50 protein-coding genes (2 of these 50 cut by a window edge) are annotated in these 55,934 nt (G+C 73.0%); 23 read left to right on the top strand and 27 right to left on the bottom strand.

The annotated features are described in order from the left end of the window. A protein-coding gene (gene speB, locus ACIQNG_RS13465; protein ID WP_401484723.1) for an agmatinase crosses the window boundary here: on the bottom strand, positions 1-626 show its 5' portion. 367 nt of this gene lie to the left of the window's left edge; only the first 626 of its 993 coding nucleotides appear in the window; it begins with the start codon at positions 624-626; the stop codon falls past the left edge of the window. A 148-nt stretch (positions 627-774) separates the two neighbouring features. Between speB and ACIQNG_RS13470 the strand changes: the two genes are divergently transcribed. Further along, positions 775-1,359, top strand: coding sequence for a helix-turn-helix domain-containing protein (locus ACIQNG_RS13470; RefSeq protein ID WP_401439954.1), 585 nt, complete (start codon positions 775-777; stop codon positions 1,357-1,359). Positions 1,360-1,717: 358 nt separating this feature from the next. Here ACIQNG_RS13470 and ACIQNG_RS13475 read toward each other — a convergent pair whose 3' ends face one another. After that, a complete protein-coding gene (locus ACIQNG_RS13475) occupies positions 1,718-2,644 on the bottom strand; it encodes a hypothetical protein (RefSeq protein ID WP_401439956.1) in 927 nt (308 codons plus the stop codon). A gap of 268 nt (positions 2,645-2,912) precedes the next feature. Here ACIQNG_RS13475 and ACIQNG_RS13480 point away from each other — a divergent pair, with 268 nt between their 5' ends. Both ACIQNG_RS13480 and ACIQNG_RS13485 read left to right on the top strand, forming a co-directional pair. Next, positions 2,913-3,557 carry a papain-like cysteine protease family protein gene (locus ACIQNG_RS13480; protein WP_401484726.1) on the top strand — a complete coding sequence of 215 codons (645 nt, stop codon included), beginning with the start codon at positions 2,913-2,915 and terminating at the stop codon, positions 3,555-3,557. Between the two features lie 5 nt (positions 3,558-3,562). Beyond that, a complete protein-coding gene (locus ACIQNG_RS13485; protein ID WP_401485103.1) occupies positions 3,563-4,429 on the top strand; it encodes a hypothetical protein in 867 nt (288 codons plus the stop codon). 91 nt (positions 4,430-4,520) lie between these two features. Here ACIQNG_RS13485 and ACIQNG_RS13490 read toward each other — a convergent pair whose 3' ends face one another. Then, positions 4,521-5,786 carry a lanthionine synthetase LanC family protein gene (locus ACIQNG_RS13490; RefSeq protein WP_401484728.1) on the bottom strand — a complete coding sequence of 422 codons (1,266 nt, stop codon included), beginning with the start codon at positions 5,784-5,786 and terminating at the stop codon, positions 4,521-4,523. 208 nt (positions 5,787-5,994) lie between these two features. On the opposite strand from ACIQNG_RS13490, the gene ACIQNG_RS13495 reads away from it, so the two are divergent. Continuing rightward, the gene (locus ACIQNG_RS13495; protein WP_401439960.1) at positions 5,995-6,375 is read left to right on the top strand and encodes a DUF6281 family protein; all 381 of its coding nucleotides are present in this window, start codon (positions 5,995-5,997) and stop codon (positions 6,373-6,375) included. Between the two features lie 69 nt (positions 6,376-6,444). Here the strand turns inward: ACIQNG_RS13495 and ACIQNG_RS13500 are convergent, their stop codons facing one another. Continuing rightward, a complete protein-coding gene (locus ACIQNG_RS13500) occupies positions 6,445-7,170 on the bottom strand; it encodes a TetR/AcrR family transcriptional regulator (protein WP_401484731.1) in 726 nt (241 codons plus the stop codon). A gap of 134 nt (positions 7,171-7,304) precedes the next feature. Here ACIQNG_RS13500 and ACIQNG_RS13505 point away from each other — a divergent pair, with 134 nt between their 5' ends. Beyond that, positions 7,305-8,759 (top strand): serine hydrolase domain-containing protein, encoded by a 1,455-nt coding sequence (locus ACIQNG_RS13505; RefSeq protein WP_401484733.1) that lies wholly within the window; start codon positions 7,305-7,307, stop codon positions 8,757-8,759. Between the two features lie 83 nt (positions 8,760-8,842). On the opposite strand, the gene ACIQNG_RS13510 is transcribed toward ACIQNG_RS13505, so the two are convergent. Together ACIQNG_RS13510 and ACIQNG_RS13515 are read right to left on the bottom strand one after the other, a co-directional pair. Beyond that, positions 8,843-9,586 (bottom strand): S1 family peptidase, encoded by a 744-nt coding sequence (locus ACIQNG_RS13510; RefSeq protein ID WP_401484735.1) that lies wholly within the window; start codon positions 9,584-9,586, stop codon positions 8,843-8,845. 303 nt (positions 9,587-9,889) lie between these two features. After that, positions 9,890-11,287, bottom strand: a complete 1,398-nt coding sequence (locus ACIQNG_RS13515) for a hypothetical protein (RefSeq protein WP_401484737.1) — start codon at positions 11,285-11,287, stop codon at positions 9,890-9,892. A 382-nt stretch (positions 11,288-11,669) separates the two neighbouring features. Between ACIQNG_RS13515 and ACIQNG_RS13520 the strand changes: the two genes are divergently transcribed. Further along, a complete protein-coding gene (locus ACIQNG_RS13520; protein ID WP_401484739.1) occupies positions 11,670-12,386 on the top strand; it encodes a hypothetical protein in 717 nt (238 codons plus the stop codon). 219 nt (positions 12,387-12,605) lie between these two features. Here the strand turns inward: ACIQNG_RS13520 and ACIQNG_RS13525 are convergent, their stop codons facing one another. Both ACIQNG_RS13525 and lhgO read right to left on the bottom strand, forming a co-directional pair. After that, the gene (locus ACIQNG_RS13525) at positions 12,606-14,015 is read right to left on the bottom strand and encodes an MFS transporter (RefSeq protein ID WP_401484741.1); all 1,410 of its coding nucleotides are present in this window, start codon (positions 14,013-14,015) and stop codon (positions 12,606-12,608) included. A gap of 87 nt (positions 14,016-14,102) precedes the next feature. After that, on the bottom strand, positions 14,103-15,350 hold the full coding sequence (gene lhgO / locus ACIQNG_RS13530; protein WP_401484743.1) for an L-2-hydroxyglutarate oxidase: 1,248 nt from the start codon (positions 15,348-15,350) through the stop codon (positions 14,103-14,105). A 118-nt stretch (positions 15,351-15,468) separates the two neighbouring features. Here lhgO and ACIQNG_RS13535 point away from each other — a divergent pair, with 118 nt between their 5' ends. Continuing rightward, positions 15,469-16,128, top strand: a complete 660-nt coding sequence (locus ACIQNG_RS13535) for a GntR family transcriptional regulator (RefSeq protein WP_401439974.1) — start codon at positions 15,469-15,471, stop codon at positions 16,126-16,128. Between the two features lie 157 nt (positions 16,129-16,285). Here ACIQNG_RS13535 and ACIQNG_RS13540 read toward each other — a convergent pair whose 3' ends face one another. Further along, positions 16,286-16,822, bottom strand: coding sequence for a cupin domain-containing protein (locus ACIQNG_RS13540; protein WP_401484745.1), 537 nt, complete (start codon positions 16,820-16,822; stop codon positions 16,286-16,288). Between the two features lie 217 nt (positions 16,823-17,039). Then, on the bottom strand, positions 17,040-18,254 hold the full coding sequence (locus ACIQNG_RS13545) for an MFS transporter (protein ID WP_401484748.1): 1,215 nt from the start codon (positions 18,252-18,254) through the stop codon (positions 17,040-17,042). Between the two features lie 96 nt (positions 18,255-18,350). Here ACIQNG_RS13545 and ACIQNG_RS13550 point away from each other — a divergent pair, with 96 nt between their 5' ends. After that, on the top strand, positions 18,351-19,295 hold the full coding sequence (locus ACIQNG_RS13550) for a LysR family transcriptional regulator (RefSeq protein ID WP_401484750.1): 945 nt from the start codon (positions 18,351-18,353) through the stop codon (positions 19,293-19,295). 4 nt (positions 19,296-19,299) lie between these two features. On the opposite strand, the gene ACIQNG_RS13555 is transcribed toward ACIQNG_RS13550, so the two are convergent. The 3 genes from ACIQNG_RS13555 to ACIQNG_RS13565 form a co-directional block, all read right to left on the bottom strand. Next, positions 19,300-20,517: an acyl-CoA dehydrogenase family protein gene (locus ACIQNG_RS13555; RefSeq protein ID WP_401484752.1), complete on the bottom strand. Its 1,218-nt coding sequence runs from the start codon at positions 20,515-20,517 to the stop codon at positions 19,300-19,302. 48 nt (positions 20,518-20,565) lie between these two features. Then, positions 20,566-21,699 (bottom strand): dimethylsulfone monooxygenase SfnG, encoded by a 1,134-nt coding sequence (gene sfnG / locus ACIQNG_RS13560; protein WP_401484754.1) that lies wholly within the window; start codon positions 21,697-21,699, stop codon positions 20,566-20,568. Between the two features lie 236 nt (positions 21,700-21,935). Then, complete coding sequence (locus tag ACIQNG_RS13565) at positions 21,936-22,076, bottom strand: putative leader peptide (protein ID WP_401439981.1); 141 nt, start codon at positions 22,074-22,076, stop codon at positions 21,936-21,938. Positions 22,077-22,279: 203 nt separating this feature from the next. On the opposite strand from ACIQNG_RS13565, the gene ACIQNG_RS13570 reads away from it, so the two are divergent. Beyond that, positions 22,280-23,776: an MFS transporter gene (locus tag ACIQNG_RS13570; RefSeq protein WP_401484757.1), complete on the top strand. Its 1,497-nt coding sequence runs from the start codon at positions 22,280-22,282 to the stop codon at positions 23,774-23,776. Positions 23,777-23,837: 61 nt separating this feature from the next. On the opposite strand, the gene ACIQNG_RS13575 is transcribed toward ACIQNG_RS13570, so the two are convergent. The 6 genes from ACIQNG_RS13575 to ACIQNG_RS13600 all read right to left on the bottom strand — a co-directional run bounded on the left by ACIQNG_RS13575 (position 23,838) and on the right by ACIQNG_RS13600 (position 30,611). Then, positions 23,838-25,775 (bottom strand): helix-turn-helix domain-containing protein, encoded by a 1,938-nt coding sequence (locus ACIQNG_RS13575; protein ID WP_401484759.1) that lies wholly within the window; start codon positions 25,773-25,775, stop codon positions 23,838-23,840. Positions 25,776-25,841: 66 nt separating this feature from the next. Continuing rightward, entirely contained in the window at positions 25,842-26,642 is an 801-nt protein-coding gene (locus ACIQNG_RS13580) for a 3-hydroxybutyrate dehydrogenase (RefSeq protein ID WP_401484761.1), read from the bottom strand. Between the two features lie 54 nt (positions 26,643-26,696). Next, positions 26,697-27,176: an NUDIX hydrolase gene (locus ACIQNG_RS13585; protein WP_401484763.1), complete on the bottom strand. Its 480-nt coding sequence runs from the start codon at positions 27,174-27,176 to the stop codon at positions 26,697-26,699. 67 nt (positions 27,177-27,243) lie between these two features. Beyond that, positions 27,244-28,851: an apolipoprotein N-acyltransferase gene (gene lnt / locus ACIQNG_RS13590; protein ID WP_401484765.1), complete on the bottom strand. Its 1,608-nt coding sequence runs from the start codon at positions 28,849-28,851 to the stop codon at positions 27,244-27,246. Between the two features lie 346 nt (positions 28,852-29,197). Then, complete coding sequence (locus tag ACIQNG_RS13595; protein ID WP_401484767.1) at positions 29,198-29,743, bottom strand: hypothetical protein; 546 nt, start codon at positions 29,741-29,743, stop codon at positions 29,198-29,200. A 76-nt stretch (positions 29,744-29,819) separates the two neighbouring features. Then, entirely contained in the window at positions 29,820-30,611 is a 792-nt protein-coding gene (locus ACIQNG_RS13600) for a glutamate racemase (protein WP_401439994.1), read from the bottom strand. Between the two features lie 39 nt (positions 30,612-30,650). Between ACIQNG_RS13600 and ACIQNG_RS13605 the strand changes: the two genes are divergently transcribed. Beyond that, entirely contained in the window at positions 30,651-31,844 is a 1,194-nt protein-coding gene (locus ACIQNG_RS13605) for a glycosyltransferase (RefSeq protein ID WP_401484769.1), read from the top strand. Positions 31,845-31,872: 28 nt separating this feature from the next. On the opposite strand, the gene ACIQNG_RS13610 is transcribed toward ACIQNG_RS13605, so the two are convergent. Continuing rightward, complete coding sequence (locus ACIQNG_RS13610; protein ID WP_401485105.1) at positions 31,873-33,153, bottom strand: TerD family protein; 1,281 nt, start codon at positions 33,151-33,153, stop codon at positions 31,873-31,875. A 310-nt stretch (positions 33,154-33,463) separates the two neighbouring features. On the opposite strand from ACIQNG_RS13610, the gene ACIQNG_RS13615 reads away from it, so the two are divergent. The 4 genes from ACIQNG_RS13615 to ACIQNG_RS13630 all read left to right on the top strand — a co-directional run bounded on the left by ACIQNG_RS13615 (position 33,464) and on the right by ACIQNG_RS13630 (position 38,171). Next, positions 33,464-33,892: a DUF6643 family protein gene (locus ACIQNG_RS13615; protein ID WP_401484771.1), complete on the top strand. Its 429-nt coding sequence runs from the start codon at positions 33,464-33,466 to the stop codon at positions 33,890-33,892. A gap of 42 nt (positions 33,893-33,934) precedes the next feature. After that, on the top strand, positions 33,935-34,756 hold the full coding sequence (locus tag ACIQNG_RS13620) for an MOSC domain-containing protein (protein WP_401484773.1): 822 nt from the start codon (positions 33,935-33,937) through the stop codon (positions 34,754-34,756). A 258-nt stretch (positions 34,757-35,014) separates the two neighbouring features. Next, the gene (locus ACIQNG_RS13625) at positions 35,015-35,617 is read left to right on the top strand and encodes a hypothetical protein (protein WP_401484775.1); all 603 of its coding nucleotides are present in this window, start codon (positions 35,015-35,017) and stop codon (positions 35,615-35,617) included. Positions 35,618-35,726: 109 nt separating this feature from the next. Beyond that, a complete protein-coding gene (locus ACIQNG_RS13630) occupies positions 35,727-38,171 on the top strand; it encodes a right-handed parallel beta-helix repeat-containing protein (RefSeq protein WP_401484777.1) in 2,445 nt (814 codons plus the stop codon). A 42-nt stretch (positions 38,172-38,213) separates the two neighbouring features. Here the strand turns inward: ACIQNG_RS13630 and ACIQNG_RS13635 are convergent, their stop codons facing one another. Continuing rightward, on the bottom strand, positions 38,214-40,655 hold the full coding sequence (locus ACIQNG_RS13635; protein WP_401484780.1) for a hypothetical protein: 2,442 nt from the start codon (positions 40,653-40,655) through the stop codon (positions 38,214-38,216). Between the two features lie 287 nt (positions 40,656-40,942). On the opposite strand from ACIQNG_RS13635, the gene ACIQNG_RS13640 reads away from it, so the two are divergent. Next, positions 40,943-41,800, top strand: a complete 858-nt coding sequence (locus ACIQNG_RS13640; RefSeq protein WP_401440005.1) for a DeoR/GlpR family DNA-binding transcription regulator — start codon at positions 40,943-40,945, stop codon at positions 41,798-41,800. A 126-nt stretch (positions 41,801-41,926) separates the two neighbouring features. Here the strand turns inward: ACIQNG_RS13640 and ACIQNG_RS13645 are convergent, their stop codons facing one another. Further along, positions 41,927-43,051 carry a PLP-dependent cysteine synthase family protein gene (locus tag ACIQNG_RS13645; protein ID WP_401484783.1) on the bottom strand — a complete coding sequence of 375 codons (1,125 nt, stop codon included), beginning with the start codon at positions 43,049-43,051 and terminating at the stop codon, positions 41,927-41,929. A gap of 770 nt (positions 43,052-43,821) precedes the next feature. On the opposite strand from ACIQNG_RS13645, the gene ACIQNG_RS13650 reads away from it, so the two are divergent. Together ACIQNG_RS13650 and ACIQNG_RS13655 are read left to right on the top strand one after the other, a co-directional pair. Beyond that, positions 43,822-44,145: a hypothetical protein gene (locus tag ACIQNG_RS13650; RefSeq protein WP_401440007.1), complete on the top strand. Its 324-nt coding sequence runs from the start codon at positions 43,822-43,824 to the stop codon at positions 44,143-44,145. Between the two features lie 359 nt (positions 44,146-44,504). After that, the gene (locus ACIQNG_RS13655; protein WP_401484785.1) at positions 44,505-45,047 is read left to right on the top strand and encodes an ATP-binding protein; all 543 of its coding nucleotides are present in this window, start codon (positions 44,505-44,507) and stop codon (positions 45,045-45,047) included. 178 nt (positions 45,048-45,225) lie between these two features. Here the strand turns inward: ACIQNG_RS13655 and ACIQNG_RS13660 are convergent, their stop codons facing one another. Beyond that, positions 45,226-45,513 (bottom strand): SHOCT domain-containing protein, encoded by a 288-nt coding sequence (locus ACIQNG_RS13660; protein WP_401484787.1) that lies wholly within the window; start codon positions 45,511-45,513, stop codon positions 45,226-45,228. Between the two features lie 216 nt (positions 45,514-45,729). Between ACIQNG_RS13660 and ACIQNG_RS13665 the strand changes: the two genes are divergently transcribed. The 3 genes from ACIQNG_RS13665 (at position 45,730) to ACIQNG_RS13675 (ending at position 48,845) form a co-directional block, all read left to right on the top strand. Next, positions 45,730-46,314, top strand: coding sequence for a TetR/AcrR family transcriptional regulator (locus ACIQNG_RS13665; RefSeq protein WP_401484789.1), 585 nt, complete (start codon positions 45,730-45,732; stop codon positions 46,312-46,314). A gap of 202 nt (positions 46,315-46,516) precedes the next feature. Next, positions 46,517-47,899 carry an MFS transporter gene (locus ACIQNG_RS13670; RefSeq protein WP_401484791.1) on the top strand — a complete coding sequence of 461 codons (1,383 nt, stop codon included), beginning with the start codon at positions 46,517-46,519 and terminating at the stop codon, positions 47,897-47,899. A 181-nt stretch (positions 47,900-48,080) separates the two neighbouring features. Continuing rightward, positions 48,081-48,845 carry an SDR family NAD(P)-dependent oxidoreductase gene (locus ACIQNG_RS13675; RefSeq protein ID WP_401484793.1) on the top strand — a complete coding sequence of 255 codons (765 nt, stop codon included), beginning with the start codon at positions 48,081-48,083 and terminating at the stop codon, positions 48,843-48,845. Positions 48,846-48,888: 43 nt separating this feature from the next. Here the strand turns inward: ACIQNG_RS13675 and ACIQNG_RS13680 are convergent, their stop codons facing one another. Both ACIQNG_RS13680 and ACIQNG_RS13685 read right to left on the bottom strand, forming a co-directional pair. Next, positions 48,889-50,142, bottom strand: coding sequence for an ROK family protein (locus ACIQNG_RS13680; protein WP_401484795.1), 1,254 nt, complete (start codon positions 50,140-50,142; stop codon positions 48,889-48,891). A 27-nt stretch (positions 50,143-50,169) separates the two neighbouring features. Continuing rightward, positions 50,170-50,907, bottom strand: coding sequence for an alpha-ketoglutarate-dependent dioxygenase AlkB family protein (locus ACIQNG_RS13685; protein WP_401484797.1), 738 nt, complete (start codon positions 50,905-50,907; stop codon positions 50,170-50,172). Between the two features lie 84 nt (positions 50,908-50,991). On the opposite strand from ACIQNG_RS13685, the gene ACIQNG_RS13690 reads away from it, so the two are divergent. Next, positions 50,992-52,125 carry a methyltransferase gene (locus ACIQNG_RS13690; RefSeq protein ID WP_401440099.1) on the top strand — a complete coding sequence of 378 codons (1,134 nt, stop codon included), beginning with the start codon at positions 50,992-50,994 and terminating at the stop codon, positions 52,123-52,125. On the opposite strand, the gene ACIQNG_RS13695 is transcribed toward ACIQNG_RS13690, so the two are convergent. After that, positions 52,115-52,990, bottom strand: a complete 876-nt coding sequence (locus ACIQNG_RS13695; RefSeq protein ID WP_401484799.1) for a ketose-bisphosphate aldolase — start codon at positions 52,988-52,990, stop codon at positions 52,115-52,117. The two genes, ACIQNG_RS13690 and ACIQNG_RS13695, sit on opposite strands and share 11 nt — an antisense overlap. A gap of 214 nt (positions 52,991-53,204) precedes the next feature. Continuing rightward, on the bottom strand, positions 53,205-54,086 hold the full coding sequence (locus ACIQNG_RS13700; protein WP_401484801.1) for an SIS domain-containing protein: 882 nt from the start codon (positions 54,084-54,086) through the stop codon (positions 53,205-53,207). A gap of 180 nt (positions 54,087-54,266) precedes the next feature. On the opposite strand from ACIQNG_RS13700, the gene ACIQNG_RS13705 reads away from it, so the two are divergent. Beyond that, positions 54,267-55,046, top strand: a complete 780-nt coding sequence (locus tag ACIQNG_RS13705; RefSeq protein ID WP_401440021.1) for a DeoR/GlpR family DNA-binding transcription regulator — start codon at positions 54,267-54,269, stop codon at positions 55,044-55,046. 315 nt (positions 55,047-55,361) lie between these two features. Then, a protein-coding gene (locus ACIQNG_RS13710) for a glycoside hydrolase family 15 protein (RefSeq protein ID WP_401484803.1) crosses the window boundary here: on the top strand, positions 55,362-55,934 show its 5' end (the start). 1,263 nt of this gene lie beyond the right edge of the window; 573 of the gene's 1,836 nt are visible here — the first part of the coding sequence; the start codon lies at positions 55,362-55,364; its stop codon lies beyond the right edge, outside the window.

Consider the following 55,934-nt stretch of genomic DNA (forward strand, 5'->3'; position numbering starts at 1 on the left):
AGGCGTTCGTCGTCGCGCAGGTCCTGGCGAGAGTACAGCGGGCCCCGGGTGCCCACGTGGAGGCTGGCGGTGCGGTCGATGAGTCCCTCCTCGGACGCGCGGCGGAAGGGGGTGCCGTGCGTGACGGGGGCGCCGAAGTAGGTGTCCCAGGTGTCGAGGTGGGCGTCGAAGTGGAGCACGGCGAGCGGGCCGTGCCGCCGGGCGGCGGCGCGCAGCAGCGGCAGGGCGACGGTGTGGTCGCCGCCGAGGGTGAGCAGCCGGGTGCCGTCCCCGGTCAGTTCCGTGGCGGCGGCCTCGATCTGGGCGACGGCCTCGTCGAGGCTGAACGGGTTGGCGGAGATGTCGCCCGCGTCGGCGACCTGCTGGGCGGCGAAGGGCTCCACGTCCTGCGCCGGGTTGTAGGGCCTGAGCAGCCGGGACGCCTCGCGGATGTGCGCGGGCCCGAAGCGGGCGCCGGGGCGGTAGCTCACCCCGCTGTCGAAGGGCACGCCGACGACGGCGATGTCGGCGCGCGGGACGTCTTCCAGGCGGGGCAGCCGGGCGAAGGTCGCGATCCCCGCGTAGCGGGGACTGAGACTCGCGTCCGGGGGGCCGACCGGGGGCCGCGGGGGTTCGACGGAGTTCATCCGAACCTCGGATCTGTACCAGGAGGGAAGTTACCTATACACAACAAAGAATGCCTATTAGACAACTTGTATTCCGGGTAGTGTTTGCGCAGAGTGACCGCTCTGTCAAGGGTCGTCCGAAAGCCGAACGAGTGACGCGAGGATGTCGATGAAAGCGCTGCACCCGACGCCGTCCCCCGATCCGGTCCGTGTCGGGGCACGGCTGCGGGCCAGCCGCAAGGCCCAGGGCCTCACCATCGAGCAGGTCGCCGCCGCCACCGGCCTGACCAGGGGGTTCCTCAGCCGGGTCGAGCGCGACGAGACCTCACCGAGCGTCACCTCACTGGTCACCCTGTGCCAGGTGCTGTCCCTGCCGGTCGGCTCGCTCTTCGAGGGCGCCGACACCGAGGTGATCCGGCTCGCCGCGGCCCCCCGGCTGAACATGGGCGGGCACGGCGTGGAGGACCGGATGGTCACTCCCCGCGCCCAGTCGAAGATCCAGATCCTGCGCTCACGGCTGGAGCCGGGGGCCCACGGCGGTGAGGATCTCTACACGATCAACTGCGACGTCGAAGTGCTCCATGTGGTCAGCGGCGAGGTCTCCGTCCGCTTCACCGACCGCACCGAGATACTCGCGGCCGGTGACACCCTGACCTTCTCCGGCCGCGAGCCGCACACCTGGCACAACTCGGGCCCCGGCCCCGCCGAGGTCACCTGGACCTTCGTGCCGGCGCCCTGGAGCGGCTCCCACTGACCGGGCCCGGCCCGCCTGATACCGTGCCCCGCCTGTCCGGTGCTTCGAGCGCGGCTGCCTGCGCCGCCGTGACCAGGACGTCCCGCTAGCGGCGGGACGTTCGACTCACCCTCTTCCTGAACGTCCGGTCGCTTCGTGATCGTCCGGAGCGGCACCTTCGTGCTGATCAGATGCTCCAGGGCGCGGGGGAGGCCGTCGCGCGCACCTCGGATGGCGGTGGATCTTCCTGATCTCGGTCCCGTTCCTCCTGATCGTGCTGCTGGCGGCGGTCTTCCTGGTCGAGGGCGACCGGCCCAAGGGGGCCTGGTCCGAAGGCGACCGGCCCAAGGGGGCCGCCCACGGCGTGGCTGGCCCCGGTTCAGTCCCAGTCCCAGTCGATGCCGAGGATGCCCGGCCGTACGCCCTGCTCCACGAGGTGGACCGTGCGGTGCAGGCCGCTCAGGGTGAGATCGGTCCGGGCCCCCCGCGGCGCACCCGTCGTCGCCTGGGCGAACTTGCGGCACCGCACCGGCAGCGCGCCGTCGTCGAAGCGGACCTGGAGCACGTACTGGCCGCCCGCGTAGGTGAAGCCGCGTACGTACTCGCTGCTCGGGCCGCCGGTGCCGTCCTGGACGCCGTAGCCGAAGTAGTAGGTCTCCCCTGCGCGCAGCCGGGCGTCGAAGAGCAGTTCGGCGATGACGATCCCCGACTCCCGGTGCCAGCGCACCCGCCCGGTACGGCAGTTCTCCCCCGCGCTCACCCGCACCCGCGACGGGTCGCAGCCCGGGTCGCCGTGGTGGATCGCGAGATAGCGGTCGACGCCGTCGCGGTGGGCCCGCACGACATGCTGCGAGTCGCGTCCCAGCAACTCGCGCGCCGGGCCGATGCCCACCCGCTCGTGATGGCCCACCGTGTGCAGTCCGCCGTCCAGCGGGCTCTCCAGCTCCGCCAGCAGCTCTTCGACGGTGGCGGAGACCTCCAGCAGGGAGCGGTACGAACGGGCGGCGGGGCGCTCGGCGGTGGAGCGGGCGCTCTCCTCGCCGAGCAGCCTGACCAGTGAGTTCCCCGGGAGTTCGAGCACCTCCTCCAGGGCGCGTACGGCCCGCAGCGACTCGGGCCGCTGGGGACGGCGCACCCCCTGCTGCCAGTAACTGAGGCTGGTGACACCCACCTTGATGCCCCGGTGCGCCAGATGGTGCTGCACCCGCTGGAGCGGCAGTCCGCGCACCGAGAGCGCGGCCCGCAGCGCCAGATGGAACGGGCCGGTGTGCAGCATCTGCACCAGATCGGCCTCGGTGTGACCCATACGTACCTCCAGCGGCTTTCGGGCGCGTCCGTGTGTGCCCGGTAGGGCGCCCAGTGAACGTTCACGACGGCGCCGGGCCGCGCGGACAGGCGTCGACCGCCGTCCAGGTGACGCGGGAGAGATGCGTTCACATCACAGCCCCGGCGTTCACAGCGCCGTGTCCACCGCATTGAAGCGCGTTGACCTGCCCGCGACAAGGATTGATGCTCAGTCCGCAGCGTCCGGACGCGCTCCTCCACCCCCACCGATCCCCTCTGGGAGGACTGCCATGCGCACGACCAGGAGACGGCTCGGAGCCGTCGCCGCGACCCTTGCCGCACTCATCAGCGTGCCCATGTCGTCGGCCGCCGCCGCACCGGCCCACGACCCCGCCACGACCACCGCGACGACCGCGACGACCGCGACGAGTCAGGCGGACCCGATCTCCGCCCTCGCGGCGAAGCGTCTGAACATCACCATGCAGGCACAGCTCCAGACCAACTGGTGCTGGGCCGCGGGTGGCAACACCATCGCCGCCTACTTCGGCCGGAACTACAGCCAGAACCAGTTCTGCAACGCCGCGTTCAACCGCAGCCAGAACTCCCAGTGCCCCAACAACCAGGCGACGCTCGGCAATGTGCAGACCGGGCTGAGCTGGGCGGGCGTACGGCCCGGGTCGTACATCAACAACTGGCTGCGCTACCCGGCCGTGCAGACCGACATCGACCAGAACCGTCCCATCGAGACCAGGATCCAGTGGTCCAGCGGCGGTGGTCACATGCATGTGATCTACGGCTACGACACCGCCAACAGCTGGGTCTACTGGGCCGACCCCTGGCCGTCCAGCAGCCGCTACAACTGGGGCTCCCACGCCTGGTACGTGAACAACAACTCTTTCTCCTGGACCCACTCGCTGTACCGGATCGGGGCGTGAGCGCGATGAAGCGGACCTCGGGCACCAACAGAACGTCCGTCACCGCCGCGTTCGCGGCCTGCCTCGCCCTCGGCGCGCTCGGCACCCTGGCCGGGGCGTCCACGGCCGCCGCCGACAGCGGTACGTCCGCCCTTCCGGCCGGCAAGCCGTCGACCGCCGATCTGGCGGAGGCCAGGGAGGCGGCCACCGCTCCCGCCACACTGGACACCCTGTCCCGCTTCTTCGCCCGGGACGGGGCGGTCGCCAGGTCGGCGGCGGCGCCCCGCGCCGAGGGCTCCACGGTGCCCGTCCGCACCCTGTCGCCGGAGTTCGTGGCCGGGAAGGCGGGCGCGCCCGTGGCCCGAACGGAGTTCCTCGCCACCAAGGCGGTCGCGTCCGACGGGCAGAAGGCGTCCGTCTGGGCGGCCCCGATGGCCGGCGCGTGGCAGGTGGTGAACATCGCCACCGGTGACGACGAGTTCCGGTACGCGCAGCGGGGCGAGCGTCTGCTCCCCGGCGGCACGGTCTTCCGTGAGCCGCAGATCGACGCCTGGTTCGTCAGCAAGGGGGCGAAGGTGCTCCCGCTGGACAAGGACGCGATACGCGCGGTCGGCGCCGAGGGCAGCACGCTCGACGCCTACCGGGCCCGGGTCCGGGCGGCGTACGGCGACAAGCTGCCCGGCTCCGCGTACGCGAAGAAGGGCGTCGCCGGGGGCTATGACTCCTCCACCGAGCCGGGGGGCGAGGTGGAGGCCGCCGCGACCGTCGCGGCGACTCCCGGGGCGGGGGACGGCGGTGGCGTCACCGTGACCTCGGTCGCCGCCGGGGCGGGCGCGGTGCTCGCCGTCTCCCTGGGCGGGGTGGCGGCGGTCAGGCGCCGCGGCCGGGCCTGAGCCGCGCGGGGGCACCCGTCGCCGAGACCCGGCGACGGGTGTCCCCGTGTGTCCGGGCCCGTCCCCTCGCCTCGTCCTTCCCGCCCGGCCCTCACCCCCGGCGGGGCACCTGGGGCTGGTCGGGCCAGGGGAACGCGTACCGGGGATCGCCGCCGCGGCTGAGCCGTACGAAGCGCAGGAGTTCGCGGACGATGCCCGCGTTGCCCGCCGCCCAGCCGGTACCCGGTTCGAGGTCACCCGGTGTGGCGCGGTACGCGAAGTTCGACCAGCGGGCGCCGTCCCGGTCCCGGGTCGCACGGGCGGCGAGGTCGGCGACGAGGACATGGGCGAAGTCGTCCGTCTCCCCCTGCTCGGCGATCCGGTCGCAGGCCAGGGCGAGGACGCCCGCGGTGCCGCAGCAGCGGCCGTTGTTGTCCCAGAAGCCGGGGCGCAGCCGCCGCGGCACGCCGGAGTGGGTGACCGTGTGCCAGCAGCGGTCGGCGAGGGCCGGCCAGCGGGGGTCGGCGGTGACGTCCCGCAGCAGCCGGAAGACCTGGGCGTCGCCGGCCGGGCCGTGGCACCAGCCGTAGCTGAGGGGTTCGACGACATCGGGCCGGTACAGAGGGGTGGAGTGCGTCACCAGGAAGCCTTCCGGCCCCGCCTCGTCACGTGCCACCACGTCCGCGGCACCGGACAGCGCCAGTTCGACCAGGTCCGTACGCCCGGTGGCGGCGCCGATCCGGGCCAGCGCCAGGACGATGCCCAGCGTGCCGTGCGAGAGGTGGTGCAGCCGGGAGTCGATGTCGGGGCGGTGTGCCCACTGGACACCCGCCGGGGTGGGCTCCGCCGTCCGCAGGTACGGCTCGACGGCGCTGACGGCCAGTTCGGCGTCACCGACCAGCAGCGCGCCGAGGCCGATGCCCGCGTTGCCGCCCATCAGCTCGAACAGCACGCCCCAGCGCGTCCCGTCGAAACGTGACCGCACGGTCTTCAGCGCGCGGTCGGCGGCGGTGCCCGCGGCCGTGTCGCCGAGTTCGTCGTGAACGGTCCGCAGGACGACGGCCATGCCCGTGCGGCCGAAGTACAGGGAGTCGTCCTCGGCGCCGTCGACGGCGTTCACGAGGCTGCGCGCCGCGCGCAGGGCGGCGTCGGCGTAGGAGTCGTCACCGAAGTGCCGCCATGCCTCCAGGAGCACGGGGACGATCCCGGCCGTACCGCCGTAGAGCATGAGGTCGACGTCGTCGTCGGAGGGTTTGGCCGGCCAGGCGAGCCCTCCCCCGGGGGTGTCGCGCGCCGCGGCGGTCAGCCACCGCAGGCCGTCCGCAGCGAGTTCCTCGATCTCGTCGACCACCACGACCGTGGCTTCTGGTGCCGTCATGGGCCCACTCTCACACTGTTGCGGCGGCCGACCGACAGGGGGGCCACCGGCGGATCTTCGCCCACGGCTTCGCCGCCAGGTGCCGGCGCGGTGGCCGCGCGAACAGAAACGGCGCCCGCTCCGTCGTACTCATACGGCCGGTCACCAGGACCGGGCGCACGGCGCGGGGGCGGTGTTCCGCCTTCGCCGCATCCACGGAGGAGAGTCGATGAGCCCTGTCGGACGGACCGTGCCGCTGGTGGCACTGCTTGTGTCGACCGTCGCGTGCACGGCGGGCGGCGGTGGACAGGGCGCGGCGAGCTGCGCGTTCACGGTCCGGTACCAGGAACGAACCTATCTCGACGTCTCCGACGTGGAGTTCACGGTCGGAGAGCGGCTCGGTGACGCCACCCTGCCGCCCTGCGACGACACCGGCGGCTCGGACGTGACCGAGGAGACGGCGACCACCCTCAGCGCCTACGCGGTGGACGGCATCCCGCCCGAGGTGGCGCTGGCGGTCGGGGACGCGCCCGACGACACCCGGCTCGTCGCCGTCGGTTCGGGCCGTACCCTGCCGCCCCGGATCCAGGATCCGCTCGACCGCCGGTGACCAAGGGTGGGGCGCGGGCCGGCCACGGCCGGCGCGTGTCACGTCCGTGGCCGGTCGTCCGCCGGTGGTTCAGGCGCGGAGCCGGGCCGTCAGGCCGTCGAGGACCCGGTCGAGCCCGTACGAGAAGTCGTCGTCGCGGATCTGCCGCGGGGGTACGTCCTGCCGGGCGGAGTTCCCGTCCCGCAGCCCCGGGTGCTGCCGCGAGGCGTCGTCGTAGGCCGGTCGCAGGTCCGCCACCCACTCCTGCTCGGTCCTGCCGCTGCGGGCGATCGAGGAGAGGTACGCGGCCTCGGAGGTCGCGATCCCGATGACGTAGGCCGTGAGCGTCCCGACGGCCTGGTCCTTCTCGTCGGCGGGGAAGCCCGCCGCCTCGAACTGGGCGAGCAACCCCGCCGACATCCGCATCGCGTTGGGGCCGATGTGGACCAGGCCGACCTGGCCCAGTTCCGGCGCGATCCAAGGGTGGCGCAGGGTCATCGCCCGCAGCCCGGCGGCGATGCCGGTGACGGCCGCGCGCCACCGGGCGCGGTCGGCGGTGGCCGGCAGGTCCAGTTCGCCGTAGATGTCGTCCACGACCAGCTGGATCAGCTCGTCCCGGTTGGCCACGTGCCGGTAGAGGGACGTGGCCGCGGTGTTCAGACGGCTGCCGAGCTTGCGCATGCTGAGCGCCTCGATGCCCTCCCGGTCCAGCAGTTCGATGGCCGCGGCCACGATCTGCTCGCGGGTCAGTTGCTCCCGCTGCGGGCGGCCGGGCCGGGTCCACACCGATGCGGTCGGCTTCTCGTCGGCTGCCATACGGCCCTCGTTCCTGCTCGTCCTGTGGCTTTCCCTCACCGTAGCGCACGCCGTACGCATCTTGCGTACACCGTTAACCCGTGCGTACAGTGTTCGCACAGAGAGAACGCTGTACGCATCACAGGGGAGCCGACATGCCGAAGAACGTGAGCTGGGACGAGCAGGGCGACTGGGACGCCAGGGGCACGTGGGGGGCGCGCACCTCCGCGGGCCGGAAGCTGGACCTCGCCCACTGGCAGGCCCGTCTCGACGCGCTGCGCGCCGAGCACCACGTCCCGGGCGCGTCCCTCGCGCTCCTGGTCGACGGCACCGTCCACGAGTTGGCCAGCGGTGTGCTGCACCGGGGGACGGGGGTGGAGGCGACGACCGACTCCGTCTTCCAGATGGGCTCGATAGCCAAGATCTACACCGCCACCCTGATCATGCGGCTCGCCGAATCCGGTGAACTGGACCTGGACGCCCCGGTCGTGGAGGTGATGCCGGAGTTCTCGGTCGCCGACCCGGAGGCGACCAGGGTCATCACCATCCGCCAGTTGCTCAGCCATACCAGCGGTCTCACCTGCGACTTCACCCACGACAGCGGGCGCGGGGACGACTGCCTGGCCGGGTATGTCGAGGCCGCGCGGGGTGTGGCGCTCGACTGCCCGCCCGGCACCGTGATCTCCTACAGCAGCGTCGGCTACAACGTGCTCGGCCGGATCATCGAGGTGGTGACCGGCAAGGTGTGGGACCAGGCGCTCAAGGATCTGCTGCTGACCCCGCTCGGCCTCACGCACACCATGACGCTGCCCGAGGAGGCGTTGCGGTTCCGGGCGGCGATGGGGCACCTGGGCGCACCGGGCCAGGACCCGGACCCGGCACCGCAGTGGGACCTGATGCCGCGCTCGGCGGCTCCCTACGGCAGGGTCATCGCCACGGCGGGAGACCTCGCCCGGCTGGCGCGGATGCATCTGACCGGCGGGCTGGCCGAGGACGGCACACGCGTGCTGCGCGAGGAGACGGTCGCGATGATGCGGCACCGGGTGGTGGACTGCCCCGACAAGTGGACGGTCAGCTCGGACGGCTGGGGCCTGGGCTGGACCCTGTACGACTGGAACGGCGTCCAGGGCTACGGGCACGACGGCGCGTCCATCGGCCAGTACGGCTATCTGCGGGTGGTGCCGTCGGCGGGCGTCGCGGTCGCGCTGCTCACCAACGGCGGTGGCGCGCGGGAGGTCTACGCGGCCCTCTACCGTGAACTGCTCTCCGCACTCGCCGGGGTCACCATGCCGGAGCCCTTCGCCCCGCCGGCCGAGCCTCCCGCGGTCGACTTCGCACCGCTGGTCGGCACCTACCGGCGCGAGGGTGTGGTCATCACCGTGACCGAGCGGGACGGCGCGGGCCGGGTGCGGTACGAGTTCGTCGACGGCATGAAGGACTTCTCCGAGCCCCTCCACATCGATCTGCTGCCGGTGACGGAGACGGTCTTCGCCGGTACGGGGGTGGGCGCGGCCTTCAGCGAGGACTACATGCCCGTGGTCTTCTCCACGCTGCCCGACGGCACGGACTGCGTGTACATCGGCATGCGCTGCGGCCCCAGGGCCGCGTAGCGGGTGCCGGGCCGGTGGGACAGGAACGGGCCGCCCCCGGCACATGCCGGGGGCGGCCCACTCGCCCGAGGGCGGCCGGAGGTTCAGACGCCGGCGACGGACTGGATCCAGGAGCGGTACGCCGTCACGTTGGTGTACGCGGTCGTGGTCTGCCGGTCGCTGGTGGAGGCGACACCGACCTGGAGGCCGTTGGCCATCATCGGGCCGCCGGAGTCGCCGCCCGCGGTGATGCCGTCGCCGCGGCGGGCGCAGATCGCCGAGCCGTTGTACGCGTCACGGCAGCCACCGGTCACGATGACGTTGGCGACCTTCAGGAACTGGGACTGGCAGTTGATCTCGGAACCGCACTGGGAGGTGGCGCCCCAGCCGTACACCTGCACGGTCTGGTTCACGGAGACCGAGCCCGGCTGGCCCAGCCGGGCGTAGGTGGCGGAGACCGAGCGGTCGAGCCGGACCAGGGAGAGGTCGGAGGACGCGTGGTTGTAGACGGCGGAGGCGTTGGCCAGGGTGCCGCCGCTGGTCTGGTCGAGGCTGCCGATGCGGAACGAGAGCCCGCCGCCGCTGACACAGTGCTTCGCGGTCAGGATCCAGGTGGGCGCGATGATCGAGGCGCTGCACGTCTGCCGGCCGTTGGAGAACAGCCGGGCCGCCCAGGGGGCGTTGCTCGCGTAGCCGCCGCCGATGATCGGCAGGGCCTTGGTGCCCACCTCGACCTGGGGCGCGCTCTGCGCGGGCGGCGCCGGGGTCTGCGCGGAGGCGGTGGGCGCGAGAGCGACCACGGAGAGCGCGGCGGTCGCGAGAGCGGGGACAAGTCTGCTGAGACGCACGGGTCTTCTCCATCGTGTGGGGGGTGGAGCCCTGCGGGGATGCACAGGTGAAGCATGGACGGACAGGGATTCCTGTGGCGTCCATGACAACTGAGGCTGGGGAGAATCTGACAGAACCCGCACCGCCCGCACAAGGGGGCGACCCACGCGACTTGCGAACGGCCCCACTGCCACCGCTCCCATGCAGCAGGCGCCTTCCGTCCGACCCTCGATGGCCGGGCCGCCGCGGACCGCCGCGGACCGCCGCGCGTACGCCGTCACCCCACCCCTGACGGGGCGTCCTCGGACGTGCGCCCGGAACCGTCAGGGCACGGGGCCGGGACGACGGCCCTTCGCGGGTGCCGGGCGGGTACGGCTGACGGTCCGGGCGCGCCGGAGGACCGCCGCGGCGCGGCTCTGGTTGCGGTGCCTGTACAGGGACCTGCTCAGATACATCAGGGCATGATCCGCGGGGACCAGTCGCAGACTCGGGTAGTGGTCGAGGAAGACGTTCCAGTGGTCGCACGACTCCTCCAGCCGCCCGAGGGGCAGCAGGGTCGCGGCGAGCCGGGCGTGGGTCAGGGCGCCCGATCTGCGCCGGTCCTCGCCCCGGGCCGAGGCGGAGGAGCCGAGCGACCGCACCGCCCGCTCCGGCTCCCCGAGGGCCAGCAGCACCTGTCCGCGCTGGTAGTCGAGCCCGGCCTGGGGGTACGAGTCGAAGGGCGCGGCCCGCTGTGTCGCGCGGCCGAGCTGGGTCTCCGCGGCGGCGAGGTCACCGACCGCACGGCGGCGTCGCCGCGCGTGGGCGTGGGTGACGGCGCGCTGGCTGAGCAGGAACGAGAGGGTGGCCGGGTCGGCGGACCGCCCGGCGGCGTCCAGCGCGGTGTCGGCGAGCTGCGACGCCTTCTCGTGGAACCCCAGGTGCAGGGCCTGGACGCTCATGGCGCGCAGGGTGATCGCGTACATACGGCGGTCGTCGGCCTCCGAGGCGAGGTCGAGCGCGGTGGTGAAGTAGCCCTGGGCCAGACCGGGGTGTCCGGCGTCCATGGTCATACGGGCCAGGATGTGGGTGAGTTGGGCGGCACAGACGAACAACTCCCGGCGCAGGAAGGATTCTGCGGGGGCGGCCAGCAGACGGCCGATGTCGTCGGCGAGGTAGGCGGCCAGCGCGGTCCTGGCGTGGGCGCCGCCGTGCCGCTCCATCAGGTCGTTGAACACCTGGCACATCTCCCGCAGGACCTGGATCTCCTCGGCGGAGACCCGATTGCCCTTGCCCCGCGGCTTCGTGGGAGCGGGGTGTCCGGGATCCCAGGCGAGGGACTCCACGGCGCTCAGGCTGTACGCGGAGACGGTGAGCTGGGGCCGGCGGGCGGGGTCGGTGTCGGTGCGGGCCAGGATGGTCAGCCGGGCCGCGGCGTCGTCCGTCACGGCCGTGGCGGGAAGGGACAGCTCGTCCACGGCGCTCCAGGGACCGGTGAGGCCGGTCTCCTCGGCGGTGACCAGGCGTTCGGTGCGGCGACTGAGGGCCGACGCGACCAGGTCGGGGACGGGCGGCCGGGGCCGGGAGCCGGTCAGCCAGTGCGCGACCGAGGTGCGGTCGTAGCGAAGGGTCACGCCCTGCGCCTTGCCCAGCGCGTTGACGGCTCTGGCCAGCTCCGCGGCGTTCCACTCGGCCTCGGTGAGCAACAGGGCCAGTGCACGGTTCGGTTGACGACGCACCACGGGCGGGTCTCCTCGGCATGAGGTGCGCCTCGTGGTGTCCGGCTGCCGCCGGTGCGAGCGCGCGACGATCGCGGAAGCGGGTTCGAGGAGGTGCCGACGGGTGCCGCATGGATCAGCCCCGATTGTCCCCGCACCATCATCCCGCCGTCGGCATCCCGCGGAAAGCCCGTGATACAGGAATTTCTTTTGTTTTACGGTCCCTGGACCGTCGTCCCTCGACCCGCCGGGCAGGACGACGCGCCGGCCGGGCGCGCCAAGTGGGCACAACCGGCTACCGAAGGAGCACAAACGGGTACGCCTACCGGGCGACGGCCGGGTGCCGTGCGCCGACAAGCGCACATGTCGTAGGGGGGATATCCGCGTCAGCGCATGACGGTTATGGATGAATCTGCGCATCTCCCGGCGAATCACCGGAACCGAGACATCACTCTGCTCGCCGGAATCCAAGAACGATAAGGTGCGGGTTCGGGCGCTCTCCGCTGCGGCGCGCATCGACGGTCTACAGCGCGGCGAAGAGGGGCACGAAGTGAAGCGACGCCAGAGATACGCCCCTGAGATCAGGGAACTCGCCGAGGCCGAAGGCACCCTCGCGGCGCGACAGGTCATCCAGCCGTGGGTGCACGCCATGATCGCCGCCACCTGCGCGGTCGTGGTGTGGGTGATCCCGGCGGAGGACGCCCGGGCCGTGGCCTTCGCCTCGGTGGTCTATCTGCCGCTGTTCGCGGCCGTGGTGGCCGTACCGCTCGGGCGGACCGTCTGGCTCTACAAGCTGCCCGAGGAAGCGGGATCCGATGCCGACGCCGATGAGGTGAAGGAGGCGGGGCCCCGGGCCTACATGTGGGGTCTGGGCATCTCCATCTCCCTGGCCGGAGGCATCGGCGCGGTGGTGGCCGCCCTCGTTCCGGCCTCCTGGATACGCTGGCTGCTTCCCGTCCTGGGTGTCTTGGCCGTGGTCGAGGCGGCACACCGTGACCGGGGCCAGTACCGGCGGGCCCGCAAGGTGGTCCGTGCGGCGGCCGCCACCCCCTGGTACGACGACTATCACGCGGTGATCCGCGAGCGGCGCGAGCGGGTTCAGGGGCCGGGCCGACGGAGTTGATACGGACCGGGTGAGCAGGGCCCGGCCGGTGTGGCCGCCTCGGGGGCGGTGGCGAGCGAGGTGGTCGGGGTAAGTGAATCCGCGGCTCGACTCGGCGACGTCGTCGCCCACCTCGCCTCGCCGGGGCTCGTACACCTCAGGTGGCCCGGACGCGCGAGCCCCGTGGGACTCATCTGTCCGGGCCACCTGTTCAGCGGCTCGTTGCCCTCGGCCCGCGGGTCAGTGGGACTGACTCACGCGGGTGTCGTCCCGGTCCGGGGTCCGGTCGGAGGGCCGCCCGGTGTCGGAGTCCGGTGGCACGGCAGGTGAGGCGACCGGTCGGGCACCCTGGTCGAAGACGGAGCCGAGGACGACCACGACGGCTCCGGCGATGAGGATGAGCGAGACACCCCAGGTGGCGTTGGTCGCGCTGGCTCCGACGATGGCCAGGGCCGCCAGCGGGGCCAGTCCGCCCGAGAGGGCGGCGCCGATCTCCCGTCCGGTGCCGACCCCGCTGACCCGGACGTCCGCCGGGAACTGACGGGAGAGGAAGGAGCCCTGCGGGGCGAACATGGCCGGTGCCAGGACGCCCGTCGCGATGATCAGGCACAGCCAGATCACGACGGAGTTGCCCGTGTCGAGCAGGACGAAGAACGGGAAGGCGAAGAGCGCCGAGGCGATTCCGCCGCCCGCGAGCACCTTGCGGCTGCCGAAGCGGTCGCTGGCCCAGCCGAAGAACGGCACGGCGACGATGGCGGTGGCACTGGCCAGGGTGATGCCGAACGCGCCGACGCTCGCCGAGACATCCTGGAAGTCCGCGAGATAGGCCAGGGAGAAGGTCTTGAAGATATAGCTGAGGGCGTTGTATCCGAGGGAGACGGCCAGCACGACGAGGAGGCCGCGCCGCTGCTTGCGCAGCAGGGTGACGAACGGCAATTGCTTGGCGGCTTCCCGCTCCTGCTTCTTCTTGCTGTCGTGGAAGTCCGGGGACTCGGGCACCCGGCGCCGTACCCACAGACCGATACCCGCGAGGGCGAAGCTCGCGATGAACGGCACGCGCCAGCCCCAGGTCAGCAGGGTCTCCTCGTCCAGGCTGGTGAGCACCGTGACGGTCAGCGACGACAGCAGCAGTCCCAGGTTGAGGCCCAGTGCCGGCCAGGCGCCCTGACGGCCGCGCCGGTTCTCGTCGGCGTGCTCGTAGGCGACCACCGCCGCGCTGGCATACTCGGCGCCGGAACCGAGGCCCTGGAAGATGCGGAGGACCACCAGGGCGATGGGCGCCACGACGCCGACGCTGTCGTAGGTGGGCAGCAGGCCGATCAGTCCGGTGGAGACGCCCATCAGGACGAAGGTGATGATCAGTACATTCCGTCGGCCGATGCGGTCGGCGAGGTGGCCGAACATGATGCCGCCCAGCGGGCGGGCGAGGAATCCGGCCGCGAACGTCGCGAAGGCGGCCATGGTCCCGGCCGCGTCGTCGGTCTGCGGGAAGAAGATCTTGCCGAAGACCAGCGCGGCCATGGAGGCGTAGAGATAGAAGTCGTACCACTCCAGCGCGGATCCCACGATGGTGGCGGTGGCGACCCGGCGGCGGGCGATGGCGGGGGGTGGTCCGGGGTCCTGCGCGGCTGTGTGCGGGGCGTTCGCCATGAGCTGTCCTCGATCACCGTTGAAAGAGAGAAAAGGGGAAGGGAGAGAAAGAGAAGGGGTGCGGGGGGTCGGTTCGGCGGGGAGCCGTCAGGCCGCGGCGGACTCCGCGCGCACGGTCCGGGCGGCATCGCCGTGGCCGAGCTGTTCGAAGACGTCGGCCGCGATCCGGCTGCCGATGTGGAGGCTCGATGTGGCCGCGGGGGACGGTGCGTTGAGCACATGGACGGCGCGCGGGGTGCGGCTGATGACGAAGTCGTCGACCAGTTGCCCGTCCGCCGTGACCGCCTGGGCGCGTACGCCGCTCCCGTGCCGCCGCATGTCCCTGCTCTCGATCTCCGGGAGCAGCCGGCGGACGTCGCGGACGAAGAGCGGCCAGATCAGCGACCGGCTGATCTCGGTGACCCCGTGCCGCCAGAAGCGCCGCGCGAGACCGCGCAGGGCCGGGTCCCGCAGCAGCTCGCCCACCATGCGGGGATCGACGTCGCGCCAGCGGTAGCCCTGCCGGGCCAGGGCGGGCACGGCGTTGGGCCCCACGTGGACCGAACCGTCCAGCATGGGGGTGATGTGCACCCCGAGGAAGGGGAGTTCGGGGTCGGGCACGGGGTAGACGGGGTTGTTGACCAGCCCTCGGCGGCCGGGCCTGATCTCGGCGTACTCGCCGCGGAAGGGCATGATCCGTACCGCCGGGCGGTCACCGGCCGCCGCCGCGATCTTGTCGCTGTGCAGGCCCGCGCAGTTCACGAGGGTCCGGGCCCGGAGTTCCCCGTCGGGCGTGTGGATCACGGTCCGGTCCGCGGTGGCGGTGAAGGAGAGGGCCGGTGACCGGGTGCGCAGTTCGGCGCCGAGTCCGGCCAGCTCGGCCGCCAGCGCCCGGCACACCCCGCCGAAGTCGGTCATCGCGGTGTCGGCGACCGCCAGCGCGGCGACCCCGGCGACATGCGGCTCCCGCTCGGCGAACTCGGCGCGGCTCAGCCGCCGTACCGTGACGCCGTTCGCCCGGCCGCGCTCCGCGAGCGCGTCCAGGCCGGGGAGTTGGGCCGTGGAGGTGGCCACCACGAGTTTTCCGGTGCGCTTGACGGGCACCTCGTGCTGCTCGCAGTACCGGATCATCTCCTCGCCGCCGGCTCGGGCGAGCCGGGCCTTGAGGGAGCCGGGCGCGTAGTACAGCCCGCTGTGGATGACGTTGCTGTTGTGTCCGGACTGGTGGGCGCCCCAGTGGGCTTCCTTCTCCAGGACCGTGACGGACAGGTCGGGCCGGGCCCGTAGCAGGGCCCGGGCCGTGGCGAGCCCGAGCAGCCCTCCTCCGATGACGGCGACGTCGACAGCACGTGACATCCGGCAGCCCTTTCTGGTGGCGCAGATTCGTGATGCGCTGCGACTGTATACAGTCGCAGCGAGTGGGTGATGAATGTAACCAGCCGCTGCGTCGGTGCACAAGGGATAGAGTGTCGAGGTGACCCGAGCAGCCCGGACCCCCAGCACGAGCAACAGCGCCGGCGTCATCGCCGAACGGCTGCGCACCGCCATCCGCGACGGCGGACTGCTCCCGGGCACCCGCCTGGTGCAGGAGAAGCTCGCGACCGAGCTGAAGGTGAGCCGTATCCCCCTGCGCGAGGCGCTGCACGCGCTGGCCTCCGAGGGGCTGGTCGAAGTGCAGCCGCAGCGGGGGATGGTCGTCGCCGAGCTCAGCCGCGGTGAGATCGCCGAGCTGTTCGAACTGCGCCTCCAGATGGAACCGCTGCTGGCCGACGAGATCATCCGCGGCTGCCGCGACCGGGACATCGACGAACTCCAGGACCTCGCCGACGAGATGCGCCGGCAGGGCGCCGACGCCGCCGGGCGGGCCTCGCTCAACTACGAGTTCCACCGGCGCGTCTACGCCCTCTCGGAACGGCGGCTCACCCTGCGCTTCGTCGACCAGCTGCTGCACCTCGTGGAGCCGTACAGCCGACGCTGGGCGCGCTCGGGCCACGACCTCGAACGCATCGACGACGAACACCAGCAGATGGTGGACGCGTTGCGCGACCGTGACGCCGGGGCGCTGCGCCGTGCGATCACCACGCATGTCGAGGGCGCCCGCGATCACGTCATGGCCGCGCAGCGAGGAGAGTGACCGCCGGACCGGACCGGACCGGACCGTGGCCGACGACCGGACCGCGCCCGGCGACCGGGCTCGTCCGGCTCGTGGTCATGAGGTTCACGGTGTGATGACGCGGCCTCGTCGCCCTTGCCTGTACCCATGACCCGTACCCGGGCCCGGCCCGGCCCGGTCAGAGGTCGGGGCGCATGGCGGAGCGGCCGGACAGGTGCGGCGGAGCCGGGCGGCAGTAGCGGTGGATGAGTTCGGTGTGGTCGGGGAAGCGGGCCGCGAGTTCCTCGGACCGGGCCAGGGTCAGGTCGGCGTAATCGAAGCCCGGGGCGACGGCTTCGCCGAGGAGGGCGTGGTCCCCGCCGGTGAGATGGGCCGCCTTCCAGACCCCTCCGGGCACGGCGAGGGTGAGGATCTGCCCCTGCCGGGGGTCCTGACCCAGGACAGCGGTGGTGTGCCGGCCGTCCGGGTGGAGGAGATGGTAGGTCACGGGCTCGCCGTGCTGGTGGAAGTGGATGATGTCGGACTGGTTCAGATGCCAGTGCCCGAGGGGACTCCAGTGGGTGAGGAGGTACTGGATGGAGGTCAGGGTGTAGCGGTCGCCGCCGGGTGTCCGGACGTACGGGCGGTGGTCCGCCTGGAAGATCCGCCGAAAGTACCCGCCCTCCGCATGCTCTTCCAGGCGGAGGATGTCGATCCAGTGCTGTGCGGTGAGCACGGTGATGTCCTCCTGTGGTCGGAGCCCCCGCACGGCCTGTTGCCACCCGGTGCCGGCAGGCGGGTGTCGGTCTCAGGGCTCGGGGTGTGCAGTCGATCGTGGAACAGGATCATCCAGGCCGCGAAGGGCGGAATGGGCGAACGGCGTTATTGTCCACCGTTCGCGGTCGAGTCGGGTCGCGTCGTGGCGGGGTGGGGCGGGGTGGGGCGGGGCGGGTTCATGTCCGCGGGCTCCGTTGGGGGCCTGGGCCGACCAGGCCCACGGGCAGGGAGGCCAGGGCGAGCGCCACCGTGACCCACAGCAGCGGAACGATGCCCGCTCCTTCGACGACGAGGCCGCCGACGAACGCGCCGAGGGCGATGGAGCCGGTGAACACGCCCACATACAGGCCGGTGATGTGCTCGATGCGGTCCGGGGCGGCGGCAGTCATCCACAACTGCGCACCGACGGAGAGCCCGCCATAGGCCACACCCCATAGGGCGATCGCGATCCCGGCCGCCAGCGCCGAGCCGCCGAACAGGGCCAGGATCGCAAGCGCCGCCGTGATCCCGGTGGCCAGCAGCAGCACGGTCCGGCGCGGCTTGCGGCCGGCTGCGGCTCCGGCGGCGAAGTTGCCGACCAGGCCGAAGACCCCGTAGAGCAGCAACAGCAGTGCGATCGCGTTGGCCGACATCCGGGGCAGCTCTTCCAGGGCGGGCCGTACATAGGTGTAGGCGGCGAAGTGCGCGGTGACCAGCAGGACGACCACGACGAGCCCGGTCACGACCGCCGGCCGCAGCAGCGGCCTCCGCTGCCCCGTCTCGCTCGCGGTGTCGTCGGCTGCTGGGCTGCGCAGCTTCGGCAGCGCGAACAGCAGGACGGCAGCGAGGGTCAGGGCGATCACGGTGAGTGCCCCGAACGCGGCCCGCCAGCCGTAGGCGTTGCCGACGAGAGTGCCCAGCGGCACGCCGAGCACCGAGGCCGAGGCAACACCACTGACAGCGAAGGAGACCGCCAGGGCGATGTTCCGGGGTGCGACCAGGCGGGTGGCCACCGCGGAGGCCATGCCCCAGACGACGCCCATGCCGACGCCGAGGATGACACGGGAGACCATCAGCGTTCCGAAGCCGTCGGCGATCGCCGTGAGCCCGTTGCCGACCGCCAGGACGACCATCGCGACGGCCAGTACGACGCGGCGGTCGAGGTTGCCCAGCAGCCTCGGCAACACCGGGGCGGTGACCGCCGAGACCAGACCGGTGATGGTCAGGCTGATACCCGTCGCACCTGATGAGATGCCGAGCCCGTCGGCCATCGGGGTCAGCACCCCGACCGGCAGCATCTCGGAGGTCACGACCAGGAACGTGCTCAGTGTCAGCACGCCGACGGCGACCCACTGGGGCAGGGTGGTGCGCTCCTCAGGGGCAGTGTCTGTTGATGGCAGGAGAGAACTCATGCTGTCCAGTCCATCGCCGCCCGGAGCCGGGAACAACAGCGATCTCCTCATCGATCGATGAGTCAGACTGATTGATCGGTTGATAGCCTGGTTCCCATGAGCGGCCCACGTCCGACGATGCACCAGGCGAATCTGCAGCAGATCGAGTGCCTGATCACCCTGGCCGAGGAACTGCACTTCGGCCGGACCGCCGAACGGTTGGGCTGTTCACAGTCGCGGGTCAGCCAGCTCGTCGCAACCCTGGAAACCCGCGTCGGAGCCCGCCTCGTGGAACGCACCAGCCGCCGGGTCTCCCTCACCCCTGCCGGTGCCCGGTTCGTCAAAGAGGTCCGCCCCGCCTACCGGGCGCTGCTGCGCACCTTCGACCACGCCCGCGAACGAGCCATGCGCGGAGCCGTGGAGGAACTGCGGATCGGATTCACCGGCATGGTCTACGAGGAGGTCACCGCGACCTTCCGCTCCCTGCACGACCAGCATGGAGTGGCCGTCCACACCACCGACCTGCCCCTGGGCTCGCCGTTCACCGCCGTGCTCGACGGCGAGGTCGACGCGGCGATCGCCGAACTCCCGGTGCACGAACCCGAACTGACGGTCGGTTTCCGGTTCCCGCCGCAGGATCAGTTCGTCGTCCTCAGCGCCGATCACCCCGTCGCGGAACGCGAAACGATCGACGTGGAGGAGCTGGCGGAACTCGACCTGCTGCACCGCACCGGAAACGCCCCCGACTACTGGAAAGCCGCCCGCACCCCATCCGTCACACCCTCCGGTGTGCCGATTCTCTCCACCGCCGGGATCACCACGATCCAGCAGGGCATGGCCCTGGCCGCGTCGGGCCGGCACGCGATGCTCGCCTGCCGGCCGCTGACCGAGCACCACGCCCGCACCGACCTGCGCTTCCTGCCGGTGCGCGGTCTTGAGCACACCAGCCAACTCGGTCTCGTCTGGCGCTCCGACCGCACCAGCCCACCGCTGATCGCACTGGCGGAACTCCTCAAGCAGGCGGGTCAGCCCGCCGTCGGAATCGGACCGGAAGCCCCGTAGACGGTCAGGAGTACCAGGTGGGTTCCGGTAGTTCGCCGGTGAGGACGTGACGGCCCACCTCGCGGCGCTTGTAGGCGACCGGGTCGTGCAGGGTGTGGGTGCGGACGTTGCGCCAGAAGCGGTCGAGGCCCTCGGCGGAGGCGGTGGCGCGGGCACCGGTGACCTCGAAGATCCGGCTGGTGACCTCCAGGGCGACCTCGGTGGCGTGGGCCTTGACGGCGGCCACCCGGACCTCGAACTCCCCGCGCGCCTGCTCGGTGACGGCGTCGGGGTCGTCATGCAGGGCCTGGCCTTCGAGGGCGACCGCATCGGCCAGGGCCTCGGCCGCCCAGAGCTTGGCGGTCAGGTCGCCGTAGATGTCGATGACGTAGGGCTCGTCCACCGCCTGCTCGTATCCACCGTGCAGCCAGGAGCGCGACTTGGTACGGGTGTAGGTGGCGGCGGTCTCCAGTGCGCCCTGCGCGATGCCCAGGTAGAAGCTGACGAAGACGAGCTGGATGATCGGGACGTTGAGGGTGTTGTAGACGCGCGGCTGGAACTCCTTGTCCACATAACCGGCGGCAGAGCTCCAGGGGGTGCGTACGCCGTCGAGGGTGACTCCACCGCTCTCGGTCAGGCGCTGGCCGATGTTGTCCCAGTCGTCGTGGAAGGTCAGGCCCTCGCTGTCGGAGGGGACGATCGCGAAGACATGCTTGTCGGTGCCCTCCAGAACCCCTTCGAGCACGGTGACGTCGGAGACCTTGCTGCCGGTGGAGAAGCTCTTGCTGCCGGTGAAGACCAGGTCGTCGCCGTCCTCGGTGACGACGACGTCGTGGTCGCGCGGGTTGACCGCGCCGCCGAAGAACCACTGGTTGCGGGCGGCCTCGGCCTCGACGAACTCCCACTGTTCGCGGGTGGCGACCAGGCGGCCCGCCCAGTTCCACAGGTAGTGGTAGCCGAGAAGCTGGCCGATCGAGCCGTCCGCCTTGGCAACCTCGCGGACCACCCGGTAGGCGGTGGTCCAGTCCTGGCCGGCTCCGCCGTGCTCGACCGGTCCGAGCAGGGTGACCAGTCCGGAGTCCTTCAGCAGGCGGATCTCGGTGTGCGGGGTCGCGCCGGCCTTGTCCCGGGCGGCGGCGTCGGTGGCCAGGACGGCGGCGACCTCGGCGGCCCGCGCGATCCAGCCCTGGGCGTCCTCGGGGGTGGGGGCGCCCTGCCACTGCGTCGTAGCGACGGTGCTCATCAGTGAGACCTCTCTTCTGTGGTGCTGTGCGGGGTGGGTGAGGGTGCGTCAGGCGAGTGCCGGAGTGGCCTCGCCCTGGTCGGTGGACTGCTGTGCCTCCAGCTCGCGGACCAGGGGGAGTACGCGGCGGCCGAAGTACTCCACCTCCTCCAGGTAGTGCAGGAAGCCCAGCAGCAGCAGGTCCACGCCGCGCCGTTTGTAGGCGACGATGCGCTCGGCGATCTGCTCGGGTGTGCCGATGAGGCCGGTACGGAAGCCGTCGTTGTACTGCACCAGATCCTCGAAGCTGGAGTCCTGCCACATGCCCTTGCGGTCACCGGTGGACTGTCCTGCCTGTTTGACGGCCGCGCCGAAGCCGCGTACCGCCTCGATGTCGGCCTTGGCGACGATCTCGCGCAGGGTGTCGCGGGCCTCGGCCTCGGTGTCGCGGGCGATCAGGAAGCCGTTGAGGCCGAAGCGGGGCGCGGGGCGTCCGGCCGCCGCGGCGGAGGCATGGACGTCGTCGATCTGCTCGGTGACACCGTCGAAGTCCTTGCCGTTGGAGAAGTACCAGTCCGAGACGCGTCCGGCCATGGCCCGCGCGGCGGTGGAGTTGCCGCCCTGGAAGATCTCCGGGTGCGGGCGTTCCGGGGTGTTCAGCGGCTTGGGCTTGAGTGTGAAGTCATGGATCCGGTAGAAGTCGCCGGACTGCTCGACGTGGTCCTCCGTCCAGATCGCCCGCAGTGCCCGGATGAACTCCTCCGAGCGGCGGTAGCGCTCGTCGTGCTCCAGCCATGGCTCGCCGAGGGCGAGGAACTCGTCCTTGAACCAGCCGCTGACGACGTTGACCGCGAAGCGGCCGTGGGAGAGATGGTCGGCCGTGGCACCGAGCTTGGCCAGCACCCCGGGCTGCCACAATCCGGGGTGAACCGCGGCGATGACCTTCAGCCGTTCGGTGGCCAGGAGCAGGGCGAGGCTGAAACTGGTCGACTCGTGCTGGAACTCGGCGCCGTAGCCGGCCATGTAGCGCACCTGGCTGAGGGCGTACTCGAAGCCGTTGTTCTCGGCGAGCACCGCGAGCTTGCGGTTGTACTCGTAACCCCAGTCGGTGCGTTGCTCGATCCGACTGGTGACCAGACCGCCGCTGACGTTGGGCACCCAGTACGCGAAGCGCACGGGGTCGGCGGAGAGTGGAACGGGCATGGCGACTCCCGGTACGGAAGGTGAGGAGGGCATGGCGGAGCGGGGCACGCCGGACCGGCCCGGCGCCGGTGGGGGCAGCACAGTCGAGGCAAGGAGGGGCGAGGGAGGCGGGGCAGGGCAGCACGGCGGGGTCAGGGCCGGGCGAGAGCAGCAGGGCCAGGGGACGTCAGCGGGGACGGCCGCGGCCCGGAAGGATCACGGGCTCGCGAAACGGAGCGGGTGGAGCGGGCCGCGTCTCAAGCGGCGCGACGACAGAAGGCACTGGCGACGCGGGCGAGGTCGATGTGCCGCCTCCGCGTGAAGTCCTGTCGCGTGCTCATGGGAACTGCTCCCAGCCGTGGGACGGGCGGCTTGTGCCGCTTCAGCAGAGTATCCATCCCTACCTGTCAGGTCGAGTAGGCAATGGCGAGGGTTCACCGATCGGCGTGCTGCCCTCCCGATCGATCCCCCGCCCACATGGCGCCCCGACGCACACCCGCGCCCAGAACTATGGTGCCCCACCACATACGCCTGTGACCTGTGCTTTCCTAGCGTGTGGCGACACGGAAACGTCCCCGTCAACTGCCAGGAAGTGGTGCCGATGTCGTCCCCCTCCCCTGCTCCACCAGCTCCTTCCAACCTCAAGCGCATCGTCGGCGCCAGTCTCATCGGCACCACCATCGAGTGGTACGACTTCTTCCTCTACGGCTCCGCCGCCGCCCTCGTCTTCAATGAGCTGTTCTTCCCCGACTCCGACCCGCTCGTCGGCACGCTGCTGTCCTTTCTGACGTACGCCGTCGGCTTCGCGGCACGGCCGCTCGGGGCGTTGGTCTTCGGGCACTACGGGGACCGGCTCGGGCGTAAGAAGCTGCTGGTCCTGAGCCTGCTGCTGATGGGCGGGGCCACCTTCGCGATCGGGCTGCTGCCGACGCACGCCACCGTCGGCTCCGCCGCGCCCGTCCTGCTGACCGTGCTGCGACTGGTGCAGGGCTTCGCGCTCGGCGGGGAGTGGGGCGGCGCCGTCCTGCTGGTGTCCGAGCACGGGGACGCCCGCCGGCGCGGGTTCTGGGCGTCCTGGCCGCAGACCGGGGCGCCCGCGGGGCAACTGCTCGCCACCGGTGTGCTCTCGTTCCTCACCGCCGTGCTGTCGGACGCCGCCTTCACCAGCTGGGGCTGGCGCGTCCCCTTCCTGCTCTCCGGAGTGCTGGTCGTCGTAGGACTGTGGATCCGGTTGTCCGTCGACGAGTCGCCGGTGTTCCAGCAGGCCCTCGCGCAGGCCGAGGCGCGGAAGAGCGAGGCGCGGAAGGGCGAGGCGCGGAAGGGCGAGGTGCGGAAGGGCGAGGCGCGGACGTCCGGGTCGGCCGCCGAGCGGATGCCGCTCGTCTCCGTGCTGCGCCATCACTGGCGTGATGTCCTCGTGGCCATGGGCGCGCGCATGGCGGAGAACATCAGCTACTACGTCATCACCGCGTTCATCCTCGTCTACGCCACCACCTCCGCCGGGTTCTCCAGGCAGGCCGCGCTGAACGCGGTGCTCATCGGGTCGGCGGTGCACTTCGCCGTGATCCCGCTGTGGGGCGCCCTGTCGGACCGGATCGGGCGGCGGCCGGTGTATCTGCTGGGCGCGGCCGGGGTCGGGCTGTGGATGTTCCCCTTCTTCGCCCTCATCGACACGGCGAGCTTCGGCAACATCCTGCTCGCCATCACCGTGGGCCTGGTGCTGCACGGGGCGATGTACGCGCCCCAGGCCGCCTTCTTCTCCGAGCTGTTCGCGACCCGTATGCGGTACTCCGGCGCCTCCATCGGCGCCCAGTTCTCCTCGGTCGTCGCCGGCGCCCCGGCCCCGCTCATCGCCACCGCCCTCCTCGCCGACCACGACAGTTCCACCCCCATCGCGCTGTACGTGATCGCCGCCGCCGTGCTGACACTGATCGCCGTGGGGGTGGCCAAGGAGACCCGCGACCGGGATCTCAACGACATCGGGCCGTCCGCCGACGGCAACGGTGACGGTGACGGTGACGGGCAGGATCTTGGCTCCGCATCGGGGTCGGGACGTGGCTCCGGCGCGGGTGAGAAGGCGGACGTGCGCTCTCTCTGACGCCCCCGGTCACCCGGCTCCGGCCCGGCCCTCGTACGCCGCTCCGCGTGCGAGGGCCGGTCTACGTGCCCGGCGCGGACAGTCGGTGCAGTCTCAACGCCAGTTGGATCTCCAGGGCGCGCGCCGGGCTCTGCCAGTCCTCCCCCAGCAACCGGCCCACCCGCTCCAGGCGCTGTGCCACCGTGTTGACGTGGACGTGGAGCCCGTCCTTGGTGCGGGCGGGGCTCATCCCGCAGGCGAAATAGGCGTCCAGCGTGGACAGCAGCTCCGTGCCTCTGCGTGCGTCGTACGCCACCACCTCACCGATGGTGCGGTCCACGAAGCCGGCGATGTCGCGGTCCCCGGCCAGCAGCAGGCCGAGGAAGCCGAAGTCCTCGGCGGCGGCGCCGTCCCCGACGCGGCCGAGCAGGCGCAGCGCGTCGAGGCAGCGGCGGCCCTCTGCGTAGGCGGCGGCGACGGCGTCGGGGCGGCCGGCGAGGTGGGCGACGGGGGCGGAGGCGCCCACGGTGACGGCCTCGCGCACGGCCGTGCCGAGCTGGCGGGCGGTGCGGCGGGCCACGGCGGTCGCGCTCTCGCCGTCGGTGAGCGGGAGCAGCAGCACCGTGCCGCCGTCGCGGGCGGCGGCCAGTCCGTGCCGGGTGGCGGCGAGGTGGGAGGCGGCGGACCACAGCCGGCGGCGGGCGGCGGCCTCCTGGTCGGCGTCGGCGGCGGGGCCGTCGAGCCGGGCGGCGAGGACGACATGGGTGGCGTCGAGGTCGGCGCGCAGCCGGGCCGCGCGGTCCCGCAGCAGGCGCGGGTCCCGGTCGTGGGCGTCCAGCAGGTCGTCCAGGAGTTCACCGCGTACCCGCTGTTCGGCCTCGGCGGCGGAGCGGCGGGCCAGCAACAGCAGGGAGGTGACCATCGCGGCACGTTCCAGGGTGCGCTGGTCGACCGGGTCGAGGCCGGGGTGACCGCGCAGCACCAGCGCGCCGAGGAGTTCGTCACCTGCGGCGACGGCGGCGATCCAGTCCCCCGCGTGACGGACCGCGTGTCCCTCCGCCCGGGACGCCTCCAGGGGGGCCGAGGGTGCCGTGTCCGCCTCGGTGAACTCGACCGTCCCCTCCAGGACCTCGCCGACCGCCGCCGCCACGTCGTGCACCCCGCCGCCGCGCAGGACCAGTTCGGCGAGCCGGTCGTGCACCTCGGAAGCGCGCTCGATGACCGCGCTGCGGTCGCGGATGATCTCGTTGGCCCGCTCCAGGTCGGCGACCGCGGACCGGGTCTCGGTGAGCAGGTTGGCCGTGTCGATGGCCGCCGCGGCGAGCGCCGCGAAGGAGCCGAGGAGCGCGATCTGCTCCCGCTCGAAGACCCGGGCACGGCGGTCGGCGGCGAAGAGCACCCCGATGACATGGGGGCCGAGCGTCAGCGGTACGCCGAGGATGGCCACCAGGCCCTCGTCGCGCACCCCCGCGTCGATGGACGTGGTGTGCTGGAAGCGGTCGTCCTGGAAGTAGTCGTCGGTGACGTACGGCCGCGCGGTCTGGGCGACCAGGCCCCCGAGCCCCTCGCCCATGCCCAGCCGCAGCTGCTGGAAGCGGGCGGCGACCGAGCCCTCGGTGACCCGCATGTACGTGTCGCCGCGTGCCGGGTCGTTGAGGCTGAGGTAGGCGATGTCGGTGCCGAGCAGGGACCGGGCGCGCTGGACGATGGCCTGGAGCACGGCGTCCAGATCGCGCAGTCCGGCGAGGTCGTGGGCGGTCTCGAAGAGCGCGGACAGCTCGGCCTCGCGGCGCCGGCGGCCCTCCAGGTCGGCGCGGACCCGCAGCGCGAGCAGCCTGGCGTCGGCGAGCGCGGCGACGCGGCCGGGCGGGGCGCCCTCGGCGCGGGCCAGCAGCGCGGGCTGCTCGTAGGCGTCGGCGGAGGCGCCCCGGGCCAGCAGTTCCAGGAACGGCGCCTCGGCGTCGCCCCGTGGGGCCGCGGCGGCGGGGCGTTCGGCGGACTGCAGGTGATCGCGGGACATGTGCACAGGATGACCCATGGTCCGGCCGGCCCGTCAGCCGTGTGGGGCAACTCTCTCGCCGTCCGCTCAGTGCGCGGTCCAGCCGCCGTCCAGGACCTGTGAGGTGCCGGTCACGGACGCGGCGTGCGGTCCGCACAGCTGGGCCACGGCCTCGGCGACCTCTTCCGGTTCGATCAGGCGTTTGATCGCGCTGTCCCGCAGCAGCACCTCGGTGAGGACCCGGTCCTCGGGGAGGCGGTGGGCGCGTGCCTGGTCGGCGAGCTGCCGCTCGACCAGGGGGGTGCGGACGTACCCGGGGTTCACGCAGTTCGAGGTGACGCCGTGGGCGGCGCCTTCCAGGGCCGCCGTCTTCGACAGGCCCTCCAGTCCGTGCTTGGCGGCGACGTACGCCGATTTGTAGGGCGAGGCGCGCAGTCCGTGGACGGAGGACACGTTCACGATGCGGCCCCAGCCCTGCCGGTACATGTGCGGCAGGGCGCCGCGGATGAGCCGGAAGGGGGCCTCCAGCATTACGGTGAGCACGGTGTGGAAGACGTCCGGCGGGAAGTCCTCGATCGGCCGGACCAGTTGCAGCCCCGCGTTGTTGACCAGGATGTCGGTGCCCGCGGCGGCCTGTTCGGCGGCGTCGAGGTCGGTCAGGTCGAGCACCCGGGGCTCGACCGTGCCCGGCAGGCCGGCGGCCTGTCCGGCGAGCGCGTCCAGTCCCTCGGCGTCCCGGTCGACCGCCCTGACGTCGGCCCCGGCGGAAGCGAGCCGCAGCGCGCAGGCACGGCCGATCCCGCCGGCGGCACCGGTGACGAGGGCCGTGCGGCCCGCGAGGTCGAGCGGGGCGGCGTAGGGGGCCGGGGCGGCGTAGGGGGTGGTCATGGATCGACCCTAGGCGCCGCCCGACCCCCGACCCATGTGGTCAGGCTCCACACTTCATCCGGAACTCGTGGGGGCGAACCATGTGGGTGCCTCCGCCATGGCCTGCTTGATCCGCAGCACACCGAACTCGCTGAGGTCCGGCAGGGCGTCGACGGCGAACCAGCCGACGTCCAGCGACTCGTCGTCGTTGACCCGTGCCTCGCCGCCGAGCGCCCGGCAGCGGAAGGTGATGTCCATGTACTGGCAGACGTCGCTGTTCTCGTACGTCACCGGCGACAGCGCCTGGACCAGGACGACCCGCTCGGGGACGCAGCGGATCGCCGTCTCCTCCTCCACCTCGCGCACGGCGCAGGCCGCGGGCTGCTCGCCCGGGTCCGGGATGCCGCCGATCAAGGACCACGTGCGGGTGTCCGAACGCCGGTTCAGCAGCACTCTGCCCTCGTCGTCGAAGACGACGGCGGTGACCCCGGGGAGCCACAGCAGCTGATGACCGGCGGACTCACGCAGGGTGGTGATGAAGTCAGGAGTAGCCATGTCCCGACCCTAACGGTCCCGTTCGACCGGTCCCGACCCGTTCGGCGGGCGTACGGCGGTCGTACGGTTACGCGCCACCCGCGCGCTTGCGGCGCACACCGGCGGTGACCGCCCAGCCGAGCCCGCCGGCCGCGACCAGCACCAGAAGGACCTCCGGCAGGATTCCCATCTGGGTGGCGGGCGTCTGCGAGCTGCGCAGCGGCACTTCCTGGACCAGTGTGTCGGGGACGAACATGCCGGTCCGCCCGGTGATCGTGCCGTCCGGCATGATGATCGCGCTGACGCCGCTGGTGACCGGGACGGTGACGGTGCGGCTGTGCTCGACCGCGCGGACCCGGGACATCGCGAGTTGCTGGTAGGTCATCTCGCTGCGGCCGAAGGTGGCGTTGTTGCTGGGCACGGAGATCATCTGGGCTCCGTCGACGACCTCGGAGCGCACGGCCCAGTCGAAGGCGGCCTCGTAGCAGGTGACCAGGCCGACCTCGGCGCCGCCCATGGTGAACACGCCCGGTTCGCTGCCCCGGCTGAAGTCCTGGGCGACCATGCTGGTCCACTCGCTGTTGATCGCCCCGATCAGCGGGCGCAGCGGCAGGTACTCGCCGAACGGCTGGATCTGCCGTTTGTCGTAGGTGTCGGTGGGTCCCTTCACCGGGTCCCACAGGATCTGCTCGTTGAGCAGCCTGCCGTCCCGCTCGACCACGCCGCCGACCGAGATGGGCACGCCGATGGCCTTGGCGGCCCGGTCGATCACGGCGTAGGCGTCGGTGTTGGTGAAGGGGTCGATGTCGGAGGAGTTCTCCGGCCACAGCACGAAGTCCGGCCGGGGGACCTCGCCGGCCTCGACGTCGGCGGCCAGGCGTTCCGTCTCGCGCGCGTGGTAATCGAGGACGGCGCGGCGCTGGGAGTTGAAGTCGAGCCCCGCGCGCGGCACATTGCCCTGGACGACGGCGACCGTGGCGGTGCCCGCCTCGGCGTCGTCACTGACCAGCGGCCGGGCCGCGAAGGCGCCCAGGACGGGTACGGCCACGCTGAGCAGGGCCGCCACGGCGGCGCCCCGGTGTACCGCGCGCGTACGGCGGGTCTCCAGGGCGAGGCGGACGACGTCGTACAGGCCGAAGCCCGCGAGGACGACGGCGAAGCCGAGTACGGGGGTGCCGCCCACGGCGGCGAGCGGGAGGAAGACCCCGTCGGCCTGGCCGAAGGCGATCTTGCCCCAGGGGAAGCCGCTGAACGGCACCCGCGCGCGGGCCGCCTCTGCGGCGATCCACACGGCGGCGGCCCACACGGGCCAGGCGGGGAGTTTCGCCACGGCGGTGACGCCCGCGCCGACCAGGGCGACGAAGAGCGCCTCGATGACGACCAGCGCCAGCCAGGGGCCGGGGCCGACCTCCACGCCGGTCCACACCAGCAGCGGCAGCAGGAATCCGAGGCCGAAGAGGTAGCCGAGACCGAGTCCCGCCTTCCAGCCGCGCCCGCGCAGCACCCAGCCGAAGACCGCGAAGGCCGGCAGGGCCAGCCACCACAGGGTGCGGGGCGGGAAGCTGACGTAGAGCAGCACTCCGGAGAGCGCGGCTGCGGCGGGCGGGACCAGACGCGCGAACCAGCGGCGCGCGACGGGCGCGGGCTGGGGTTCGGCCTGGTCCGGTCCGCCGGCGGCGGGTGCGGTGACGGTCACTCCGGGAGTGTACGGCCGCATCCTGAGCCACCGACAGGACGGTCCGCGCGTGCGCCGTGGGCCGTGGGGCCTGGGGCCTGGGGCCATGGGCGGTACGTCACGGAACCGACCCGGCCCGCCCACGGCCGGTGACCACCCACCCCGGCCGCCGGGGTGCTGGCGGGGCCGGCCACCGCGCGCCCGCCGGCGGAGGAGGTACCGCGCCGGAGAGAGGAGGACGGGGCGCCTCCGAACGGGTGAACGGGCGCCGCGTACGGCGCGGGACGGGCCGGACGGGCGGGACGGCAAGACGGCGATACGGCGATACGGCGGTGCAGCCTGGGCGGGTGCCGTGGCCGTCGGCGGGTCAGTGTGCCGCGTCGGGGGTGATCGCCCGCAGGCGTTCGCGGATGACCCGTACGGCCGCCTCCGCGTCGTCCACCGTGACCGTGAACGTGTGTCCGTCCCACAACCGCAGGACCAGGCCCTCGCCCTGTCGTACGACGACGGCGGTGCCCTTCTCGGGACGCCAGCGGTAGCCCCAGCCGCCCCAGTGGCGGGGGGTGACGTGGGCGACGAAGTCGGCTCCGGCGACATGGGAGAGGGGGATGCGACGGCGCGGTACGCCGATGTGGCCGCAGCGCACCTCCAGGGAGTCCTGGTCGACCCGCAGGGCCACGCTGACGAAGGCGAGGGTGCCGAAGAGGACGAGCAGTCCGGCCAGGATGCAGCCCACCACGGACATCACGAGGGGGGCCGAGCCGGACGTCCACGCGGAGTCCACGGCCAGTTGGATGCCGAGCGCCACGCAGGCGGCGCCGACCAGCGCCAGCAGCCACTGGACGCGATTGGTGGCGTGCCCGGTCCAGACGTCCGGGTGCGACGCGGCTGTGTCCTGGGGGAGGTCCCTCATGCTTCGAGACTACTCAGGTTTCGCTGCGCGGGCCCCTGGCTGCGCACCGTGATTGGCCCGGACGGTCCACCGGGTGTCAGGACAGCCGGGCGGGGGCCGTCGCCCCCAGCAGCCGTCCCTCCGCGTAGGCGAGCGCGGGCTCGGGCAGCATGCCGGGCCGGCCGCTCAGCAGCACGGTGACGGTGCCGCTGGGCGCGGCCTCGGGCCGGGGCCGGCCGCCGATGCGGCGCAGGGCCTGGGCGGCCACCGCTCCGGCCGAGCCGTGCAGGGCCAGGGGCGGGGCGCCGGTCCGCTGGACGGCGGCGCGGATGCGTTCGGCGACCAGTTCGTAGTGGGTGCAGCCCAGGACGACGGTGGTGACCTCGGGCGGGGTCAGCGCGGCGGCGGCGGCCACCGCGGCGTCGATCGCGTGCTCGTCGGCGCGCTCGACCGCCTCGGCCAGTCCCCAGCAGGGGACTTCGGTGACGTGGACGCCGTCGGCGAAGTCACGGATGAGCCCGCGCTGGTAGGGGCTGCCGGTGGTGGCGGGGGTGGCCCAGATCGCGACGGGGCCGCCGCGGGCGGCGGCGGGCTTGATGGCGGGGACCGTGCCGATCACCGGGAGGCCGGGTTCCAGCAGCCCGCGCAGGGTGGTCAGGGCGTGCACGGTGGCGGTGTTGCAGCCGACGATCAGGGCTTCGGGGCGGTGGGCGGCGGCGGCCTCGGCGACGGTCACCGCGCGCCGGGTGAGGTCCTCGGTGGTGCGCGGACCCCAGGGCATGCCGTCGGGGTCGAGGGAGAGGACGAGATCCGCGTCGGGGCGGAGGCGTCGTACCGCGGCGGTCGCCGCGAGCAGGCCGATTCCGGAGTCCATGAGCGCGATCTTCACTCGGCCACCATAGACGATGGCCCGTGTCGGACCGGTGCCGTGCGGCAGACTGCGCGGGTGACCGTCTTCGCCTGGATCGCCGCCGGATCACTCGCCGCCTGGTCGTGGCTGCTGCTGTGCCAGGGCTTCTTCTGGCGCACCGATGTACGGCTCCCCCGTCGCGTCGAGCCGGAGGTGTGGCCGTACGTCTGTGTCGTCGTCCCGGCGCGCGACGAGGCGGGTGTGCTGCCGCTGAGTCTGCCGTCGCTGCTCGCGCAGGAGTATCCGGGGCGGGCCGAGGTGATCCTGGTGGACGACGGCAGCACCGACGGCACCGGGGAACTGGCGCGGGAACTGGCGGACGGACGGGACGGACCGACGCTGACGGTGGACTCGCCGGGTGAGCCTCCGGCGGGCTGGACCGGCAAGCTGTGGGCGGTGCGGCACGGGCTGGCGCTGGCCCGCGCGCGGGGACCGGAGTTCCTGCTGCTGACGGACGCGGACATCGCCCACGAGCCCGACAGTCTGCGCGCGCTGGTGGAGGCGTCCCACGGGGGCGGCTACGACCTGGTGTCCCAGATGGCCCGGCTGCGGGTGGTGAGCGGCTGGGAGCGGCTCGTGGTGCCGGCGTTCGTCTACTTCTTCGCGCAGTTGTATCCGTTCCGGTGGATCAGCCGTACGGGGTCGCGTACGGCCGCCGCGGCCGGGGGCTGTGTGCTGCTGAGCGCGCGGGCGGTGGAGAGGGCGCGGATCCCGGACGCCATCCGCGGCGCGGTGATCGACGACGTGGCGCTCGCCCGCGCGGTGAAGGACAGTGGGGGGCGTATCTGGCTGGGGCTGGCGGAGCGGGTGGACAGCGTGCGTCCGTATCCGCGGCTGCACGATCTGTGGCGGATGGTGTCGCGCAGCGCCTACGCGCAACTGCGGCACAGTCCGGCGCTGGTGGTGGGGACGGTGGCCGGGCTCGCCCTGGTGTATCTGGTGCCGCCCGTCGCCGTGCTGGTGGGGGTGGTGACGGGCGAGGTGCCGACCGCGCTGCTGGGCGCGGCGGCGTGGCTGGTGATGACGGGGACGTATGGGCCGATGCTGCGGTACTGCGGTCTGCCGCTGTGGCTCGCCCCGCTGCTGCCGTTCACCGCGTTCCTGTATCTGCTGATGACGGTGGACTCGGCGGTGCAGCACCATCGGGGGCGCGGCGCGGCCTGGAAGGGCCGTACCTATGCCCGTCCGGACGCGGTGGCGGACGAGGGCTGAGCGGCGCGGTGCGGTGCGGTGCGGGCGGCTACTTGCGGCCGGGGGTCCAGTTCATGCCCCAGCCGTAGGCGTGGTCGACGGTGCGTTGCGGGCTGACGCCGCGTTCGGGGACGAGGTAGCGGGCCTCGCGCCGGACGATCAGGTCGCCGCCGTCGTGGGTGATCAGCGCGAGGGCGCAGACGGTGGAGGGGACCGTGCACTCGTCCAGGGAGAAGTCGATCGGGGCGCCGTGCTGCGGGCTGAGGGTGACGGTGGCGTGCAGGTCGGCGAAGGAGCGGGCGCCCTCGTAGATGGTGACGAAGACGAGGATGCGCCGGAAGCGGCGTTGCTGGTCGAGGTTGACGGTGAGGTTCTCGCCGCTCGTGACGGCGCCGGTGCGGTCGTCGCCGTCGAGGTGGATGAACGGCGGTCGGTCCAGGGCTCCGTAGGCGTTGCCGAGGGCCTGGACGACGCCTTTGCTGCCGTCGGTCAGTTCGTACAGGGCGCACAGGTCCAGGTCGAGGTCGCCGTGGAGGGCGACCGCGCGGCCGATCTTGCTGCCCCAGCCCTTGAACTGCTTGCGGGTCTCCCAGTTGAGATTGACGCGCAGCGCGCCCGAGGTGCCGCCCTGTTTGGTCAGGGAGACGGACGGGGCGGCCTTGGTGAGGGTGACCTTGGTCAGCCGTACGGGCCGGGCGGGCGGCTGGGCCGCGGGGCGGGCCGGTGCGGGCGCGGAGGAGGCGGGGGCCGGTGAGGGGGCCGGTGGGGGTGGGGTGGCGGCGCGGGTCTGTGGGGGTGCGGCCGGCTGCTGGGGCTCGTCCACCGTGATGCCGAAGTCGGTGGCGAGGCCCGCCAGTCCGCGGTCGTAGCCCTGGCCGACGGCGCGGAACTTCCAGGCGCCCTGGCGGCGGTAGAACTCGCCGAGCACGAACGCGGTCTCGACGCTCGCGCCGGTGCTGTCGAAGCGGGCGACGGCGGTGTCGCGGCCCTCATCGCGCACCTCGATGTACAGACCGGGGACGCGGGCGAAGGTGCCGCCGTCGGCGGAGGCGGCGAGGACGACGGTCTCGACGGCGGGCTCCACGCGCGCGAGGTCGACGATCAGGGAGTCGGTCACCCGGCCTCCGCTGTCGTGTTTGCCCACGTGGCGCACGGCGCCGGAGGAATGGGCCGGCTGGTTGTAGAAGACGAAGTCGGCGTCGGAGCGGACCTTCCCCCCGACGAGGACGAGCGCGGAGGCGTCCACGTCGGGGACCGACGCCCCGGTCCCCCAGCCCAGTTCGACCCGTAGTGCCGTGGTGGGCACCGGGACGTTCGACCCTTTCGGCATTGTCATGTCCGCCCCCATCTTGTGCTGCGCTCGTGTGCGGTACGCCGCCCGGCGTTCCGGACCCGTGGCGTTCCGCGTGCGACCAACCTATTCCCCGGGGCCGCCGTGCGCCCACGGCACGCGCGTGAACACTCCATGGTCAACCGCCGGTAACCCGTACGGAACTGAGCTTTTACAGGATTCAAACGCGCGCCGCTGCCCTTTTTCCCCAGGTTCGCTCGCATTGGCGATCCCGCGTCACCGCCGACACGGAAATCAACCCTCTTATCGGTCTCCACAACCAGCACATCGTGGGCTTAACTTATGTGCCATGACCTCCCCCCGCTCCACCTATGGCGGCGGCTACTACTCCGCCTCCTTCCCGGACACACCGATCTACGACTCACTCGTGGCCGAGCGGGGCACCCCGCAGATCGCCCCGATCCGGGTCCCCGCCGCCTACGACACCGGCGGTCATCTGCCCGCGCTGCCGTCGGCGTTGCCCGCGCTCCCGGCGGCCCCGTCGCAGCCGACCTACGGCTCCTACGGCTACCCGCAGCCCGCCCCGCTCCAGCAGGCCCCGGCCGCGTACATCCCGCCGCAGGCCACCGCGCCGCGCGGCTATCCGGGCCCGCAGCAGCAGCCGCCCCGGCCGGCCGGCCCCGGCACCGGGTACGAGGCGATGCGTCCGGCCGCCCCGCGCCCCGCTCCGGGCGGCTACCAGGACCCGTACAACAACCAGCAGTACCGCGGGTACTGATTCCCTCCGCGGATCACCGGCGCCACCTGGCACGATGTCCGTATGGGGAACCCGCGGCTGCAGTCGATCCACGTCCATCCGGTCAAGGCGTTCCGGGGCCTGTCGCTCCGGGAGTGCGCCGTGGAGCCCTGGGGGCCGGCCGGTGACCGACGCTGGGTGCTGATCGACGACGGGGGAAAGGTCGTCACACAACGCCAGCAGCCGCGTCTCGCGCAGGCCGCCGCCGAGTTGCTGCCCGGCGGCGTCCTGCTGTCCGCGCCCAGTCTGGAGCCGCTGGCCGTGGACGTGCCGGAGCCGGGCGGCACCGTCACGCTGGAGATCTTCGGGGACAAGGTGGAGGGTGTGCCCGCGGACGCCGCGGCGCACGCGTGGTGCAGCGCGTTCCTGCGGGCCCCGGTACGGCTGGTGCACATGGACGACCCCGCCGCGCGCCGGCCCGTGGACCCCGCGTTCGCGCGGCCCGGTGAGACGGTCAGCTTCGCCGACGGCTATCCGCTGCTGCTGACCTCGGTCGCCTCCCTCGACGCGCTCAACTCCCTGATCGCGCAGGGTCGGCACGCGGCGGAGGGGCCGCTGCCGATGAACCGCTTCCGGCCGAATGTGGTCGTCTCCGGGGCCGAGCCCTGGGCGGAGGACGACTGGACGCGGGTCGAGATCGGGGAGGTGCGCTTCCGGGTGGCGAAGATGTGCGGGCGCTGTGTGGTGACCACGACCGACCAGGTCACTTCGGAGCGCGGCAAGGAGCCCCTGTTCACGCTGGGCCAGCGGCGCCGGATCGGCGGCAAGCTGGTCTTCGGCCAGAATCTCGTGCCGCTGAACCGCGGCACGCTGCGCGTGGGCGACCCGGTCCGGGTGCACGGGTAGCGGGGCACCCCGCCGAAGCGCCGGGGTCCCAAGGCCCAGTGGCCCAGAGGCCCCGAAGCGCCGGTCGCCGGTCGCCGGTCGCCGGTCCTCCGTCGCCGGTCCTCCGTCGCCGAGAGCCCGAAGCCGGTCCTCGGTCGTCGGAAACCGGGGAGTTCCTGGGGAGGTCCGGCGGAGGTGATTTCGCTCTCTCTTCGGCCGGACTCCCGGGCGCCCGGCTCCGGTTCGGGTTATCACGGAACGGGGAAGGGGGTGCGGACCGTGCGAGCGATCAGTGGCCTGTGGCGCTGGCGGCACAATCCGCTGTGCCGCGCGAGCGACCTCGTGGAGTGCTGGGCGGCGCTCGTCGCCCTGTCGATGATGCTGGTGGTGGCGCCGGTGATCGGAGTGCTGGCCGGTTCCGCCGCCCAGGACACGCTGGACCGCTCGATCCGTGAACAGCGCGACTCCCGGCTGGAGGTGACGGCCACGGTGGTGCGCAGACTGGGCGGCGGTGTGGTGGGCGCGGACCCCGAGGCCGGGTCGGCGGACGCCCGCAGCCGGGTGCTGGCCCTCTGGACGGCGCCCGACGGCGACGAGCGCCGCGAGCCGGTCCTGACCGCGCTGTCGGCACCGCGGCCCGGCGACACGTTCACGATCTGGACCGACCGGGCCGGGCAGAAGGTCGCCAGACCGCTGGATCCGGCCACGGCCGCCACGCACGCGGCCCTCGCCGGGTTCGGCGCGGCCCTCGTGACGGCCGGGCTGGTCGAGGTCGCCAGACGGCTGGTCCTGTGGCGGCTGGTCAGACACCGGTACGCCCGCTGGGACCAGGCGTGGGACCGCGCGGGCCCGGACTGGGGCCGGACCGGGACGGGCAGTTGACGGCCTTCGGCCTCTGGTCAACCCACCGTCCGCGCTCACGCTACGGTGGACCGGCCGAACCCCTTCGGCAGCAGACCCGCGTACGACGAGGTGGGGGCACAGCAAAGCCATGGCACAGGGCACGGTCCAGGTGACGCACACCGGCACGTCGCGGTGGCGGCGCCGCACAGGTGAGTACAGCTCGCTCGCCGCCGCCCTGGAGGCCGCGGCCGACGGTGACGTGCTCACCGTCGCCCCCGGCACCTACCGGGAGAACCTCGTGGTCGAGCGCGCGGTGACGCTGCGCGGCCCGGAGGGCTCCCCCGGCTCGGTGCGCATCGCCCCGGTCGACGGGGTGCCGCTGACCGTGCGGGCCTCGGCGGTCGTCCAGGATCTGCTCGTGGAGGGCCAGGACGCCGCGGCGCCCGCCCTGCTCGTGGAGGAGGGGGCGCCCGAGCTGACGGACGTACGGGTGGTGACCCGGTCCGCGGCGGGCATCGAGGTGCGCGGCGGGGCGCGGCCGACCGTGCGCCGCTGCACCGTCGACAATCCGGCGGGCATCGGGATCGCCGTGCTCGACGGCGGGGGCGGGGTGTTCGAGGAGTGCGAGGTGGTCGCGGCCGGACAGGCCGGGGTCGCGGTGCGCGGCGGCGCCCATCCGCGGCTGGAGCGCTGCCGGATCCACCACACCTCGGGCGTGGGCCTGACGGCGACCGGGGAGAACTCGGCGCTGGAGGCCGTCGGCTGCGAGGTCTACGAGGTGCGGGGCAGCGGGGTGCAGATCACCGCGCGGGCCACCGCCCATCTCACCGACTGCGATGTGCACCGCACCACCGCCGACGGGGTCACCCTCGACACGGACGCCGTGCTGACGCTGGCCGACTGCCGGATCCACGACATCCCGGAGAACGCGGTCGACCTGCGTTCGCGTTCGGTGCTGACGCTGACCCGCACCAGCGTGCGGCAGTTCGGCCGCAACGGGCTGTCGGTGTGGGACCCGGGCACCCGGGTGGACGCCAATCAGTGCGAGATCTTCGACAGCACCGGCGACTATCCGGCGGTGTGGGTGAGCGACGGCGCCACGGCGGTGCTGGACTCCTGCCGGGTGCACGATGTGCCGGACGCGCTGTTCGTCCTGGACCGCGGATCGCGCGCGGACGTCGTGGACAGCGATCTCACCCAGGTGCGCAACACGGCGGTGTCGGTGAGCGACGGCGCCACCGCCCAGCTGGACGACTGCCGGATCAGGGACGCCGCGACCGGCGCCTGGTTCCGCGACCACGGCAGCGGCGGCACCCTGAGCAACTGCACGGTGTCGGGCACGCAGACCGGGGTGATCGTCACCAAGGGCGCCGACCCGAGCGTGGAGCGGTGCACGGTCGACTCCCCCGCCGAGGCCGGCTTCTACGTGTCGGCGGGCGGCCGGGGCACCTTCACGGGCTGCCGGGTCACGGGCAGCGGCGGCTACGGCTTCCATGTGATAGACGGCTGCCGTACGACCCTGCGCAAGTGCCGTACGGAGCGGTGCGCGCGCGGCGGGTACGAGTTCGCGGACGGCGGGCCGGACGCGACAGGCGGGGGCCCGGTCGTGGAGGACTGCACCAGCGACGAGAGCGGCGGCATACGGCCGTCGGTGACCCCGGCGCCGGAACCGGCCGTGCAGACCGCGGGCGGGACGCCGGGGCTGCTGGGCGCGATCCCGGGGCAGCGCACGGCGGAGCAGGAACCGGTCGTGTCCGTGGTGCCGGAGCCGCAGTCGGCCGCGCGCACCTCCACGGCGGTGCTCGGCGAGCTGGACGCGCTGGTGGGCCTGGACAGTGTGAAGCGTGAGGTGCGGGCGCTCACCGACATGATCGAGGTGGGGCGGCGGCGCCGGGAGGCCGGTCTCAAGGCGGCCTCCGTGAAACGGCATCTGGTCTTCACCGGCTCCCCCGGCACCGGCAAGACGACGGTCGCCCGGCTGTACGGCGAGATCCTCGCCTCGCTCGGGGTGCTGGAGAAGGGGCATCTGGTCGAGGTCTCCCGGGTGGATCTGGTCGGCGAGCACATCGGCTCGACGGCGATCCGCACCCAGGAGGCGTTCGAGCGGGCCCGTGGCGGGGTGCTGTTCATCGACGAGGCGTACGCGCTGTCGCCGGAGGACTCGGGCCGTGACTTCGGCAAGGAGGCCATCGACACGCTCGTGAAGCTGATGGAGGACCACCGGGACGCGGTGGTGGTGATCGTCGCGGGCTACACGGCCGAGATGGAGCGGTTCCTCTCGGTCAACCCCGGTGTGGCGTCGCGTTTCTCGCGGACCATCACCTTCGGCGACTACAACGCCGAGGAACTGCTGAGGATCGTGCGGCAGCAGGCCGAGGAGCACGAGTACCGGCTGGCACCGGGGGCGGCGGAGGCGGTGCAGAAGTACTTCGCCGAACTCCCGAAGGGTCCCGCGTTCGGCAACGGACGTACCGCGCGGCAGACGTTCGAGGCCATGGTCGAGCGGCACGCGAGCCGGGTCGCCCAGGTCCAGGAGCCCACCACGGACGATCTGTCGCTGCTGTTCGCGGAGGACCTGCCCGAACTGCCGTGAGAGGTGGCGCCGAGGCGGCGCCGCCTCCGTGAGGTGCGACGCTCACTCCGCTGTCCGCGGGCGTGGCCCCGGCACCTCGGGCCGCAGCCGGGCCAGCAGCCGGGCGCGTTCCTCGGCGAACGCGGGGTCCGCCTGGTAGTCGGAGTGCCCGAGGATCGGCGCGGGCAGCGGATGCAGCGCCGTACGGCCGCAGGCCATCGGGTCGGTGAGCGGGGCGCGGTCGACCTTGGGGCCGCAGTCGCCGGGGAGTCCGATCGGGCCGCCGATGGGGTCGGTGACGCGGTGGAGATTGCGCCAGCAGTCGACGTCCTCGTGCAGCGCGCTGAGCGCGGCCGGACCGAAGTACCCGGGGAACCAGCGGCCGTAGAGCCGCTCCAGCGGTGAGCCGTACGTCAGCAGCGCCACCCGTTTGCGTACCGCCGGGGTCAGTTGCCAGGACGCGGCGGCGGCGAGGACGCTGCCCTGGGAGTGGCCGGAGATCACCAGCCGGCCGCCGGTCAGTGCGGTCCAGGTGGCCATGCGCCAGGTGAGGTCGGGGACGGCCCGCTCGGCGTAGCAGGGCGGCGCGAAGGGGTGGGCGGCGCGCGGCCAGAAGGTGCCGACGTCCCAGAGGATGCCGATGGTGCGGCGCGCGGAGGCATCTTTGTAGGCGCGGCGGCCCGAGGCGACGAACAGTATGAATCCGACGCCGATCAACCAGGAGCCGAGGGCCTGCGCGGTCTGGGCGGCGCCGTGCAGGAAGGGCTGGGTGTCCTCGGCGGCGCGGGCCGGGGTCACCCCGGTGACCAGGGCCGCGCCCAGCGCGCCCCCGCCGAGCAGGAGGGTCGTCAGGGCGGTGGCGGTGATCAGCAGGGGTGCCCGGTCGGTGAGGGCGGCCATCGCGCGGGTGCGGGCGATCCTGCGGAGGCGGGTGTCGTCCGCCGCCTCCTGCGGGTACTCGCGCTCGACGGCGGTCCGCTCGGCGCGGGCCAGTTTCAGGGTGACGTAGCAGAGCCGGCCGGCGACCAGCAGCAGGACGACGAGCAGGGGTGGGATGACGGACGCCTGCCAGGTGAGCAGGACGGGCGGGCCGGGGATCACGGCGGCGGGGCCGTCCAGCCAGTCGGCGACCCGCTGGGACACCCCGCCGGAGAAGACACCGCCGAGGGCGCAGGCCAGCAGGGCGACGGCCGGGCCGCCGAAGCCGCGCATCGCGCAGCGGGGTTCGCGGCGGGCGCGGTGCAGCACATGGGCGACGACGCACAGCGCCACGACGAGCAGGCCCTGGGCGAGGGTGAGGACACCGAACGCCGTGTCGCCGGGCAGTCCGCCGGTGGACCGCCATCCGGTGCGCTCCCAGCCGGTGTAGACGACGGTGAGGAGCAGCAGGGTCACGGCGGCGAGCGGAAGCCGGTGGACGAGGCGCCGGTCGAGTTCGCGGTCGAGGCGGCGCTCGCTGCGGCCCCGGCGGCAGACCACCCACAGCACGGCGGCGAAGCCCACGACGAGCGCGGTGCCGAGGAGGCCGCCGAGCCATTCCAGGGCGGCCGGGCCGCCGGGCTCGCGGTCGTGCGCGGCGGCGGCCCAGATGAGGGCGGCGGCCACGGTGAGCAGGCCCGCCGCGGTGTGCGCGGCGCGCAGCCGGGCGACGAGCCGACGCCCGAACCAGAACCCGGGCCGCCCCAGCGCGGTCAGCGAGGTCGCCTCGTCGTCCCCGGCACGGTCGGCGGCGGGGGTGTCCGCCGCTTCCGGCCGCCCGGGGTCCGCTCCCGTTCGCCCGGGGTCCGCTTCCGGCCCGTCCCCCGGCTCTCCTTGGTCGCCGCCCATCGGTCGGGCCGACTCGTACGCGCTCCAGGTGCGGTGGGAGAGGTACCACAGCAGGGTGACCAGGGCCGTGGGGACGAGGGCCGCCAGGGCGATCCGGCGGCCGGGCAGGCTCCACCAGCCGTCGTGGGAGAGGGCGGGTGAGAAGAAGCCCAGCCAGGAGTTGCGCTCGGCGCAGGCACTGACGCCGGCGCACTGCCAGGCGGCGAGGTCGAGGGCGACCTCGCAGGCCGCCGCCACCAGCAGCACCGTCAGGGTGAGCCCGGCGAGCCGCACCAGCAGTCCGTACAGACGCACCGCGCGGGCGTGGCCGTGGGTGGCGGGGCGCATCCAGTGCGCGAGGTTGACGACCATGAAGGGCAGCAGCAACAGCCACAGCGCGCGGGTGCCGTTGCCGGAGGTGAGGTTGGACCAGACGTACGCCTCCTGGACGGGTCCGGCGGGTCCGGCGGGTCCGGCGGGCCCGTCGTCGCGCCGGTCCGGGTCGCGTTCGGAGTCGACGTCCTCGATCCGCCGGTAGATGGCGGCGGTCTCGTCACCGGTCACCCGCTCGGTGCGCGGGTCGTCGAGCATCTCCTGGGGCGTCGCGCCGCCCACTCCGTGGACGAGGAGTTCCAGAGCCGTCGTCCGCTCCCGGCCGGGCGTCCGGCCCGTCCCGGCCCGTACCTGCGCGCGTTCCACTGTCGGGTACTTCCCCTTTCGGTGCCGTGCGGCATTGGTTCGTGGCGCGCCCAGGATGTCCGCTGGGCCGTCCGCGGACCGGCCTCCTCACCGAATCTCCTTGATGTGGAGGCGGACCGGCGACGGAGCGGACCCGAGGGGGCATGCTCGCGTCGACCCGGGCGCGGTGCCACGTCCCGCGTCGAGCCGTGCGAGGATGGGACGTCCCGCGCCCCGACATCGTAGAACCGCTTGTCACGGCGGGGAGCGGGGGTGTCAGGGAGCGGTGGCGAAAGGACCGGGGTCACGTGAGTGAGAATCAGAACCTCCTCGCCGAGCAGCGGCGTGCCCTCATCCTGGACGAGGTGCGGCGGCGCGGGGGCGTCCGCGTCAACGAGTTGACCCGCAGGCTCGGCGTGTCGGACATGACGGTCCGGCGCGATCTGGACGCGCTGGCCCGGCAGGGTGTGCTGGAGAAGGTGCACGGCGGGGCGGTCCCGGTGGTGGAGGCCAGCACCCATGAGCCGGGGTTCGAGGCCAAGTCGGGGCTTGAGCTGAGTGCCAAGGAGGACATCGCGCGCGCGGCGGCCGAACTCGTCCCGCCGGGTGCGGCGATCGCGCTCTCCGGCGGTACGACGACGTACGCGCTGGCCCAGCGGCTGCTCGACGTGCCCGATCTGACGGTGGTCACCAACTCGGTGCGGGTGGCGGACGTCTTCCACGCGGCGCAGCGATCCTCCGGGCCCCGGCAGGGGGCGGCGACGGTGGTGCTGACCGGTGGGGTGCGCACGCCGTCCGACTCACTGGTGGGGCCGGTCGCCGATCAGGCCATCGCGACGCTCCACTTCGATCTGCTCTTCCTCGGGGTGCACGGCATATCGCCGCAGGCGGGGCTGTCCACGCCCAACCTCGCGGAGGCCGAGACCAATCGCCGCCTCGTGCAGTCGGCGCGGCGGGTCGTGGTGGTGGCCGACCACACGAAGTGGGGCACGGTCGGACTGAGTTCCTTCGCGTCGCTGGAGCAGATCGACACCCTGGTCACGGACGCCGGGCTCGGCACCGCGGACCGGGCGGAGATCGCCGAGCATCTGCGGCTCGTGGTCGCGGGCGAGCCCGCGGACGACTCCGACGGAGTGGACGAGCCGCCCACCGCGGACGTGGGGTGAGACTGCCGCCCCGGTCGTCCCGTTCCGGGTGGTGGTAGGGACCGGCAGGTGGGGGCGGGTGCTGTGGGGCGGGCGACGAGCCGGTGCGAGCCGGTGCGGTCCGCTACGGGGCCGCTCCGTGCCGGTTCAGTCCGGCCACACCCCCGTCGCCAGCAGGGTCTCGATCGCTTCCGTGTACGGCGTGATGTCCAGCCCCTGCTGTTCCAGCCAGGTGTCGGAGTAGTACTTGTCCAGGTACCGGTCGCCCGGGTCGCACAGCAGGGTGACGACGCTGCCGTGGCGGCCCTGGGCGACCATCTCGGCGGCGATCTTCAGGGCGCTCCACAGTCCGGTGCCGGTGGAGCCGCCCGCCTTGCGGCCGATGGCCCGTTCCAGGGCGCGGACGGCGGCCACGCTCGCCGCGTCCGGCACCTTCATCATCCGGTCGACGGCCCCGGGCACGAAGCTCGGCTCCATGCGCGGGCGGCCGATGCCCTCGATACGCGAACCGGAGTCGCAGGTGACGGACGGGTCGCCGGTCGTCCAGCCCTCGAAGAAGCAGGAGTTGTCCGGGTCGGCGACACAGATCCGGGTGTCGTACTGCATGTAGTGGACATAGCGGGCGATGGTCGCCGAGGTGCCGCCGGTGCCCGCGGTGGCGACGATCCAGGCGGGCTCCGGGTAGCGCTCAAGCTCCAGTTGGCGGAAGACCGACTCGGCGATGTTGTTGTTGCCGCGCCAGTCGGTGGCGCGCTCGGCGTAGGTGAACTGGTCCATGTAGTGGCCCCCGGACTCCTCCGCGAGCCGGGCGGACTCCTCGTACACCATGCGCGGGTCGTCCACGAAGTGACATCGACCGCCGTGGAACTCGATCAGGCGGCACTTCTCGGCGCTGGTCGTGCGCGGCATCACCGCGATGAAGGGCACCCCGATCAGCTTGGCGAAGTACGCCTCCGAGACGGCCGTGGAGCCGCTGGACGCCTCGATCACCGGGCGGCCGGGGCGGACCCAGCCGTTGCACAGCCCGTAGAGGAAGAGCGAGCGGGCGAGGCGGTGCTTGAGGCTGCCGGTGGGGTGGGTGGACTCGTCCTTGAGGTAGAGGTCGATGCCCCATGCCTCGGGCAGCGGGAAGCGCAGCAGATGGGTGTCGGCCGAGCGGTTGGCGTCGGCCTGGACCTTGCGGACGGCCTCTTTCAGCCAGTCCCGGTAGGACGGGTCGGTGCGGTCGACATCGAGGGTCGCTCCGGGCCGGGTCTTCTGAGTGGTGCTCACGGCGGGCTCCTTAGGCTGCGCGCCGACGCTCTCGCCGCGCGGGCGGCACCTCGATCATAAGCACCCCTGCGTACGCTCCTCACCTGCATAAACGCATCTTTGGGAGGCTCAAAGGCCGACGTCGGGCAGAAGGGCGGCGCGACGGGCGCGCAACGCGCGCCGCGGCGGGGGCGCATTCACCTGAATGCTCCGGGCGCCCGGCGCGAACGGACCGGGCCCACTGGTGCGGGAGCGCGGGTGGGGGCACACTGCACCGCGCGGGGGTCGGAGCGTACGGCTCCGCAAAGGTGGTCGGCGGATCCGGTCGCCGGACGCCGGATGCCTGTCGGGGCAGGCCGGCCGGTCTCCCCGGCCGTCGGCCGGGACGGGATCGACCGGGCCACCGGACGGGCTCGGGCACGGGCGCGTGACGGGTCCCGGACGCGGGTGCGGGGCGTTCCCGGGCACGGGTGCGGGACGGGTCCTGGCTCGGGTGCGTGGCCGGTGCCGGGTGCGGGTGGGTGACGTGCCTCGGGCGCGGGTGCGGGACGTGGCCCGGACTCGGGTGCGTGGCGCTCGCGGGTCCGGGTGCGGTGCGGGTGTGTGACGTTCGCGGGTGCGGGTGCGTGACGTGTCCGGGGCACAGGTGGGTACCGTTTTTGGCAGGGGTGGGTACGGGCCCGGTCCGGGGACCGGCGTACGGCACCCGCCCGCGCCGGGGGCGCGCGCTCGCGCTCCGGCAGGGCGCGGGCGCACGGAGTGCAGGGCGAAGGGGCGAGGGGGCGGTCGGCATGGCGGAGCCGGAGTTCACGGCGAACGGGGTGCGGATAGGCAAGGGGCTGCGCTCGCTCACCCGGGCCGGGCAGGTCCGGATCAGCGACGGCAGGCTGGAGTTGCTCACGAGCTACGGCAGCGAGATCGACAGCGCGCCGGTGCAGGCGGTGTGGGCGTCCAAGCCGTGGTTCGCGTCGGAGGGGCGCGCGCTCGCCGACCTCAACGGCACGCGCTACCTGCTGACGCTGGGCGAGCGCGATCCGGCGCCGGGGCAACCCGGTCCGCCCGCGGCCCGCCGTTTCATCGAGGCGGTGAGGCGAGCCTCGGGACGTGCGCGCTGAGCCACGACCGCCGAGCCGTCGCGCCCAGGGTCGCCCCGGGGTCACAACCGGGGTGGTGCCCGGGGTCACGCCCCGGGTCACGGGACCCGCACCCCCGGGCACCACCAGGCTCCCGCCCGGGCCCGCCGCCGCGCCGTCAGGGGCCCCGCGCCGACCCGGGAGCCGCCCCCGAACCACCGCGAGTTGCGGCGGTCCACCCCCTGCGTCACTCTGGTCTCACATCACTCAGGGTTTACCGGCGATGACGCTGCGAACCAGCCCGCCGGGCACGACAGCAGGCGGGCCGCCGCGCGGCGGCACGTCCCGCTGGTTTCCGAACTCCGTGTTCTTCCGGGCCTCAACGTCGGGGAGTCGCAGCCGTGATCAGTCACCCCAGCAGACACTGCACGGTGGAGCTCCAAGCCCTGCCGTCGCGGATCGGCCAGGTCCGCAGAATCGTATCTGCGCAATTGCGCTACTGGCATCTCGATCCCTTGATAGACCGTGCCGCGCTCGGGGTCACCGAGCTGTTGAGCAATGTCCACCAGCACGCCCAGCCCGACAAGACCTGCACCGTGGAGATCGAGCTGCTGCTCGACCGGCTGACGGTCTCGGTGCACGACCGCGACCCCCGGCTGCCCGAGCCCTCGGAGGCCGGTCCGCTGGCCACCGGCGGGCGCGGGCTCGCGATGGTGGCGGCCGTGAGCGAGAGCTGGGGCGCCCGGCCGGACGGCGACCGCGGCAAGGTCGTCTGGTTCACGCTTCCCACCCCCTCCCCCGCGCTCGCCAAGCCCGCGCGCCCCTCGCGCTGCACGGTCGCCGAACCCGCGGCGACGGTCTTCGCGGAGGTCGAACACGCCGGTCTCGCCGCCGACGCCCACCGGCCCGGACACGCTCCCGCCCCCTCCGCCGTTGCCGGCTGAACGGGCGGTGACCGGGCCCTGGGACCTGTGCCGCGGGCGTCGACCGTCAGGCGCCCGGTAGGGCACAGGTCCCACGGGGCGCCGCCGCGGGGTCCGCGCCGCGCCGGAGGCCCTTCGGCTCACTCCGCCGCCCGTCGACCGCGCTCACCGCGCGCGGCCGTGCGGGCGGCGGTCGTCGTCATCGGCCGCCGTGGGCGCCGGGGCCGAACTGCTCGTCCAGGACGGAGAGCCGACGCCAGTACTCGTCCTCGTCGATCTCGCCGGAGGCGAACCGGCGGCCGAGCACGGCGATCGGTGCGTCACCGGTGGGCCGCTCCTCCCGTCCGGGGTGCCGGGGGCCGGACCGGCCGCGCCCGGCGGTGCGCCGCAGCAGGGTCACCCCGCCGGCCACCACGGCCGCCCAGAACAGCGGGAACAGAAGGATCCAGGGGCCGGGTCCGCCACCCCAGGCTGCGAGGGTCTGCATCTCAAGTCATCTCCCAGGTCGTGTCGTGCTCACTGATGTGATGTCCTGAGACTCGCTCCGCCGGGGGGTCCGGGTCGTCGTACCGCCGGCGGCAGTGCGAATACCTCCCGGGGCGTACGGGGCGGGCACCCGGCTGCTCCCCTCCCTCTTCGACGCACCCCCGTGGTCGACCGACTTATTTGACCGATCATTCTCGTATGCTCTACGGTCATCGACATGGCCAGGACCAAGGAATTCGACCCGGACGCCGCCCTCCAGTCGGCCCTCGAACTGTTCTGGGCGCGCGGCTACGAGGCGACGTCCATGGCGGACCTCGTGGAGCACCTGGGGATCGGACGCGCGAGCATCTACGCCACGTACGGGAACAAGCGGGAGCTGTACCTGAAGGCCCTGGACCGCTACGGCGAGATCCACGACCCGCAGCTCGCGCGGGCGCTGTCCCAGCCGGGCCCCGCACTGCCCGCCGTACGCGCGATGGTGCGGCTGTACGCCGGGGAGGCCGCGGACGAGACCCGGCGGTCGATCGGCTGCCTGGTCACGAACACGGCCGCGGAGCTGGCGCCGCACGACACCGGGGCCGCCCGCAAGGTGGAGCTGAGCTGGGAGTACGCGGAGGCCATGCTCCACTCCGCGCTGCTCCGCGCCCAGGCCCAGGGCGAGTTGGGCGAGGACCGCGATCCGCGCGCCCTGGCCCGGATGCTGCTGGTCCTGCTGCAAGGGCTGCGGGTGGTGGGCAAGGCGTCCTCCGACCCGGCCCGGGTGCGGGACGCGGCCGAGCAGGCCCTGAAGATCCTGGACTGACCGCACACTTCCCGGGGCCCCTTCGAGCCCATTCAGCTTCCCCGTCCCTTCCCGGGCCTTCCCGACCCTTGGTGGGCCTCGGTGGCCCTTGGTGGCCCTCGGTGGGCCTGTCGACCCCTTCCGGACCCGAAGAACGCGCGCGCCCCGCCCCGCAGTCACCGCTGCCCGAATATTGGACCGATCGGTCTGGAAAGAAGGGTACATGAGCACGCTCACCGGCACCCCCGCGCCGGCCAGGCCCCCGCTCGACCCGCACCGCGTCCTCCCGCTGCTCGGCTCCCTCCAGGTCACCCTGATCTTCACGCTGGCTGCCATCGCCGTACCGCTGCCCGAGATCGGGAGGCACTTCGCGCTGGGCCGGGACCAGTTGATCCTGCTCAGCGCCGCGTACGGGCTGACGTTCGCCGGGCTGCTGCTGTTCGGTGGCCGGATCGCCGACCGGTACGGCGGACGCCGGGCGCTGGTCGGCGGGCTGTGGCTGTTCGCCGTCGCCTCGGCCGCGGCGCCGCTGTCCCCCACCTACGACGCCCTGCTCGCGGCGCGGTTCGCGCAGGGCGCCGGGGCCGCGGTGGTCGCGCCCGCCGCGATGGCCGTACTGCGCGCCCTGCACCCGGAACCCGCCGCGTTCCGCCGGGCGATGGCCACCTGGGGCGGACTGTCCGTACTCGGCGCGACGGCGGGCAACCTGCTCTCCGGGGTCATCTCCGCGCTGCTGTCGTGGCGTTGGGCGCTGGCGGTGCCGGGCCTGGTCGCCGTGGTGGCGCTGGCACTGGCACCTCGCCTGCTGCCCGCGGGCTCCGGTCCACCGCTGAGCAACGGGCCGCGGCGCCCGGGCGGGCTCGATGTGCCGGGTGCCGTCCTCGCCACCGGCGGGCTGGTGGCGGTCAGTCACGGGCTCGTCCTGACCGACGCGTGGTCCTGGGGGTCCGCCCGGGTACTGGGTCCGCTGGCGGCCGGGGCGGTGCTGCTCGCCCTGTTCCTCGTCGTCGAGCGGCGGGCGCGTGAGCCCCTGCTGCCACCGGGGTTCCTGCGGGACCGGCGGCGGGGGTTCGGGCTGACGGCGACCGCGCTGACCGCCGCGGGCACGAGCACCGTGTTCATCCTGTTCTCGCTCTTCCTCCAGGAGGAGCGCGGCTGGTCGGCGCTGCGGACCTCGGCCGCGTTCCTGCCCTTCGCCGCCGCGTTGATCGTCTCCGGCCGGGCGGCGGGACCGCTCGTGCGGCGGTGCGGGCCGGGCGCCGTCACCGGTGGGGGGCTGGCGCTGGGGGCGGCCGGGCTGGGGCTGCTCGCGCTGAGCGGCCTCGACCCCGGGATTCCGTACGCCGTCGGACTCCTGCCCGGCTTCCTGCTGCTGGCGGCCGGGGCCGCGGCCTCCTTCGCGGGGAGCGCCGTACTGGCCACCGAGCGGGTGCCCGTCGAGCGGACCGGGCTGGCCGGCGGAGTGCACAACACGGCGATGGAGACCGGGCCGACCGTGGTCTTCGCCGTGCTGCTCTCCCTGGGGAGCGACCCGGTGAGCCTCGCCGCCGCGGCCGGACTCTTCGCGGTGACCGCCGCCGTGACCCGGCCGGCCTCCCGGACCTGACCGCGCTCCGCCCGCTCAAGGGCCCCCGGCGCCCGATCGCTTGGACCGCCTCACCTCACCACGTCACCCGTTCGAACCTCACGCATCTCATCCGTCCGAACCTCACGCATCTCATGCGCTCGGATCTCACGCGCTTCACCGCTCGCACCTCACGCAGGCACCTCAGGAGGGGAACCCACTCATGACCACTCACCGTTTCGCCGATCGCGCCGTGCTCGTCACCGGCGGTGGCTCCGGGATCGGCCGCACCATCGCGCTCGCCTTCGCCGCCGAGGGGGCCCGGGTCGTCGTGGCCGGGCGGGGGCGGGCCGCGCTGGAGGAGACCGTCGCGCTGGTCCGGGAGACCGGGGGCACGGCCGTGGCGCAGGTCGCCGACGTGGCCCGGGCCGAGGACGTGGCGGCGCTGGTCGACACCGTGGTGAAGCACTTCGGCTCGCTGGATGTCGCCGTCAACAACGCGGGCGTCTTCCAGGGCGGGCCGCTGGCCGACCTCGCCGAGGCGGACTGGCGGCGGACCGTCGACATCAATCTCACCGGGGTCTTCCTCGCCATGACGGCCCAGATCCGCCGGATGCGGAGCCAGCCCGGCGGCGGCGCGATCGTCAACGTCTCGTCCAACCTGGGGCGGCACCGGCAGATCCCCGGCACGACCGCCTACTCGGCGACCAAGGCGGCGGTGACCTCCCTGACCCGCGGCGCCGCGCTGGACCACATCGCCGAGGGGGTACGGATCAACGCCGTCAGCCCGGGTGCCACCGCCACCACCATGTCCCTCAACCCCGGGGAGACGGAGGCCGGGCGGGAGACCCGGATGAAGCGGGAGTCGCCGGTGGGGCGGGTCTCGACCACCGAGGAGGTGGCGGCGGCGGTGCTGTACCTGGCGTCGGACGCCGCCGGCTCCGTCGTGGGCACGGACCTGGTGCTCGACGGGGGCGCCTCGCTCTGAGCGGGGCCCGCGAGGGGAGGGCGCTCGGCGGACCCGGCGCGTACTACGCCGCCGCCAGCGCCCTCAGCGGGTCGTCCAGGACCGGCTGCCAGGCCAGTTCGGCGGCCCCGACCAGGCTGTTGTGGTCCAGGCCGCACGCCAGGATGGGCACACTGCCGCTGCGGCCCCACAGACTGCGGTCCGCGACGACCGCGCGGAGCCGTTCAGGGTCGGCCTCCAGCAGGGTGCGGTGCAGCCCGCCGAGGATGATGCGGTCCGGGTTGAGGATGTTGACCAGTCCGGCGAGGCCGAGGCCGAGGCGGTCGATGAGGAGTTCGACGGCGGCGCGTACACCGGGGTCGGCGCTCTCGTGCCGGATGAGGTCGTCGGCCTGCTTGAGCAGCGACACCTCGGGGCCGGGCGGGCGGCCGGCCGTGATCAGGAACGCCATCGGGTCGGCCTCGACGTCGAGGCAGCCGCGCCCGCCGCAGTGGCAGGGGCGGCCCTCGGGGTGGACGGTGAGATGGCCGACCTCCAGGGCCAGGCCCGAACTGCCGCTGTGGAGACGTCCGTCGAGCACGAGGGCGCCGCCGACGCCCCGGTGACCGGTGGCGACACACAGCAGATCGCGGGAGCCGCGTCCGGCGCCGTGCCGGTGCTCGGCGAGGGCGGCGAGATTGACGTCGTTGGCCGCGAAGGCCGGGCCCGTGATGCCCGCGGCGCGTACCTGCTCGGCGAAGATCTCACGGACCGGGGAGCCCGCGGGCCATGCCAGGTGCAGCGGGTTCAGGGCCAGTCCCTCGGGTTCGGCGACGGCGGAGGGCACGGCGAGCCCGGCGCCGACACAGCGCCGTCCGGTCTCGCTGAGCAGCCGGGCGCCCGCGTCCACGACGGAGCCGAGGACCTTCGCCGGGTCGGCGTCGACGGGCTCGCAGCCGGGGGCGGTGGCGACGATCCGTCCGCCGAGCGCGACCAGCGCGGCCCGGAAGCCGTCGGCGTGGACCTGGGCGGCGAGGGCGACGGGGCCGTTCTCGGCGAGGTGCAGCCGGTGCGAGGGGCGGCCCTGGGATCCGGAGGGCGCGGTGGGGCGGGCGTCGACCTGGATCAGACCGAGCGCCTCCAGTTCGGCGGCGACGGCGCCCGCCGTGGCCCGGGTGACGCCGAGTTCCGCGGTGAGCACCGCGCGGGTGGGGGCACGTCCGGTGTGCACCAGTTCCAGCGCGGGGCCGAGCGCGCCACGCCCCCGGTCCAGCCGTGTTCTCGACGTGGTCGACGTGGTCCCTTCCCCCGGCTGCCGGGGGTCCGCCTTGCCGCTCATGGGGGCGAGTCTCCCATGATCCGCCGGTCAGCCGGACCTCTCGGCGAGGCCGCTGACACGCAGGGTGATGTTCAGCCGGCCGGTCAGGCCCAGCGCGGCCGGGGCGGTGCCGGGACGGACCCGCGGCACTCCGTGGTGGGCGAGCCGCGCCGGGCCGCCGAACACGAAGAGATCGCCGCTGCGCAGTTCCACGTCCGTGTAGGGGCGGGTGCGGGTCTCGGTGTTGCCGAACCGGAAGACGCAGGTGTCGCCGAGGCTCAGCGACACCACCGGGGCGCCGGACGTCTCGTCGCTGTCGCGGTGCATCCCCATCCGGGCGTCGGCGTCGTAGAAGTTGATCAGCGCGATGTCGTACGGCGCCTCGTCGACCGCCGCCGGGCCGAGGGCGTCGGCCACCGCCCGGCGGCCGAGGCGGTCGAGCCACTCCGGGAAGGGCTTGACCGGGGCGCCGTCACCGTCGACGGCCGTGCGGGAGTAGGCGTACGGGTACCAGTGCGGGCCGGGGCAGTCCGGGTTGGCCCGGCCCGCCCGCCCGCAGTGCGGGCACCTGTTCACGGGACCCCAGTGCAGGCCGAGACAGACCTGGCGGGCGGTCATGGTGCCGCCACCCGGGGTGCGGACCGTGCGCAGTCCCGCGGGCGGGCGGGCCCACGCGCGGCACGCGGTCAGCAGGGCGGCCTGGCGGTCCGGGGCGAGCCAGTCCGGCACATGCGCCGCTCCGGGCGCGATCCGCGCACGCCCGCGCGGGAACAGTTCGGCGTCCATGAGGCCATCCTCACCCCTCGGGCGGCTCCTCCGTAGCTGTCCTGAGCTGCGGCTCCGCTAGCCTGGTCGGCGATGAGCGACCGTATGACGACCCCCTGGGGCGAGTTCGCCCTGTCCCGTTTCCCCGAGGACCCGCGTGACCGGCTGCGTGCCTGGGACGCCGCGGACGCCTATCTGCTGCGGCATCTGGCGGAGCGGGAGGTCTCGCTGTCCGGCGCGGTCGTGGTGGCCGGCGATCGCTGGGGCGCGCTGGCGACCGCCCTCGCGCGGTACGGGCCGACCCAGATCACGGACTCCTTCCTGGCGCAGGAGGCGACCCGGGCCAATCTCGCGCGCGCCGGGGTCGAGCCCGGCACGGTACCCCTGCTGACCTCGCAGGACCCGCCGCCGGAGCGGATCGACGTACTCCTGGTGCGGGTGCCGAAGAGCCTCGCGCTGCTGGAGGACCAGTTGCTGCGGCTGGCGCCCGCCCTGCACGAGGGCACGGTCGTGGTCGGGGCGGGCATGGTCAAGGAGATCCACACCTCGACGCTGAAGCTGTTCGAGTCGGTGCTCGGGCCGACCCGTACGTCCCTGGCCGAGCACAAGGCCCGGCTGATCTTCTGCGTCCCGGAGCCCGGGCGGGAGCGGCCGGTCAATCCCTGGCCGTACCGGTACACGCTCCCGGAGGGGGTCGGTCCGGCGTCCGGGCACACCGTCGTCAACCACGCGGGCGTCTTCTGCGCCGACCGGCTGGACATCGGCACGCGGTTCCTCCTCGCACGGCTGCCGGGGACGAGCGGGGTGTGCCGGGTGGTGGACCTCGGCTGCGGCAACGGGGTCGTGGGGACGTCGGTGGCGCTGGCCAACCCCGACGCCGAGGTGCTGTTCGTGGACGAGTCGTTCCAGGCGGTGGCCTCGGCGGAGGCGACGTACAAGGCCAACGGGGTGCCGGGGCACGCCGAGTTCCGGGTCGGGGACGGGGTGGCGGGGGTGGCCTCCGACAGTGTCGACCTGGTGCTGAACAACCCGCCGTTCCACACCCACCAGGCGACGAGCGACGCCACGGCCTGGCGGATGTTCACGGGGGCGCGGCGGGTGCTGCGGCCGGGCGGCGCGCTGTATGTGATCGGCAACCGGCATCTCGGCTACCACGTGAAGCTGCGGAAGGTGTTCGGCAACAGCGAAGTGGTGGGCAGCGACCCGAAGTTCGTGGTGCTGCGGGCCGTCAAGCGGTAGGCCGGTCGCCGGTCGCCCCGGCGAGTACGCCGATGATCCCCGCCACCGTGCGGGCCATCGCGTCCCGGCCGACGCCCAGGTACGTGCGCGAGTCGACGGCCCTGGGATGGGCGGCGAGGTACGCGCGGATCGCGGAGGTCATGGCGGCGTTGAGGGCCGTACCGACGTTGACCTTGGCGATGCCGCCCGTGACCGCGGCGGCGAGTTCGTCCTCGGGGACGCCGGAGGAGCCGTGCAGCACCAGCGGTACGTCCAGCGTGCCGGAGAGCCGGTCGAGCAGGGTGTGGTCGAGGGCGGCGGTGCGTTCGGTCATGGCGTGGACGCTGCCGACGGCCACGGCGAGCGCGTCGACGCCCGAGTCCGCGACGAAGGCGAGGGCCTGACCGGGGTCGGTACGGGCGCCCGGCGCGTGCGCGTCGAGCGGTGGCCGGCCGTCCTTGCCGCCGACCTCGCCCAGTTCGGCCTCCACCCACAGGCCCTGGCCGTGTGCCCATTCGGCGGCGGCGCGGGTCGCGGCGAGGTTCTCGCCGTACGGCAGCCCGGAGGCGTCGTACATGACCGAGCTGAAACCGGCGTCGGCCGCCTGCCGGAGCAGCCTGTCGCTGACGACGTGGTCGAGGTGGAGCGCGACGGGCACGGTGGAGCGCTCGGCGGCGACGACCGCGGCGCGGGCCAGCGGGAGCAGCCGTCCGTAGCGGAACGCGACGGTGTTCTCGCTGACCTGGAGGACGACCGGGCTGCCCGCCAGTTCGGCGCCGGTGATGACGGCCTCGATGTGCTCCAGGGTGATGATGTTGAAGGCGCCGACGGCGGAACGTGCCTCGGCGGCACGGGAGACCAGGTCACCGGTGGTGGTCAGGGGCACGGCGGTTCCCTTCGGGGCGGGCGGGCGGTGGTACGGGAGCGTCGACGGTCGGGGGCTCGCCGGGCGACCTGGCGCGGGGACCTGGCAGGGGGACGTCGTAGGGGGACGTCGTAGGACGGCAGGTCAGAGCGGTGCGTCAGGGCCGCCGGTCAAAGCGGTGGGTCAAGGCGACAGGTCAAAACGGTGGGTCAAGGCCGCACATCGAAGGGACAGGTCAGGGCGACAGGATCACCGAACGGGTCAGATGCCGGGGGCTGTCCGGGTCCAGGGCGCGTGCCGCCGCGACCGCCACGGCGAGCCGCTGGGCGCGGACCAGTTCGGCGAGCGGGTCGAGGGCGCCCGCCACCCACCGCCCGCCGGTCGCCCGCACCTGCTCGGCGAGGCCCTCGGGCGGTTCACCGAACATCCAGGTCGCCCGGTTCTCGGTGGTGATGCTGATGGGGCCGTGCCGGTACTCCATCGCCGGGTACGCCTCGGTCCAGGACAGGGACGCCTCGCGCATCTTGAGGGCGGCCTCGTTGGCGAGGCCGACGGTCCAGCCGCGACCGAGGAAGGTGAACTGCTCGCAGCTTACGAGCCCTTCGGGCAGGTCGGCGGCGAGCGCGGCGCGGGCGTCGGCGTCGGCGGAGTCGGGGTGCAGCCCGAGGTGGGCGCGGAGCAGGGTCAGGGCGGTGGTGGCGAACCGGGTCTGGACGACGGAGCGTTCGTCGGCGAAGTCCAGCAGGACCACGGCGTCGGCCGCGCCCATGACCGGGGTGTTCGGGTCCGCGGTGAGGGCGGTCGTACGGGTGGTGCCGCGCAGCCGGGTGAGCAGGTCGAGGACCTCGGTGGTGGTGCCGGAGCGGGTCAGCGCGATGACCCGGTCGTAGGTACGCCCGGCCGGGAACTCGGACGCGGCGAAGGCGTCGGTCTCCCCCGCGCCCGCGGTCTCGCGCAGGGCGGCGACCGCCTGGGCCATGAAGTAGGAGGTGCCGCAGCCGACGACCGCGACCCGCTCGCCCGGGGCGGGCAGGGCGGTGCGGTGCCTGGGTGCCAGTGCGGCGGCCCGCCGCCAGCACTCCGGCTGACTGCTCAGCTCGTCCTCGACATGCGTCATGCCCGGCCCCTCCTCGTAGCGTGACCCGCCCGCACCGGTGAGGTTCCACCCCCCAGGCGATGATTGGTCCTGCAAGATAGCGCGGGCTTTCGAGCAGAATCAAGCATTCCGGTCCATGGACCGTCGGTCCGGTGCGCTAGGGTCGCCGGGAGATCGAGGAACGGGTGGTTGGAGGTGCGGATGTCACGCGACGCCCGCTGGCAGGCGCTGCTGGAGCTGCTCGTCGAGCGGGGCCGGCTGGACGTCGAGGAGGCCGCCTCGGCGCTGGAGGTGTCGGCGGCGACGATCCGGCGGGACTTCGATCAGCTGGCCGAGCAGCAGATGCTGGTCCGCACCCGGGGCGGCGCGGTCGTCCACGGTGTGTCCTACGAACTGCCGTTGCGCTACAAGACCGCGCGCCGCGCCTCCGAGAAGCAGCGCATCGCCAAGGCGGTGGGTGAGCTGGTCGCGCCCGGCGAGGCGGTCGGGCTGACCGGCGGCACGACCACCACCGAGGTGGCCCGCGCGCTGGCCGTCCGCAGCGACCTGACGTCCGGCTCCCCCGCGCTGACCGTGGTCACCAACGCGCTGAACATCGCCAATGAGCTGGCGGTCCGGCCCCAGTTCAAGATCGTGGTGACGGGCGGGGTCGCGCGGGCACAGTCGTACGAGCTGATCGGGCCGCTCACCGACGGGGTGCTCTCCCAGGTGACGCTGGACGTCGCGGTGCTCGGGGTGGTGGCCTTCGACGTCGTCCACGGCGCGGCGGCGCACGACGAGGCGGAGGCGGCGGTCAACCGGCTGCTGTGCGAGCGGGCCGAGCGGGTGGTGGTCGCGGCCGACTCCAGCAAGCTGAGCCGGCGCGCGTTCGCCCGCATCTGCGGGGTGGACTCGGTGGACACCCTGGTCACGGACACGGCGGTGGACGACGACACGGTGAGCCGCTTCGAGGACGCCGGGGTGTCGGTGGTCGCCGTCTGAGACCTTGGTCGACCCGGAGGCACGTCCCTGATGGCCCCGGCGGCCATCGGCTCACCCCACCGGCCGCCACGAACTGACGGCCCCGGCCGCCGCAGGACCGGCCTGCCCTGGTCACCGTAGGCTCACAGGACCCGTCACCGCCGGCTCACAGGACCCGTCACCGCAGGCTCACGGCCCCGGCCGCCGCGGGAGCGACGGCCCCGGGTCATCCGCCCCGCCCCCCTGACACCGGGTAGATGTACACGACAGGCCCTAAGCTGGAAGCCCCGTTCCCTCGCGGGAACAGGTGCTCGTGACCCGTCGAGGGAGGCTGTGATGGCCGGTACAGGGACGACCGGCGCGGCCGGGGGCGGCAGCGGGTACGTGCCGATCTCCGAGCACGGCCTGATCGGCGATCTGCGCAGCGTGGCCCTGGTCGGTACGGACGGCACCATCGACTGGTACTGCTGTCCCGCCTTCGACGCGCCCAGCGTCTTCGCGGCGGTCCTGGACGCCGAGCGCGGCGGCGCCTTCGAGCTGGCGGCGATCGAGGCGGCGCGGACCAAGCAGTTCTACTTCCCCGACACCAATGTCCTGATCACCCGTTTCTTCACCGAGGAGGGCGTCGGTGAGGTGCAGGACTTCATGCCGGTGGGCGGTGGCCCGGAGGAGGCCGAGCGGCACCGGCTGATCCGCCGGGTGATCTGTGTGCGCGGCACGGTCGCCTTCCACGTGTGCGTCGCCCCGCGCTTCGACTACGGCGCCGAGCCGCACACCCTACGTCTGGAGGACGGCACGGCGGTCTTCGAGAGCGAGACCCTGTCGCTCGCCCTGACCGCCACGGTCCCGCTGGAGGCCGACGACCAGGACGTGCGGGCGGAGTTCAAGCTCGCCGAGGGCGAGTCGGCG

The sequence above is a fragment of the Streptomyces sp. NPDC091377 genome (assembly GCF_044757045.1).
Classification (GTDB): domain Bacteria; phylum Actinomycetota; class Actinomycetes; order Streptomycetales; family Streptomycetaceae; genus Streptomyces.

Excerpts from the sequence above, each read along its gene's own strand:
- ACIQNG_RS13705 (WP_401440021.1), top strand. The coding sequence starts at position 54,267 with ATGTCACGCGACGCCCGCTGGCAGGCGCTGCTGGAGCTGCTCGTCGAG.
- ACIQNG_RS13690 (WP_401440099.1), top strand. The coding sequence starts at position 50,992 with ATGACGACCCCCTGGGGCGAGTTCGCCCTGTCCCGTTTCCCCGAGGAC.
- ACIQNG_RS13665 (WP_401484789.1), top strand. The coding sequence starts at position 45,730 with ATGGCCAGGACCAAGGAATTCGACCCGGACGCCGCCCTCCAGTCGGCC.
- ACIQNG_RS13550 (WP_401484750.1), top strand. The coding sequence starts at position 18,351 with ATGAGCGGCCCACGTCCGACGATGCACCAGGCGAATCTGCAGCAGATC.
- ACIQNG_RS13610 (WP_401485105.1), bottom strand. The coding sequence starts at position 33,153 with ATGCCGAAAGGGTCGAACGTCCCGGTGCCCACCACGGCACTACGGGTC.
- ACIQNG_RS13495 (WP_401439960.1), top strand. The coding sequence starts at position 5,995 with ATGAGCCCTGTCGGACGGACCGTGCCGCTGGTGGCACTGCTTGTGTCG.
- ACIQNG_RS13620 (WP_401484773.1), top strand. The coding sequence starts at position 33,935 with ATGGGGAACCCGCGGCTGCAGTCGATCCACGTCCATCCGGTCAAGGCG.
- ACIQNG_RS13505 (WP_401484733.1), top strand. The coding sequence starts at position 7,305 with ATGCCGAAGAACGTGAGCTGGGACGAGCAGGGCGACTGGGACGCCAGG.
- ACIQNG_RS13520 (WP_401484739.1), top strand. The coding sequence starts at position 11,670 with ATGAATCTGCGCATCTCCCGGCGAATCACCGGAACCGAGACATCACTC.
- ACIQNG_RS13470 (WP_401439954.1), top strand. The coding sequence starts at position 775 with ATGAAAGCGCTGCACCCGACGCCGTCCCCCGATCCGGTCCGTGTCGGG.
- ACIQNG_RS13650 (WP_401440007.1), top strand. The coding sequence starts at position 43,822 with ATGGCGGAGCCGGAGTTCACGGCGAACGGGGTGCGGATAGGCAAGGGG.
- ACIQNG_RS13565 (WP_401439981.1), bottom strand. The coding sequence starts at position 22,076 with ATGGATACTCTGCTGAAGCGGCACAAGCCGCCCGTCCCACGGCTGGGA.
- ACIQNG_RS13615 (WP_401484771.1), top strand. The coding sequence starts at position 33,464 with ATGACCTCCCCCCGCTCCACCTATGGCGGCGGCTACTACTCCGCCTCC.
- ACIQNG_RS13490 (WP_401484728.1), bottom strand. The coding sequence starts at position 5,786 with ATGACGGCACCAGAAGCCACGGTCGTGGTGGTCGACGAGATCGAGGAA.
- sfnG (WP_401484754.1), bottom strand. The coding sequence starts at position 21,699 with ATGCCCGTTCCACTCTCCGCCGACCCCGTGCGCTTCGCGTACTGGGTG.
- ACIQNG_RS13675 (WP_401484793.1), top strand. The coding sequence starts at position 48,081 with ATGACCACTCACCGTTTCGCCGATCGCGCCGTGCTCGTCACCGGCGGT.
- ACIQNG_RS13660 (WP_401484787.1), bottom strand. The coding sequence starts at position 45,513 with ATGCAGACCCTCGCAGCCTGGGGTGGCGGACCCGGCCCCTGGATCCTT.
- ACIQNG_RS13480 (WP_401484726.1), top strand. The coding sequence starts at position 2,913 with ATGCGCACGACCAGGAGACGGCTCGGAGCCGTCGCCGCGACCCTTGCC.
- ACIQNG_RS13595 (WP_401484767.1), bottom strand. The coding sequence starts at position 29,743 with ATGAGGGACCTCCCCCAGGACACAGCCGCGTCGCACCCGGACGTCTGG.
- ACIQNG_RS13685 (WP_401484797.1), bottom strand. The coding sequence starts at position 50,907 with ATGGACGCCGAACTGTTCCCGCGCGGGCGTGCGCGGATCGCGCCCGGA.
- ACIQNG_RS13525 (WP_401484741.1), bottom strand. The coding sequence starts at position 14,015 with ATGGCGAACGCCCCGCACACAGCCGCGCAGGACCCCGGACCACCCCCC.
- ACIQNG_RS13500 (WP_401484731.1), bottom strand. The coding sequence starts at position 7,170 with ATGGCAGCCGACGAGAAGCCGACCGCATCGGTGTGGACCCGGCCCGGC.
- ACIQNG_RS13670 (WP_401484791.1), top strand. The coding sequence starts at position 46,517 with ATGAGCACGCTCACCGGCACCCCCGCGCCGGCCAGGCCCCCGCTCGAC.
- lhgO (WP_401484743.1), bottom strand. The coding sequence starts at position 15,350 with ATGTCACGTGCTGTCGACGTCGCCGTCATCGGAGGAGGGCTGCTCGGG.
- ACIQNG_RS13630 (WP_401484777.1), top strand. The coding sequence starts at position 35,727 with ATGGCACAGGGCACGGTCCAGGTGACGCACACCGGCACGTCGCGGTGG.
- ACIQNG_RS13545 (WP_401484748.1), bottom strand. The coding sequence starts at position 18,254 with ATGAGTTCTCTCCTGCCATCAACAGACACTGCCCCTGAGGAGCGCACC.
- ACIQNG_RS13585 (WP_401484763.1), bottom strand. The coding sequence starts at position 27,176 with ATGGCTACTCCTGACTTCATCACCACCCTGCGTGAGTCCGCCGGTCAT.
- ACIQNG_RS13700 (WP_401484801.1), bottom strand. The coding sequence starts at position 54,086 with ATGACGCATGTCGAGGACGAGCTGAGCAGTCAGCCGGAGTGCTGGCGG.
- ACIQNG_RS13570 (WP_401484757.1), top strand. The coding sequence starts at position 22,280 with ATGTCGTCCCCCTCCCCTGCTCCACCAGCTCCTTCCAACCTCAAGCGC.
- ACIQNG_RS13580 (WP_401484761.1), bottom strand. The coding sequence starts at position 26,642 with ATGACCACCCCCTACGCCGCCCCGGCCCCCTACGCCGCCCCGCTCGAC.
- ACIQNG_RS13555 (WP_401484752.1), bottom strand. The coding sequence starts at position 20,517 with ATGAGCACCGTCGCTACGACGCAGTGGCAGGGCGCCCCCACCCCCGAG.
- ACIQNG_RS13485 (WP_401485103.1), top strand. The coding sequence starts at position 3,563 with ATGAAGCGGACCTCGGGCACCAACAGAACGTCCGTCACCGCCGCGTTC.
- ACIQNG_RS13680 (WP_401484795.1), bottom strand. The coding sequence starts at position 50,142 with ATGAGCGGCAAGGCGGACCCCCGGCAGCCGGGGGAAGGGACCACGTCG.
- ACIQNG_RS13475 (WP_401439956.1), bottom strand. The coding sequence starts at position 2,644 with ATGGGTCACACCGAGGCCGATCTGGTGCAGATGCTGCACACCGGCCCG.
- ACIQNG_RS13575 (WP_401484759.1), bottom strand. The coding sequence starts at position 25,775 with ATGTCCCGCGATCACCTGCAGTCCGCCGAACGCCCCGCCGCCGCGGCC.